The 57,671-nt window shown below is 72.1% G+C and carries 31 protein-coding genes (1 of these 31 only partly in view); 10 read left to right on the top strand and 21 right to left on the bottom strand.

Going from position 1 to position 57,671, the window contains the following annotated elements:
- The first annotated feature begins 57 nt into the window (after positions 1-57).
- A complete protein-coding gene (locus IE307_RS19635) occupies positions 58-903 on the top strand; it encodes an alpha/beta fold hydrolase (RefSeq protein ID WP_191299497.1) in 846 nt (281 codons plus the stop codon).
- Here IE307_RS19635 and IE307_RS19630 read toward each other — a convergent pair.
- Positions 895-1,605: a FadR/GntR family transcriptional regulator gene (locus IE307_RS19630; RefSeq protein ID WP_191299495.1), complete on the bottom strand. Its 711-nt coding sequence runs from the start codon at positions 1,603-1,605 to the stop codon at positions 895-897. The two genes, IE307_RS19635 and IE307_RS19630, sit on opposite strands and share 9 nt — an antisense overlap.
- 45 nt (positions 1,606-1,650) lie before the next feature.
- A complete protein-coding gene (locus IE307_RS19625) occupies positions 1,651-2,325 on the bottom strand; it encodes a DUF3159 domain-containing protein (RefSeq protein ID WP_191299493.1) in 675 nt (224 codons plus the stop codon).
- Between the two features lie 215 nt (positions 2,326-2,540).
- Here IE307_RS19625 and IE307_RS19620 point away from each other — a divergent pair, with 215 nt between their 5' ends.
- Positions 2,541-3,488, top strand: coding sequence for a GlxA family transcriptional regulator (locus IE307_RS19620; RefSeq protein WP_191299491.1), 948 nt, complete (start codon positions 2,541-2,543; stop codon positions 3,486-3,488).
- A gap of 24 nt (positions 3,489-3,512) precedes the next feature.
- Here the strand turns inward: IE307_RS19620 and IE307_RS19615 are convergent, their stop codons facing one another.
- The 3 genes from IE307_RS19615 to IE307_RS19605 form a co-directional block, all read right to left on the bottom strand.
- Complete coding sequence (locus IE307_RS19615; protein WP_191299489.1) at positions 3,513-4,520, bottom strand: zinc-dependent alcohol dehydrogenase family protein; 1,008 nt, start codon at positions 4,518-4,520, stop codon at positions 3,513-3,515.
- A gap of 220 nt (positions 4,521-4,740) precedes the next feature.
- Positions 4,741-5,142 (bottom strand): serine/threonine protein kinase, encoded by a 402-nt coding sequence (locus IE307_RS19610; protein ID WP_191299487.1) that lies wholly within the window; start codon positions 5,140-5,142, stop codon positions 4,741-4,743.
- A gap of 141 nt (positions 5,143-5,283) precedes the next feature.
- Positions 5,284-9,021, bottom strand: a complete 3,738-nt coding sequence (locus IE307_RS19605) for an nSTAND1 domain-containing NTPase (protein WP_191299485.1) — start codon at positions 9,019-9,021, stop codon at positions 5,284-5,286.
- A 282-nt stretch (positions 9,022-9,303) separates the two neighbouring features.
- Here IE307_RS19605 and IE307_RS19600 point away from each other — a divergent pair, with 282 nt between their 5' ends.
- Positions 9,304-11,721, top strand: coding sequence for a tetratricopeptide repeat protein (locus IE307_RS19600; protein WP_191299483.1), 2,418 nt, complete (start codon positions 9,304-9,306; stop codon positions 11,719-11,721).
- Positions 11,722-11,826: 105 nt separating this feature from the next.
- On the opposite strand, the gene IE307_RS19595 is transcribed toward IE307_RS19600, so the two are convergent.
- Positions 11,827-12,330 (bottom strand): CGNR zinc finger domain-containing protein, encoded by a 504-nt coding sequence (locus IE307_RS19595; protein ID WP_191299481.1) that lies wholly within the window; start codon positions 12,328-12,330, stop codon positions 11,827-11,829.
- Between the two features lie 92 nt (positions 12,331-12,422).
- On the opposite strand from IE307_RS19595, the gene IE307_RS19590 reads away from it, so the two are divergent.
- The 5 genes from IE307_RS19590 to IE307_RS19570 all read left to right on the top strand — a co-directional run bounded on the left by IE307_RS19590 (position 12,423) and on the right by IE307_RS19570 (position 16,294).
- Positions 12,423-13,307 carry an alpha/beta fold hydrolase gene (locus IE307_RS19590; RefSeq protein WP_191299479.1) on the top strand — a complete coding sequence of 295 codons (885 nt, stop codon included), beginning with the start codon at positions 12,423-12,425 and terminating at the stop codon, positions 13,305-13,307.
- A 145-nt stretch (positions 13,308-13,452) separates the two neighbouring features.
- On the top strand, positions 13,453-14,661 hold the full coding sequence (locus tag IE307_RS19585; protein ID WP_191299477.1) for a cytochrome P450 family protein: 1,209 nt from the start codon (positions 13,453-13,455) through the stop codon (positions 14,659-14,661).
- Complete coding sequence (locus IE307_RS19580; RefSeq protein WP_191299474.1) at positions 14,658-15,476, top strand: thioesterase II family protein; 819 nt, start codon at positions 14,658-14,660, stop codon at positions 15,474-15,476. Before IE307_RS19585 ends, IE307_RS19580 begins: the two co-directional genes overlap by 4 nt.
- Positions 15,412-15,786 (top strand): nuclear transport factor 2 family protein, encoded by a 375-nt coding sequence (locus tag IE307_RS19575; RefSeq protein WP_191299472.1) that lies wholly within the window; start codon positions 15,412-15,414, stop codon positions 15,784-15,786. The genes IE307_RS19580 and IE307_RS19575 overlap by 65 nt, the downstream gene beginning before the upstream one ends.
- Positions 15,787-15,808: 22 nt before the next feature.
- Positions 15,809-16,294, top strand: coding sequence for a GNAT family N-acetyltransferase (locus IE307_RS19570; RefSeq protein ID WP_229904875.1), 486 nt, complete (start codon positions 15,809-15,811; stop codon positions 16,292-16,294).
- A 22-nt stretch (positions 16,295-16,316) separates the two neighbouring features.
- Here IE307_RS19570 and IE307_RS19565 read toward each other — a convergent pair whose 3' ends face one another.
- The 14 genes from IE307_RS19565 to IE307_RS19500 all read right to left on the bottom strand — a co-directional run bounded on the left by IE307_RS19565 (position 16,317) and on the right by IE307_RS19500 (position 55,336).
- Positions 16,317-27,098, bottom strand: coding sequence for a non-ribosomal peptide synthetase (locus IE307_RS19565; protein WP_191299470.1), 10,782 nt, complete (start codon positions 27,096-27,098; stop codon positions 16,317-16,319).
- A complete protein-coding gene (locus IE307_RS19560) occupies positions 27,095-36,574 on the bottom strand; it encodes a non-ribosomal peptide synthetase (RefSeq protein WP_191299468.1) in 9,480 nt (3,159 codons plus the stop codon). Before IE307_RS19560 ends, IE307_RS19565 begins: the two co-directional genes overlap by 4 nt.
- A 24-nt stretch (positions 36,575-36,598) precedes the next feature.
- On the bottom strand, positions 36,599-41,941 hold the full coding sequence (locus IE307_RS19555) for a non-ribosomal peptide synthetase (protein ID WP_191299465.1): 5,343 nt from the start codon (positions 41,939-41,941) through the stop codon (positions 36,599-36,601).
- Positions 41,942-41,958: 17 nt separating this feature from the next.
- Positions 41,959-43,830, bottom strand: a complete 1,872-nt coding sequence (locus tag IE307_RS19550; RefSeq protein WP_191299463.1) for an ABC transporter ATP-binding protein/permease — start codon at positions 43,828-43,830, stop codon at positions 41,959-41,961.
- Positions 43,830-46,121, bottom strand: a complete 2,292-nt coding sequence (locus tag IE307_RS19545; protein WP_229904874.1) for a M20/M25/M40 family metallo-hydrolase — start codon at positions 46,119-46,121, stop codon at positions 43,830-43,832. Before IE307_RS19545 ends, IE307_RS19550 begins: the two co-directional genes overlap by 1 nt.
- The gene (locus tag IE307_RS19540) at positions 46,121-48,040 is read right to left on the bottom strand and encodes a cobalamin-dependent protein (protein WP_191299461.1); all 1,920 of its coding nucleotides are present in this window, start codon (positions 48,038-48,040) and stop codon (positions 46,121-46,123) included. The genes IE307_RS19545 and IE307_RS19540 overlap by 1 nt, the downstream gene beginning before the upstream one ends.
- Positions 48,037-48,240, bottom strand: a complete 204-nt coding sequence (locus IE307_RS19535; protein ID WP_191299459.1) for an MbtH family protein — start codon at positions 48,238-48,240, stop codon at positions 48,037-48,039. Before IE307_RS19535 ends, IE307_RS19540 begins: the two co-directional genes overlap by 4 nt.
- A complete protein-coding gene (sbnB, locus tag IE307_RS19530) occupies positions 48,237-49,247 on the bottom strand; it encodes a 2,3-diaminopropionate biosynthesis protein SbnB (protein ID WP_191299457.1) in 1,011 nt (336 codons plus the stop codon). Before sbnB ends, IE307_RS19535 begins: the two co-directional genes overlap by 4 nt.
- 42 nt (positions 49,248-49,289) lie before the next feature.
- Positions 49,290-50,279, bottom strand: coding sequence for a 2,3-diaminopropionate biosynthesis protein SbnA (sbnA, locus tag IE307_RS19525; RefSeq protein WP_191299455.1), 990 nt, complete (start codon positions 50,277-50,279; stop codon positions 49,290-49,292).
- A 181-nt stretch (positions 50,280-50,460) separates the two neighbouring features.
- Positions 50,461-51,807, bottom strand: coding sequence for a KamA family radical SAM protein (locus tag IE307_RS19520; protein ID WP_229904873.1), 1,347 nt, complete (start codon positions 51,805-51,807; stop codon positions 50,461-50,463).
- Positions 51,808-51,993: 186 nt separating this feature from the next.
- Positions 51,994-52,968 carry an alpha/beta fold hydrolase gene (locus IE307_RS19515; protein WP_191299453.1) on the bottom strand — a complete coding sequence of 325 codons (975 nt, stop codon included), beginning with the start codon at positions 52,966-52,968 and terminating at the stop codon, positions 51,994-51,996.
- A gap of 15 nt (positions 52,969-52,983) precedes the next feature.
- Positions 52,984-54,162, bottom strand: a complete 1,179-nt coding sequence (locus tag IE307_RS19510) for an MFS transporter (RefSeq protein WP_229904872.1) — start codon at positions 54,160-54,162, stop codon at positions 52,984-52,986.
- 116 nt (positions 54,163-54,278) lie between these two features.
- On the bottom strand, positions 54,279-54,884 hold the full coding sequence (locus tag IE307_RS19505) for a TetR/AcrR family transcriptional regulator (RefSeq protein WP_229904871.1): 606 nt from the start codon (positions 54,882-54,884) through the stop codon (positions 54,279-54,281).
- 50 nt (positions 54,885-54,934) lie between these two features.
- Positions 54,935-55,336, bottom strand: a complete 402-nt coding sequence (locus IE307_RS19500) for a MerR family transcriptional regulator (protein ID WP_308436373.1) — start codon at positions 55,334-55,336, stop codon at positions 54,935-54,937.
- A gap of 87 nt (positions 55,337-55,423) precedes the next feature.
- Here IE307_RS19500 and IE307_RS19495 point away from each other — a divergent pair, with 87 nt between their 5' ends.
- A complete protein-coding gene (locus IE307_RS19495; protein WP_191299451.1) occupies positions 55,424-56,137 on the top strand; it encodes an SDR family oxidoreductase in 714 nt (237 codons plus the stop codon).
- A 34-nt stretch (positions 56,138-56,171) separates the two neighbouring features.
- Here IE307_RS19495 and IE307_RS19490 read toward each other — a convergent pair whose 3' ends face one another.
- Complete coding sequence (locus tag IE307_RS19490; protein ID WP_191299449.1) at positions 56,172-57,101, bottom strand: AraC family transcriptional regulator; 930 nt, start codon at positions 57,099-57,101, stop codon at positions 56,172-56,174.
- An 81-nt stretch (positions 57,102-57,182) separates the two neighbouring features.
- On the opposite strand from IE307_RS19490, the gene IE307_RS19485 reads away from it, so the two are divergent.
- On the top strand, positions 57,183-57,671 hold the 5' portion of the coding sequence (locus IE307_RS19485; protein WP_191299447.1) for an NAD(P)H-binding protein. Its footprint extends 348 nt past the window's final position; 489 of the gene's 837 nt are visible here — the first part of the coding sequence; it begins with the start codon at positions 57,183-57,185; its stop codon lies off the right edge, out of view.

Here is a 57,671-nt window from a genome sequence, read left to right as displayed (position 1 = left end):
ACGGAGATTGGAAACAGCTCACTAGGAAGCAGTCGAAAGTTGTGCAACTATCGCCGCATGGGTGTCCTCAACGAGGAAATCGGCCTGAGCGTCGACGTCAACGGCATCGCGACCAACTACCACGACCTGGGCGACGGTCCGCCGGTCCTGCTGGTCCACGGCTCCGGACCGGGTGTGTCGGCCTGGGCGAACTGGCGGACGGTTCTCCCGGAACTGGCGCGCGGCCACCGGGTTCTCGCGCCCGACGTCGTCGGTTTCGGCTACACGGACAGACCCGACGGCCTCACATACGGTCCTGATGTGTGGCTCGAGCACCTGCTGGGGTTCCTGGACGCGTTGGGCCTGTCGAAGGTCTCCTTGGTGGGCAACAGCTTCGGCGGTGCGCTCGCGTTGCGTCTGGCGACCGCCGCCCCCGAACGGGTCGACCGCCTCGTCCTGATGGGCAGCGTCGGAGTGCCGTTCGAGATCACCCCTGGCCTCGACGCGGTCTGGGGGTTCGAGCCGACCCTGGAAGCGATGCGCGAACTCATGCGCGTCTTCACGTTCGACGACTCGGCAGTGCGCGAGGACCTGGTCAGGCTGCGCCTCGACGCCGCCACCAGACCCGGGGTGCACGAGGCCTACGCCGGCATGTTCCCGGAGCCGAGGCAGAACGGGATCCACGCGCTGGCGCTCGCGGACGACGTCATCGCGTCGGTGCGGCACGAGACGCTCATCGTGCACGGTCGCGACGACCGGGTGATCCCGATGGCGAACTCCCTGAAACTGCTCGACTTGATCGACAAGGCCCAGCTGCACGTGTTCGCACGCTGCGGGCACTGGGTCCAGATCGAGCAGGGCCGCCGATTCGTGGAGCTGCTGAAGAGCTTCCTGTCCGAGACGGCGGTCGCGCGGTCAGCCTGAGTCGCCGTCGTGCCGCCAGGCCGGTTCGGAGAGCCGGACCAGGTCGGTTCTGTGGTCGGCGAGCGCGGACACCAACGCCTTGCGGTCGCGGGTGATGATCGCCTTCGCCAGACGCGCGTGCACCGCGACGTTGAAGTCCAGTGCGGCGCGCACGTCCGGCTCGGCGAACTCGGCCCGGACCAGCGCGCCGCGCAGCAGGACCACAATGGACTCGTGGAAGTCCGCGAGCACCGGAACACGAGCCGCGCGGGCGATCACACCGTGGAACCGCATGTTCGCCTCGAGGTACTGCACCGCGTCGCCCTTGCGCGACCGCAGTTCCTCCAGGGCCCATTCCAGGTCGCGAGCGTCCTCCGGAGTCGCTCGTTCGGCCGCCACCTCGGCGAAGCCGTCCTCCAGCAGCGAGCGGGCCTCGAACAGGTCGGCCGCGTGAACCCGCAGCCCGCGGAACCAGAGATCGATCACGCCCAGGCGGACCTGCGGAGGCGGCTGCGCGACGAACACGCCGCCCTGGGCACCGGGCTTCACCTGCACCACGCCGCGTTCCCGCAGGATGCGCAACGCTTCGTTCATGGCGTTGGCGCTGACGCCGAACCTCTCGATCAGCTCGGTGCGCAGGGCGAAGCGCACACCGGACTCGAACCGCTGCTCGAGGATCTCCTTCTCGAGCTCGGCGGCGATCCGATCTGGAACCGACGGCATTCCCGCAGTTTCCCACAGGGCGCGTCCACAAGGGACCGGGGCAGCTCAGGTACGAGGAATCGGCGGCAGCAACCGCGTGCTGCGCCGCCACGCCCAGACGACGACCAGCGCGGCCAGAACGGTCAGCGGCCAGCCCATCGCGATCCGGGCGACGCCCAGCCAGCCGGTCTCGTCGCTGACGTAGAGCCACTGCTGCACCGCGAACCGGGCGCCGGACACCGCGGCGACGGCGAGGGTGGCGACGTCGTGGGCGCGCAGCACGCGGTGGCCGGCCCGCCAGGCGTTCTTGCCGCCGTGCACGAGGTTCCACGCGACACCGGTCAGCGGACGGCGAAGCAGCACCGATCCGAGGGTGAGGACGAACACCGCCAGGTACGTCCAGATGCCGATGACGAAGAAGTCCCGCGCCGACCCGGTCAGGCTGACGACGCCGATGGCGATGGCGAGCCCCAGCAGCCCGCCCGCGGCCAGGGTGAACCGCTCGCCGCGCAGCAGCCGGTAGCCGGCGATGGTCAGTCCCACGGCGACCGACACGGTGATCGTCGCGGTCAGGGGCAGGAACGCGTTGGCTGCCACGAACACGACGACGGGGATCGCGGAGTAGACGAACCCGGCGGGGCCGCCGATCTGGTCGAGCGGCGTCGGCCGCCGCTTCGAGGAGTACGTCCGGACGGCTTGCTCCTCTCCTGCCGGGCCGCGGTTCCGATCGGTCGGGTTCATGTCTCCTCCTGGTTCACGTGATCAAGTGCGTCCAGCGAAGGCCGTGCCGTTGCGGCATGGTCAAGCCGCTGTGGCAGGAACCACTCGCGGACTTGTCGGCAGCCGTGCCGTTGCGGCGTTCGGCGAAGCGCCGTTCGATCGCGCGGTGGAGCCACAGCCGGTTCTGCGAGGATGAGGACGCCCTCGACAGGCGTCGACCGGAACGGAGTCGGGTGATGCAGCGACCGCACCAGGTGGTGGTCCTCGTGCTCGACGGGGCGCTCCCGCTGGACGTCGGGATCCCGGCGGAGGTGTTCCACCCGGAGTCCGGGTTCCCCTACGAGGTGTCGGCCTGCGGGGTCACCGCCGGAACGGTGCCGTCCCACGGGGGCTTCGGCTACGCGGTCCCGCGGGGCCTGGAGGCACTGGCCGACGCGGACACGGTCGTCGTCCCCGGCTACGCACCGGCGGGCCGGCCGATACCGGGGGAGGTGCACGAAGCGCTCCGCGGCGCCGCGTCCCGCGGGGCCCGCATCGCGTCGATCTGCTACGGCGCGTTCGCCCTCGCGGAAGCCGGCCTGCTCGACGGCCTGCGGGCGACGACGCACTGGGACGCGGCGCAGGAGCTCGCGCAGCGGCACCCTCGGATCACGGTCGAGCCGAACGTGCTGTTCGTCGACCAGGGATCCGTCCTCACCTCGGCGGGGGCCGCCGCCGGTCTCGACCTGTGCCTGCACATCGTCCGGCGCGACCTCGGCGTGAGCGCGGCGAACGAGATCGCACGAGGACTCGTCACCGCGCCCTACCGGACCGGGGGACAGGCCCAGTACCTGCCGAGGACCAGCTCACCGTCCCGTGGCGACACCCTCGCGGCGACGCGCGAGTGGGCCATGACCCAGCTGGGCCGGCAGCTCACGATCGCCGAACTCGCCGCGCACGCGCGGATGTCGCCCCGGACGTTCCTGCGCCGCTTCACCGAGGAGACCGGCAGCACCCCGCTGCAGTGGATCCTCCGGGCGCGGGTCGACACCGCCCGCGAACTCCTGGAGAGCACCAGGCTGTCGGTCGACCGCATCGCGGACGAGGTCGGCCTGGGAACCGGATCGAACCTCCGGCTGCACTTCCGCCGGCTCCTGGACGTGTCCCCCTCGGAGTACCGCGCCACCTTCTCCGGGCGGAGCTGACCACCGATCTCCCGGAGCTCTCCGCTACGAGACGCGAGGGGGAAGCGCCACGGTTTCCCCCGCGACGTCGATCGCGACCTTGCCGCGCAGTGCGTACGACCGCCTGTTCTCCAGCAGTTCGTGGGCCTCGCCCGTTCGAGCCAGCGGAAGAGTCGCGCCGATGACCGGCTTCACGAGACCGCGCTCGACCAGCGTCGTGAGCGCGTCCAGCTTTCCCCGGTTCTGCCGGGTGAAGACGAAGTAGTAGGAGGCGTTCTTGTCCCACGCCTCGATGAGGTTCTGCGGCTGCGCGATGTCGACGATGCTGACGACGCGTCCGGCATCGGCGAGCGCCAGCGGGCTCCGGGTGAGCGCGTCACCGCCGATCGTGTCGAGCACGACGTCGACCCCCTCGCCCCGCGTCATCTCGGCCACGGCGCCGACGTAGTCCGTGGACGTGAAGTCGATCGCCTCATCCGCTCCGAGGGAGCGCACGAACTCGTGGTCGCCGGCCTTCGCGGTGGTGATCACCCGTGCGCCCATCGCCTTCGCGACCTGGATCGCGATCGTGCCGACACCGCCCGCGCCTCCGTGGACGAGGATCGTCTCGCCCACGGTGAGCCGGGCTCGCGTCACCAGGCCCTCCCAGACCGTTCCGCCGACGAGGGTCAGGCTCGCCGCCTCCAGGTGGCTGAGGTTCTCCGGCTTCCGGCCGACGAGGTCGACGTCGGCGACGTGCTGCTCGGCGTAGGAGCCGGGGCCGCCGAAGATCCGGGGCGTGTAGTACACCTCGTCGCCGGCGCGGAACTCGGTCACGTGGGACCCTGCCTCCTCGACCACGCCGGAGATGTCGTGCCCGATGATCGCCGGGAGCGGCACGTGGTCCGCGTAGTCGCCGCGGCGGATCTGGTGGTCGAGCGGGTTGACGGCGGTCGCACGGACGCGCACCCGCACCTGGCGGGGCCCGACCCGCGGTACGGGAACCTCGCGCAGCTCGAAAGCATCGGCCCCTCCGAAACGGGTGAGCACAACGGCTTTCATCAGATCGGTCATCGGTGTTCCTCATCGTGTCTTGGGTGAGCAACGCGCCGGGAGGGGCGGTTCTCAGCCAGTGTCACGCGCATGATCCACGCACTCCAGTGGCGACAATGCCAATATCCGCGAGGAAAGTGACACGGGTGTTGCGCGCGTCTCCAGGACTGCTCGCGGCACCCGCGGCCTGACCGGGGCGAGTCGGTTCGACCCCCAGTGCGAACCGACTCGCCCGGCGTCATCAGTTGCAGTACTGCGTCGGGCTGACCCAGGTGGTGCTCCCGTGCGAGCCACCCCAGTAGGCGCAGCGCACCTGCTGCTTCACCGGACCCGCGTAGTAGCGGTAGTAGCCGCGGTCCACGGCCGACCCCACCGCGGCGCCCGTCCAGGTCTCGGTGCCGACGGACGCGGTCTTGATGGTGACGACGCACTTGCGGTTGCTCGACGCCCTCATCAACCAGACCGTGGCGCCGGGCAGCGCGTGGGAACCGGCCCGCGTGTACCCGGAGCCGCAGAGACCCTCCGGGGTGTAGGCCGTGATGCCGACGTCGGAGGCGGAGGCCGGTGTGGCGAGGACGGCGCTCGCCATCGCCAACGCGGCACCGAGCACGGCCACACCACTGGACTTCACAAGTGTCCGCATGTCCGGGGTCGTCCCTTCTCGTGACTGACGCGAACTGCTGTTCGCTGAGCCATGTCTACGAGCGGCGGAGTTGTCCCGGAGCCACCCGAACGTCCGGACAACCCGCGCACCGGACAACGCGGGTCGCGGACAAAGGCGAGGTCAGACGCGCGGACACGGTGGCGCGTAGGGCACGTCGGGCAGGTGGGCACGCCATTCCCGCTCGGTGATGGGATCGCCGACACCGGCGCAGATCGCGGAGATGACCGCCTCCTCGTCGGTGCGCCACGAGCGCAGCCGTCCGTCACCGCCGCCGGCGACGAGGAGGTCGCCGGTCGGGCGGAACACGGCGGTGTTGAGCGGCGAGGAGGTGGCGGACAGCACCGCCGTGCGGACGGGGTGCGCGGGGTCCGACACGGTCCACAGCCAGGTCGAGCCGTCGATGACGCTGGCCGCCAGGAGGTCTTTCTCCGGGTGGAAACCGAGGTCCTGGATCCGTCCGGCAGGGCCGCGGAGGGGTTGCCCGAGCCGGACCGGCGCGGCCGGGTCCGTGACGTCCCAGAGGATCACGACGCCGTCGACGCCCCCGGCGGCGAGCACGTTCCCCGACGGGCCGAACTCGGTGCTGTAGACGTAGCTGTCCAGGCCTTCGAGACGGGCGCGCGGGCTCGGTGTGCCGGAGAGGTCGAACAGGTACACGCCCCTGTCGGCGCTCGCCGCGGCCAGCAGTGTGCCGGCGGGGTTCCAGTCGAGGTCGAGCACCACTTCGCGCGGGGCGTCGAACACGGTGATCAGTCGTGGCTGCTCGCCGGTCACGTCCCAGATCCGGATCGAGGAGTCCCGTCCCGCGGCCGCGAGCCTCGAGCGGCCGGGGTTGAACGCCACCGCGGTGACCTCCTCCTGGGATCCGCCGAGCCGGGCGCGCGGCCGGGGACGCCGCGGATCGGACACGTCGAGCAGGTGGACCTCGCCCCCTGCGGTGCCCGCCGCGACCAGATCGCCCGACAGGTCGCCCGCGCCGCTGAACACGGCGCCCTCGCCGGTGATCGTGCCGGTCAGCGGCGCGCGGGCGGTCGGGTCCGAGGTGTCCCACAGGGTGAAGCCGCCCTCGGCGAAGACGGCCAGCCGCGTGCCGTCGCCGTTGAACCGCGTGTCGAAGACCGGTGTGCCGGAGCGCGGGGGAAGTGCGGTGGTCAGCTTCCAGACGCGGGCGGCGCCGTCGGTCGTCACGGACACGATCGACCGCCCGTCGTCGGTGAACAGCGCCCAGGTGACGACGTCGGGGTGGTTGAGGACCTCCACCGTCGTCCAGGTGGCGGTGTCGAGCACGTGCAGCGTGGAGTCGGCGCTGCCCACGACCAGGTGAGCGCCGTCCGGGCTGAACGCGGTGGTCGTGATCTTGTTGCCGGCCAGGTCGGTGAGCGATCTGAGCGCCCTGGGTTCGCGCGGCGCGGAGATGTCCCACGACCGCAACGCGCGGTCGAACGAGCCCGCCACGAGCACCTTCCCGTCCGGGGAGAACGAGACCGCGGGAACGCCGCGGGTACCGGCCTCCAGCACGGCCAGCTCCGCGGCGCCGTCCGGGCCGCTGCCGTTCCCGTTGGTCTGCCACAGGTGCACGCGGCCTGCCTCGGTGCCGAACGCGAGCAGGCCGGCGCCGCCGTGGACGACGGTCTTGGTCTTCGCCGGGGCGGGCAGGGGCGTGAGCGCCCGCGGGTTCGCGGGGTCCTCGATGTTCCACCGCAGGATCCTGTCGCCGCCCGCCGCGGCGAGCTGCCTGCCGGTCGGGTCGATGTCGAGCCGTTCGATCGGGCCCACCCCCGCGGCGATCGGCACGGCCAGCCGCCGGGGATCGGACCTGTCGGTGACGTCCCACATCGTGATGGACGACTTCATGTCACCGATCACGAGCGTGCGCGAGTCGGCCGACAACGCCAGCGCGTAGACCGTGGCGTCCTTCGCGTCGGCGCCGTCCTGGTGCCGGGGCGTGATCACGCCCGCCTTGGCCAGGCCGGCGCCGGTTCTGGTGAGCAGGCGGACCGAGCCGTCCGTTGCGTCGCTCACCACGACCAGGTCACCGTCCGGGGAGGCGGCCAGGGCCGTCGCGCCCGCACCGCCGAGATGCCGGGCCGGGACGGGTGCGCTCGACCGTTCGAGCAGTTCCGACCGGGCCTCGCCGGTCTGTGCGATCCGGTAGGCCGCGATCGCCAGCTGTGCGGCGAGGCCCGGATCGGTGGCGCGCAGTTTCGCCGCCGTCAACGCGGTCTGCCGGGACAGGGCGTTGTCACGGGCGGCCAGCGCCTCGGTCCGGGCATTGCTCGCGACGACGGCGAGCACACCTGCGATCAGCGCCCACACGACCGCCACGGCGGTCACCACGCGCAGCCTGCCGGTCCGTCGCCTGGCCGCCGCCCCGGCACGCCGGGTCTGCGCGACGCTCTCCTCGATGAACGCGCGTTCCAGCGGGCTCAGGCCGAACGGCGCCGACCCGGAGACGGCGTACGAGCACATCGACTCCAGCCTGGCGCCGGTCGCCACCGCCGAGGGATCCCGCCCGCCGGCCCAGGCCCTGGCCGCTTCGGTGATCGTCCGGTGTGCGCGCAGCGCGTCGTGGTGCTCGTCGATCCAGGAGCGCATTCGCTGCCAGGCCGTCAGCACACACCCGTGCGCGATCTCGGCGGTGTCGTGATCGACGACGACCAGCCGTGCGCCGGCGAGGTGGTCGATCACCTCCTCCGCCCCGGGGGCGATCTCGCGCAGCTCGGCCAGGTCCAGGCGGCGGCGGGTGACGGCGCCGGTCTCCTCGTCGACGGCGAGCATCCTCAGCAGCAGTCCGGCGGCCAGCCGTTGCGACGCGGGGCCGAGCTCGCGGTAGGCCGTCTCCGCGGTCTGCGCCACCGCGGCGCCGATGCCGCCCGCCGCGGTGAAACCGGCCAGTGTCAGCACATCGCCACGACGACGCCGCCACGTCTCCAGCAAGGCGTGCGACAGCAGCGGCAGCGCGCCGGCCTGCCCGCCCGCCTCGTTCACCACCGTCACCAGCAGCGCCCGCTCGACCGACAACCCCACCGCCAGCGCGGGTTTCACCACCGCCGCGCTCAGGTCCTGCTCCTGCATCGGACCGACGAGCACCGGGTCGTCCCGCACCGCCTCGGACAACCCGGGGTGCTCGGCCAGCCGCGCGGAGAAGTCGGCGCGGACGCTCAGCACCAGCCGGAACCGGCCGTCCGGATGAGCTGCCCGCGTGAGGATCCCGTCGATGAACTCCTCGCGCTCCCGCGCGTCGTACCGCGTGTACACCAGCTCGAACTGGTCGACCACGACCAGCACGGGCGTCTCGCCGGACGGCAGCCCGGCGAGCAGGTCCGCCGGCGGAACCTCGCCGGGCGTCACGACGACCGGTCGCAGGCTCTGGCGCAGCGCGGGCACGACGCCCGCCGCCAGAAACGAACTCCTCCCCGCTCCGGACGGCCCGCAGATCACCGTGACGGCACGAGCGGACACCCGCGCGACGACATCGGACACCAGCCGTTCACGACCGAAGAAAAGATCAGCGTCCGCGGTCCGAAAACCGTGCAAACCGCGATAGGGCGGCTTGTCCCGCCCTTCCGGGCGCCGCTCGTAGCGCGACTCGGCGACGGTGACCGCGGCGGCACGCCATTTCGCCGTCCACTCCTGTTCGTCACCGCCACAAGCCATGGCATACGCGAGCGCGACGTCCAGTGTGGGCAGTCTCCGTCCCCCTGCCGCCTCGGAAAGCGTCGTCACCGCGAAACCGCTGCGATCCGCCAGCTGCCGGTAGGTCAGCCCGTCCGCCCCGTGCCTGAGCTCGCGCAACTCGGCGGCGAACTGCTGCACAGCCCCGCCCTCCGGATCCAACGGCCGTTCCGGTCGTGGCATGGTGAACCCCCAGTGCGAATCTGTTTCCCCCTGCCGCGGCACGAATTCGTCCACGGCACCCCAAACCCCTCAGTCACCGTAACCACTCGACGGACTCGGCCACCACCTGTCGGCGATTCCGGCAATGTGCCGTGCGCAGTGGAATTCACGGTCGGCGAAAGATCGTCGTGGAATGCCCGGCGAGCGGCCTCGGCGTCCACGACGACATCGGTAACGCGCGAGCGGACGTGCGCGCGTTAATGTCGTCGCTTCGGTCGCAGGTCGATGGAGGCAGCAGTGGTCGTGAGGTATGGGGTCCTCGGAGCGCTGGAGGTGACGCTCGACGGCGCCGACGTGCCGGTGCCCGTCGGGCGGTGCCGTGTGCTGCTGGCGGCGTTGTTGTTGCGCCCCAACCAGTTCGTCTCCGTCGACGAACTGGCGGAGCTGGTGTGGAACGGCGTGCCGCCCGCTCGGGCCAGGCAGTCGCTCCACCAAGTCGTGCGGCGGCTGCGGGTCGCGTTGGGCGGGGCGGACTGCGTGCGGACGCACTCCGGCGGATACGAGGCACGTGTCGAGCCCGAAGAGCTCGACCTGCTGCGGTTCCGCGAACTCGTCGCGGCGCAGGACTTCGCGGACGCCGGCAAGCTGTGGCGCGGCCCGATGCTGACCAACGTCGTTTCAGACCTGTTGCACCGCAACGAGATCCGGCACGTGGAGGAGGAGTGCGCCGAGGCTCTGGCCAGGTCGAGGCGCCGCGCGCCCCGATTGCTCCCCGCCGCCATGCCGCGCTTCGTCGGGCGGGCCGGGCACCTGCGCGAGCTGACCTCTCTCGCCGAGGGCACCGGGCCGGTCACCGCCACGATCACCGGTACCGCGGGCGTCGGCAAGAGCGTGCTCGCCGTGCAGTGGGCGCACAGCGTGGCCGACCGCTTCCCGGACGGTCAGCTGCACGTGAACATGCGGGGGTTCGACCGGCACCGCGACCCGATGGCGCCCGGTGACGTGCTGGTCCGGTTCCTCGAAGCTCTCGGGGTCCCGGCGGAGCGCATCCCGGCGGCTCTGGACGACCAGGCAGCGCTCTACCGCGAGCTGACGGCGGATCGCCGCCTGCTCGTGGTGCTCGACAACGCCCGCGACGCCGAGCACGTCCGCCCGCTGCTGACCGGCCCGTCGTTCGTGCTGATCACGAGCCGCGACCGGCTCACCGGACTGGCGCGGCGCGATCTCGCCCTCGACGTGCTCAGCGCGGAAGAGGCACGCGCGCTGCTGGTCAGCAGGCTCGGTGAGGAGCGGGTGGACGACGCCGGCGACCTGGTGGCCTGGTGCGGTGGCCTGCCGCTGGCACTCGCGATCGTGGCGGCACGGGCGGCCGAGGCCCCGACCCTCCCGCTGTCCGCGCTGGCCACCGAACTCGCCGACGAGCGGACCCGCCTCGACTCGCTCGACACCGGTGACGCGCAGACCAGCGTCCGCACCGTGTTCCAGTGGTCCTACCAGCAGCTCAGCCCGCGGGCAGCGCGGATGTTCCGGCTCGTCGGCGTGCATCCGGGACCGGACCTCACGATCGCGGCGGCCACGAGCCTCGCCGGTGAACCCGCCGAGGAGGCCGTCCGCGCACTGGTCAGGGCGAACCTGCTCGTCGAGCACGCCCCAGGCCGGTTCACGTGCCACGACCTGCTGCGGGTCTACGCCGCCGACCGCGCGGAGGCCGACGAACCCGGACCGTCCCGCGCGGCGGCGGTGGAACGCATGCTCGACCACTACCTCCACACGCTCGAAAGCATCAACCGCACGCACTACTGGAACCACCTCGGGACCCTCGACGACCCTCCCGTGCCGTCGGCCGGCGCGATCCCGGAGACGTTCGAGCGCCCGGACCAGGCCGAGTCGTGGTTCCAGGCGGAACGCACGGTGATCCACGCGCTCGTCGTGCTGGCCGACGAGCAGGGCCACGACCGGCACACCTCGCAACTGGTGTGGTTCATGACCGACCTGGTCGAGCGGTTCGGGCTCTGGCGTGAGTGGATCGGCCTGTTCGCGCGTGCGACCCGGGCGTCGGACCGGCTCGGCGACCGGGTGCAGGTGGCGAGGATGTCCTTCCTGCGCGCGGTCGGCCACGCACGGCTCGGCGAGCTGGAGAGGGCGCTGGAGCTGTTCGAGGCCACCGACCTGATCTGGGAGGAGGTCGGACTGGTCGCCGGGCAGGTGCGGGCCCGGGCGGGCGTCGCGTGGGTGCTCGGGGATCTCGGCCGCCCGCACGAGGCGGTCGAGGTGGCGCGGGACTCGCTCGAACTGCTGCGCGGTGACAAGTCCCGGACACCGACCCGGTTGCGGCTGGCCCTGCACCAGCTCGCCGGGGCGCTCGTCCTCGCGGACAGGCCCGCGGAGGTGCTGGAACTGGCGGCCGAGTGGGATGCGCTGGACGGCGTGCCGGACCCGCACAACAGCGGGCTGATGGCGTCCGAGCTGGCCCGCGCGTACATCGGGCTCGGCAGACACGCGGAGGCGGTGTCGAAGCTGATGGACGCGCTGGAGTCGTTCGGGCAGATGGGCACGTGGGTCGACCTCGCCTACTCCGAGAACCTGCTCGGCGACGCCCACCACGAGCTGGGTGATCCCGCGGAGGCCCGCGCGTGGTGGGAGAAGGCGGCCGCCCGGTACGCGGAGCACGAGCACCCGGAGGAGGCGGCGGTCAGGGCCAAGCTCACCGGGGTCAGCTGACCCGTGTGGCCTGCTGTGGTTCAGGCGGACAGCGGAACCGGGTCCGCGTGGAGCACGCCGTGATCGGCGGCGACGGAACCCTTGACGTCCAAGGAGATCGCCAGCTCAATCGGGCTTTCGGGTCCGCTCGTAGTGACGCCGTGCCTTCATGCGGTTCCCGCACGCCGTCATCGAGCACCAGCGGGCGCGGTTGGCCTTGCTGCGGTCGAACAGGAACAGCCTGCATTCGGAGTTCGCACACGGCCGCAGCCGGTCCGGTGCCGACGTGCGCAACGCGTCCCATGCCAGGACGGCGCGTGCCGCGGCCTCGCCGTGCCGAGGCGCTTCCAGCCGCCATTCGACCCGGTCGTTCGTGAGCGCGGCGCGGTAGCTCACCCCGTCGAGGTACGGCGCCAGCAGTCGTGCGGGTGCCGCACCTCGCACGACTTCCTGCAGGACCGCACGCACTTCACGCAGTGAGCGCCACTCGCCGATCGAAGCGGTTTGTCCGTGTGCCGCAAGCCATGCGCGTCCGTCGTCCTCAGTGGACAACTCGTCCCGGGGAGTGCCTGAAAGCACCGGCGTCGTGTTCAGGAGGTCGAGCAGCAGATCCTGGTCCTGGGGGAACACTCCGCAAACCTAACCTGTTCAACGGGGCTTGACAAGTTAGGTGGCGGTGGCTTCACTGGTCTAACCAGATAAGCGATCCATTGGAGTTAGACATGCCGGTCGTTCACCACCGCCGTGCCACCGTGGCGGGTCAGGAGCTCTTCTACCGGGAGGCGGGACCCGCCGACGCGCCCGTCGTCGTGCTGCTGCACGGGTACCCGACCAGCTCGTTCATGTTCCGCGACCTGATTCCCGTGCTGGCCGAGCGCTACCACGTCATCGCGCCCGACCACCTCGGCTTCGGCCTGTCCGCCGCGCCGCCGGTCAGCGAGTTCGACTACAGCTTCGACGCGCTGACGAACCTGACCGCCGGCCTGCTCGACCAGCTCGGCGTGACCCGGTACGCGATCTACGTGCAGGACTACGGCGCTCCGGTCGGCTGGCGCCTGGTGCTGGCGCGGCCCGATGCGGTCACGGCGATCATCACGCAGAACGGCAACGGCTACGACGCGGGCTTCGTCGAGAGCTTCTGGAAGCCGGTGTGGGACTACCAGCGCGAGCAGACGCCCGAGACCGAAGGCGCCATCCGGGAGGCGCTGTCACTGGAAGCGATCCAGTGGCAGTACGTCCACGGCGTTCCGGACCCCAGTGTCGTCAGTCCCGACACGTGGCACCACGACCACGCGCTCGTTTCACGTCCGGGCAACGACGAGATCCAGCTGACCCTCTTCCGCGACTACGCGACCAATCCTCCGCTCTACCCGGCCCTGCACGAGCACCTGCGCAGCCACCGCACACCTGTGCTCGCCGTGTGGGGCAAGAACGACGAGATCTTCGGGCCGGACGGCGCCACCGCGTTCGCCGAGGACACGCCCAACGCCGAGATCCACCTGCTCGACGGAGGCCACTTCCTGCTGGAGAGCCGCGGCGAGGAGGTGGCCGGGTTGATCCTCGGGTTCCTCGACCGGGTGCAGCTCGGCGACACCTCCGCCGACTGACTGGTGCCGGCCTCTGTGGCCTGTCCTGGCGGCCTTCCGCATACTGTGAAATGTCTGTCCACAGTAGACGAACGATGAACTTCTGCGGAACCTCGCCTCGGCTGGTGTTGCTGCGTACAGTGCGTTGTGTCGAGGGGAGACATGGATGGACACCGTCCGGTTGGGGGCCGGCGAGTTATCCGGAGATCTGCTGAAGGAACCGCACGAGGTGTACGCGAGGCTGCGGGAACGCGGCCCGGTGCACTGGGTGCGGCTGCCGGACGGGCAGGAGATGTGGCTGGTCGTCGGCTACGAGGTCGCTCGTGCGGCGCTGGCCGACGCCCGGTTGTCCAAGGACCTGACCAAGATCGGTGCCAGCTCGTTCGACCAGGAGTTCCTCGGGCCGCACCTGCTGGTCAGCGATCCGCCGCAGCACACGCGTCTGCGCAGGCTCGTGTCCAAGGAGTTCACACCGCGGCGGGTCGAGGCGATGGCCGGCGGTGTGCGGCGGCAGGTGGACGGTCTGCTGGACGCGATGCAGGCCGAAGGCCGGGCCGATCTGGTGGCGGACTTCGCCTTTCCGCTGTCGATCGGGGTGATCTGCGAACTCCTCGGGGTGCCCGCGATGGACCGGGAGTCGTTCCGGGGCTGGTCGAACGCCATCAACGCGCCGGTTGGGCTGGCAGCGAAGGTGGAGGCGTTCGGGCAGCTGAAGGGTTATCTCGGGGAGCTGGTCGCGGTCAAGCGCGACGAACCGGGTGACGACCTGCTCAGTGCGCTGATCAGAGCCACCGACGAGGACAGCGACCGGCTCACGGGTGCCGAGTTGCGGGCGATGGCGTACCTGTTGCTGTCCGCGGGGCACGAGACGACGGTCAACCTCATCACCAACGCCGTGTTGACGCTGGTCCGGCACCCCGACCAGCTCGCCGCCCTGCGAGCGGACCCTTCGCTGGTGGACGGTGCGGTCGAGGAGGTGTTGCGGTTCGAGGGGCCGATCGAGTCGGCGACCTTCCGGTTCGCGCTGGAGCGCGTGGAGATCGGCGGGGTCGCGGTCGAGACCGGCGATCCGGTGCTGGTGGTGCTGGCCTCGGCCAACCGGGACGAGACGCGGTTCAGCGACCCCGGGCGGTTTGACGTGCGGCGGGACGGTGGCGGGCACCTCGCTTTCGGTCATGGCGTGCACTACTGCCTCGGTGCGCCACTGGCCAGGATGGAGGGTCGTATCGCGATTCGTGCTTTGCTGGAACGGTTTCCGGGCATCATGGTGGATGTGGCGCAAGACGAGTTGAGTTGGTTGCCGGGCACTTTGTTGCGCGGTGTGAGGAGCTTGCCGGTGAGCTGGCCCGCAGGCGTTACCACGGAGGAACTGTGACCGGGCGCTGGTTCGCGACCGAACCCCTTGCCGCAGCGGCGGTGCAGCTGGTGTGCGTGCCTCACGCCGGTGCGGGGGCGTCGGCCTACCGGGACTGGCAGGAGCGGCTCGGGCCGCAGATCGAGGTGCTGCCGGTGCAACTGCCCGGCAGGGAGGCGCGCTTCGGTGAACCGCTGGTGCGGTCGGTGTCCGAGGTGGTCGACGAGCTGGTCGGGCCCGTGCTGGAACGGGTGCGCGGGCCGGTCGCCGTCTTCGGGCACAGCATGGGTGCGCTCATCGGGTACGAGCTGGCGCATGCGCTGGCCGAGCGGGGGCGGACGCCGGTGCACCTGTTCGCCTCCGGGTATCCCGCGCCGCACCTGCCGCACGTCGGGCCCGCGCTGCACACGTTGCCGGAGCAGGAGTTCCAGGACCACATCGTGCAGTTGCAGGGCACGGCCAGCGAGGTGCTCGACCACCCGGAGCTGATGGGGTTGTTGCTGCGCGTGCTCAAGGCGGACTACGAGCTCTGCGAGACCTACCGGCACCCCGAGCGCCCCGCGTTCGCCGTGCCGGTCACCGCTCTCGGCGGTGAGCAGGACCCGGACACCGAGGGCGAACGGCTGGCGCGGTGGGCGGACCTCAGCACCGGCCGGAGCACCGCCCGCTGGTTCTCCGGCGGGCATTTCTACCTGCACCACCACCTGGACGAGCTGATGGCCATCATCGAGGACACTTTGCTGGGCACCGGCCGGGAACACGGGGGCTCCAATGACGGCAGCGACCGACCAGACCGTCCGCGAACAGCGAATTCGCGAGTACTACCAACGAGTTGACGCGCACGACCTGACCGGGTTGCTGAACCTGTTCGCTGGAGATGCCGTCTACCACCGGCCCGGCTACGCGCCGCTGGTGGGCCGCGAGAGCCTGAAACGCTTCTACGGTGAGGAAAGGGCCATCCGGGAGGGCAGCCACTCGGTGTCCGCCGCCGTGCTCGACGGCGACCGCGCGGCCGTGCACGGCGAGTTCCACGGCGTGCTGAAGGACGGGCGCGCGGTGTCGCTGCGGTTCGCCGACTTCTTCGTCTTCAACGACAAGGGGTTCTTCCAGCGCCGCGACACGTTCTTCTTCGCCCCCATGGTCTGACTGCTTCTGACAGCATGGAGCGGTGACCGACGACCTGATCGACTCCGGGGTGCGCGACGCCCGCGGCCGCCTCGTGACGCTCACCGCCATCACCGACGACAACTGGCGCGCGGTCGCCGACGTGGTGCCGCGCGACGACCAGCGCGACTTCGTGGCGCCCTCGGCGGCCCGCTACCTGCTGCTGTCCTCACGCGAGGGCGAGTGGACCTCGCTGGGCGTTCGCGCGGACGACGACGTCGTCGGGCACGTCATGTGGGGCCACGACCCCGACGACGGCGCGCACTGGGTCGGTGGGCTGGTCGTGGACGCGCCGCGGCAGGGCGAGGGGCTCGGGCGGGCCGCGATGACCGTGCTGCTGCGGTGGCTCACGGCCAAGCCGGACTGCGTCCGGGTGCGACTGTCCTACCAGCCCGAGAACGTGGCGGCGCGCAAGCTCTACGCCGCACTGGGTTTCACGGAGCTCGACGTCGTGGAGGGTGACGAGGTGGTGGCCGAGCTCGTGCTGTGAGGCACGGTCCCGGCCACCGCTCTCAGCCCAGGACCTCGCCCAGCAGAAGGGCGTTCGGCACGACCGGGTCGCCCGTCATCATCTCGGCGTGCCGGCCGGAGCCCGCGACGACGGTGAGCTCCGGCGTCAACCGCCGCCAGCCCGCCAGCGCCTCGTCGTCCAGCGCGGACTGCTCGGCCCGCACCAGCGTGATCGGCGCGGTGACGCTTCCCCTGTGCGCCAGCGAGTTCCAGTACTCGGTGTACCGGGCGCGCTTGGTGGCGGCCCGTTCCTGCAGGTGCGGGTCGGACAACACCCGTTGCAGCACCGGGTCGAGCAGCGCGAGCCCTTCCGCCATGTCCGCGCGGATGCGGTCGGCGAGCACGGCCGTCTGCTCGGAGTCCGAGTCCGTGCACGGCATCGAGTCGAACAGCACGACCCGGCCGACGTCGTGGCCGCGGCTCTCGAGCTCCCGGGCCACCTCGAACGCGAGGTTGCCGCCCGCCGAGTACCCGCCGAGCACGAGCGGGCCGTTCGCGTGCCGTTCGACGAGGTCGGCGTAGTGGGCGACCCGGTGCTCGTCCTCGACGAAGTCGAACGCGTGCACGGCGTGGCCGGGCAGCGACTCGGAGAGTCCCAGGTAGACGGTGCCCCAGCCGGCGATCGGCGGGAACAGGAACACCGGTGGGTCGCCCGGCCGGCCGAGCAGGTGGTGCACCCGCACCGCCGACACGCCCGACGCGCGCACCTGGTCGACCCGCTGGGCGATCCCGCGCACCGTCGGGTCGGCGAACACGTCCGCGACCGGAAGTTCGATGCCGGTCCGCGCCTGCAGCAGCACGAGCAGCGCGACCACGCGCAGCGAATGGCCGCCCAGCTCGAAGAAGTCCGCCGCGGCGTCCCGCACCTCGGCACCGAGCACCTCGGCGAAGATCTCCGCCACTAGCCGTTCGGTGTCCGAGGACAACGGGGTCTCCGCCCGCGCGGTCGTCCACTCGGGCTCGGGGAGCGCCTTGCGGTCGACCTTCCCGTTGCGGGTCAGCGGAAGCCGGTCGAGCCGCAGCACCACGTCCGGCACCATGTAGCCCGGCACCGACTTCGCCACCCGGTCGAGCACGTCCCGCTCGTCGAACGCGTGCGCGGGCTCGGCGACCACGTAGGCGACGAGCCGTTCGGGCCTGCCCGCCGCCCGCTGCACCCGCACGACGGCGGCGGTGACGCTCGGGTCCTCGCCCAGCGCCGCCTCGACCTCGCCCAGTTCCACGCGGTGCCCGCGCAGCTTCACCTGGGAGTCCGCGCGGCCCAGGAACTCCAGCGCGCCGTCGGGCAGCCACCGCCCCAGGTCACCGGTGCGGTAGAGCCGGCCGCCCTCGAACGGGTCGTCGGCGAACGCCGCCGCCGTGCGCTCGGGGTCGTTGACGTACCCGCGTCCGACGCACGGGCCGGCCACGCAGATCTCGCCTTTCACCCCGGTCGGCACGAGTGCGGCCGGACCGAGCGGGATGGCCCGGTCCACCACGTAGATGCGCGCGTTGCGGATCGGGTGGCCCAGCGGCACGGTGCCGTCACCGAGGCGCGGGTCGACGGTGAGGTGCGTGATGTCGTCCGAGGCCTCCGTGGGGCCGTAGGCGTTGACCAGCGCGACGCCGGGGTGCGCGGCCAGCCAGCGCGCGGCGAGCGGGCGCGGCAGGGCCTCACCGGTGGACACCAGCGTGCGCAGGTGCGGCAGCCGCCGGGGTTCGCGTTCGAGCAGGTCGAGCATGACCTCCAGCATCGACGGCACGACCTCGAGCACGGTCGCCTCGGACGTCTCGCGCAGCAGCACGCGGGGGTCGGTCATCGCGTCGTCGCTCACGACGACCGTGCGGCCACCCGCGACGAGCGCGCCCAGGCACTGCCACACGACGATGTCGAAGCTCGGGCCCGCGTTCTGGACGAGCGCGGTGCCCGCGTCCAGGCCGAGGTCCTCGACCTTGGCGAGCATGTGGTTGAGCATGCCGCGCTGCTCGACCATCGCGCCCTTGGGACGGCCGGTGGAGCCGGAGGTGAACAGGACGTACGCGAGGTCGTCCTGGGTCAGCGGGGCCCGGTCGCCGGGCGGGCCGGTCAGGTCGAGCGGCACGACGCGCCCGTCGAACCGGGTGGCGAGCGTGTCGCTGAGCAGCCCCGGCTGGGCCAGGACCACCTCGCACCCGGCGTCGGTGAGCATGCCCAGTTGCCGTTCGTCCGGCTGACCGGGGTCGAGCAGCACGAACGCGCCGCCCGCCCGCCACACGCCGAGCATCGCGGTGATCATGGCCGGTCCGCGCCGCGCCAGCACGCCCACGACCTGTTCCCGCCGCAGACCGGCGAGCAGGCCCGCGACCGCCGCGGCGCCCGCGACCAGTTCGCCGTAGCTCAGCGACGTGCCGTCCGCCACGACCGCGGTCCGGCCGGGATCGGCCGCCGCGACCTCCTCGATCCGCGACAGCACGGTGGCGCCCGCGGGCAGGTCGGCCTCGCGGGAACCGAGACCGGCGACGAGCGCGGCCCGTTCGTCCGGCCCGAGCACGTCGAGATCGGCGAGCGCCTGGCCGGGCGTGGCGAGACCTGTGAGCACGGTGAGAAACCGGCGGACGAACGCTTCGGCGGTCTCGCGGCGAAACAGCCGCACGGCGAAGTCCAGGCGGCACTCGACCACGTCGCCCTCGGGCCGGGCCCTCAGCTCCAGGTCGAACAGCGACCGCCCGGTCTCGACGTCGGGCTGCCGCACCGACACTCCGGGCAGGTCCGCGTCGGCGAGGTCCATGTTCTGGAAGGCGAACATCACGTCGTAGAGCGGGTTGCGGCTCGGGTCGCGCACGACACCGAGCCGTTCGACCAGGTCGTCGAACGGGTAGTCCTGGTGCCGCAACGACTCCGCGACCGTCGTGCGGACCTGGCCGAGCAGGTCGGCGACCGTGGCGCCCGGCTCGACGAACGCCCGCAGCGGCAGGGTGTTGAGGAACGGACCGGTGATCGTCTCGGTACCGGGGACCGTGCGGCCCGCGAACGGGCTGCCGACGACGAGGTCGGTCTGCCCGCTGTGCCGCCACAGCGTCACGTACAGGCCCGCCAGCATCGTGGCGAACAACGTGGTGTCCGCGGCCTGGCCCGCCCGCCGCAACCCGGCGGCGACGTCGGCGGGCACGGTGAAGCGGACGCTGTCGCCCTCGGCGCTCTGCACGGGCGGACGCGGGTGGTCGGCGGGCAGGTCGAGCGGCTGGGGCAGTTCGGCGAACCGGCTCAGCCAGTGGTCCTGCGAGTCGGCGAGCCTGCGCGCGTACTGCTCGGACCGCTCCAGCGCGGCCCAGTCCCGGTACTGCCGCACCGGCGGCAGTACCTCGCCCGCGTACAGCCGCGCGAACTCGCCGACCAGCAGTCCGATGGACGTGCCGTCGGCGACGGCGTGGTGGATGTCCACGAGCAGGTGCGAGCGCCGTGGTGAGCGCACGAGGACCATGCGTGCCAGCGGTGCGTCCTCGAGGTCGAAGGGCCGGACGAACCGCGCGAAGATCTCCTGCGGTGCCAGGTCCTCCGCCACCTCGGCCAGGTCGGCGCGCACGTCGTCGTGGACGACCTGGACGAGTTCCGCGCCGTCGAGCCGGAACGAGGTGCGCAGTGCCTCGTGCCGTGCGACGAGCGCGCGGAACGCGGCGCGGACCCGTTCGACGTCCAGCTCGCCGGTGAGCTCCATCAGGTGCGGCAGGTTGTACTGGGTGCCGCCGGGGTCGATCCGCTGCAGCACGAAGAACCTGCGCTGCGCGGCGGTCGCCGGGACGACGCGGCCCTCCGGCGCCACCGGCAGGACGAGCGCGTCACCCTGCTCCGCCGGAGCGGTGGCGAGACCCGCCGGGGTCGGCTGCTCGAACAGCTGCTGCAACCTCAGGTCGGTGCCCAAGGCCCGGTTCAGGTGCGCCAGCAGCGTCACGGCCTGCAGCGAGTTGCCGCCGAGCGCGAAGAAGCTGTCGTGCACGCCGACTTGGTCCACGCCGAGCACCTGCTCGAACGCCGCCGTGACGCCTGTCTCGGTGCCGGTGCGGGGCGCGACGTACGGCTCGCCGGACCCGGCCGTCGCCGCGGCGCGCCGGTAGGCGGTGATCAGGTCCACCGGCACGACGTGGCGCAGCGGCACGTGGTGGGCGCGGTGCACGAGCCGGTCGACGTCCGGCTGGTCGTCCTGCCACCGGGGGAGGTCACGCGGTGCGGTGGTGGTGCGCTGGGGAGCCGGTGGGGCCGCGAGGAACGCGGGTACGTCGCCGCGCAGTCCCAGCGGACCGGGGTCACCGGGCCCGCGCACGAGTTCGGCGGTGCTGTGGCCGACGGCGGTGAAGAACCGTTCGGCCGCCGCGTCGCCGATCCGGTGCACGACGGCGGAGCCGTACTCCGCCGCCGGGCCCTCGACGAGCTCGACCAGCCCGACGCCGGCCACGGAGAAGAACTGGACCAGCCGTCCGCCGAACAGCACGGCGGGCACGGCGTCCGCGACCGCGTCGAGGGCGATCCCCGCCGCCCGCAGCGACTCCACCGCCTCGTTGATCGAGTCGACGCGGTAACACAGGTGGTAGGGCCGTTCCCCGGCACGATCCAGCAGTCCCGCGGTCGGCGAGTCCTCACCGTCGGGTGCCACCAGTTCGACGCGCGGGCTGCCCGCCCGTTCGAACATCGCGAGCGACGACCGCTGGAGCGGGTCGTGCGCCGCTGCGGTCTCGTGGAAACCGGCACCGGTCAGCGCGGCACGGGCCTCGGCCAGCGAGCGCACCGCCACGCCGACGTGGTCCAGTCCGAACCGGACGGTCCGCGGCGCCGTGAAGCTCAGCTCGACGTACCGGGGCCGCCGCGGCAACGCGGAGACCGGGATCTCCCAGCGCGTCCCGCCTGCAGGACGCCAGCCGTAGTCGTCCAGGAACGCCCTGGCGGGCTGGTTGCGCTCGGTCGCGGTGTGGTCGGCGGTGACGCGGTCGAGGCCGTGCTCGCGGCACAGCTCCGCGACGCCCGCGAGGACCGCCTCCTCGACGGTGCGGCCCAGGACCCGGCAGCTCAGCAGGACGTTGTCGAGGTGCAGCGCGCCGTCCGCGACGGTGCTGAGCACGACGCCGGTCAGGCCGTGGTCGCCGAACCGGTCGCTCACCCGCAGCACGTGCGCGCGGCGTCCGTCCACTTCGGACCGCGTGAGCCGCAGGCCGCTGAGGTTGAACTGGTTGGTGCGCTGGGTGAGCTGGGCGACGCGGTCCAGCTCGCCGGGCGTGGCCGCGGTGAACGACGCCCGCAGGCCGAGTCCGGCCAGGAAGCCGGTCAGCGACGGGGCCGCCTCCAGGTCGTCCCGGCGGCGCAGCTCGGCCCGGTACCGCTCGGCGCGCTGCCGGTCCTCGTCGGTGACCTGGTGGCTGTCGAACGCCCAGACGTGGTCGAGGAATCGGGCATCGGCGGGCACCCGGAACGTGAGCACCTGCGGCAGCGCGGCCACCATCGCGGCGCACTCGGCGGCGCTGTCGTCGAGGAACACGACGCTGTCGAGGCCGATCCCCAGCTGCGCCACGACCTCGGCGAGGTTCTCGTGCTTGGGCCGCCAGTCGGCCCGGATCGCGGTGAAGTGCTCTTCGCGCAACACCATGCCGGTGTTCTGCGCGAACACGTCCCGCACGTCCTGCTCGGCGTTCTTGCTCAGCAGCACGAGGACCATGCCGTCGGATCGCTTGCGCAGCAGCAGTTCCTGCAGCGCCCGCGCCGGTTCGTCCACCACGACGCCCTGCGGCCCGTCCTCGCCGACCACGCCACGCCAGAGCGTGTCGTCGGCGTCCACGGCGATGACCTTGAACGGTGCGCGCACGGCGCCCAGCACCCGCCGGGCGACCTCGGTGCCCGCCACCGCGAAGAACTCCTCGGTGTAGGGGACCGCGCCCAGCGCGAAGGCCTCGGGGTCGTCCCACTCCGCGACGCCGGACCGGTCGAGCGCGGCGCCGAGGTCGATCACGGTCACCGGCAGGCCGGCGAGGTCGCGGCGCCAGCGCCGGGAGATCTCCAGTTCGGACGGCAGCACCGCCACCAGCCGGGGACCCGCCGTGGTGGACCGCAGCGCCGCGAGCAGCTCGGTGTAGGAGCGCTCCTCGGCGGGCCAGTCCTCGAACCGCACCAGCAGCAGCGCGGGCCCGGGGTGGGTGTGCCAGCCGCTCGCGGGGTCGAGCAGCTCCTGGAACACCTGCCCGAACGCGCCGAACCGGACCTGGCCGCGGTGGCCGAACTGCTCGCACCACCACAGGTAGGGCGCGCCGATCGGGTCCGCGGTGAACGACGAGACCACCAGCAGGTCCAGTCGCCGGGCCGCGTCGATCCTGGCCTGGTCGGCGGGGGAGAGCGGTGCGAGTGACGCGAGCGGCGCGTCGGGCTGGGCCGAGACCTCGGCGCAGAGCTCGAGGAGGTGCTCGACGAACCGCCGCACGGTGTCCGGTTCGAGCAGCGCCGCGTTCGCCTCCGCCTGCACGGTGAGGCTGCCGCCGGGTTCGGGGAACACGTCGAGCTTCAGGTCGAGCTTGCTCGTGCCGTGCTCCACCGGCAGCGCCTCGTACCCGTCGGTGGCGGCGACGCGGCCGCGGTCCTCCTGGAAGATCAGCATGGTGTCGAACAGCGGGTTGTGCCCGTGCTGCCGCCCCGCGAGCGCGACGATCTCCTCGAACGGCAGGTCCTGGTGGTCGTAGTCGGCCAGCGCGTGGTCGCGGGTGCGGTCGAGCAGCGTCCGGAACGTGTCGCCGGGCGTGAGGGACACGCGCAGCGGCAGGAAGTTCGCGAACATGCCGACCACCCGGTCGACGTCGGGGTGCGTGCGGCCCGCCACCAGCGAGCCGATGACGACCTCCTGCTGACCCGCGTACCGCGACAGAGCGGCCGCGTACGCCGCCAGCAGTGCGATGTTGAGCGTGGCGCCCTCGTCGCGCGCCAACGCCGACAGAGCCGCGGTGGTCGCGGGGTCGACGGTGAAGGTGCTCGTGAAGCCCGCGAACGTGCGGGCGGCGGGGCGGTCGTGGTCGTAGGGGAACGTCAGCGCGGGCAGGTTCTCGACCCGCGCGGCCCAGTGCTCGCGCAGGGCCGGGGTCCTGGCGGGCGCCGCGAGCCGTTGCCAGTGCGCGAAGTCCCGGTACCGCACGCCGGTCGCGGGCAGCTGGGCGCCGCCGAGCAGCGCCAGGAACTCCTCGACCAGCACCTGCACCGACGCGCCGTCCGCCGCGATGTGGTGCACGTCCAGGAACAGGACGCCGCTCGTGGGCGTGGTGAACCACTGCGCCCGCAGCAGGGTGTCACGGGCGAGGTCGAACGGCCGGACCTGCTCGCGCAGGTCGGGGTCGCCGTCCACGACAGACGTGGTGAACTCGGCTTCGGCGTGCGGCCGGACCCGTTGCCGCACCTCGCCGTCGACGAGGTGGAAGGTCGTGCGCAGCGACTCGTGCCGGTCCACCAGCCGTTGCAGTGCGTCGCGCACGTTCGCCGGGTCGACCGGCTCGGTGACGCGCAGCGCCATCGGCATGTTGTAGCTCGTGGCCTCCCGCGCCGACTCCTGGATGAGGTAGACCCGGCGCTGGGCGGGCGAGGCCGGGAGATCGGTGTCGGGCACCGGGTTGATCGGCGCGAGCGTCGACACGGCGGCGGCGTCGACCGCGCGGGCCATCGCCGCGAGCACCGGGTTGGCGAACAGCTCGCGCAACGGCAGCGCCCTGCTCAGGTCGCGTTCGATCCGGGACGCGAGCGCGGTGGCGCTGAGCGAGGTGCCGCCGCGGCCGAAGAAGTCGTCGCCACGGCCGATGGGCTGGTCGCCGAGCACCTCCCGCCACAGCGCGGCGAGCGCGGTCTCGGTGGGACCGGCCGGGGGTTCGCTGTCCGAAGTGGACACATCGGGTTCTGGCAGCGCCCTGCGGTCGACCTTGCCGTGCGGGGTCAGCGGCAAGGTGTCGTGCACGGCGAAACCACCGGGCACCATGTACGCGGGCAACCGGCCCGCGACGTGCGCGGCCAGCTGGTCGCCGGTGACGTCCTCGCGCAGCACGACGTGCGCGCCGAGCCGGTGGTCGCCCGCGCCGACGGGGTAGGCGACGACGACGCACTGGCTGACCGCCGGGTGGGCGGCCAGCACCGCCTCGACCTCACCGGTCTCGACCCTGTTGCCGCGCACCTTGACCTGGCCGTCGATCCGCCCGACGAACGCCAGCGTCCCGTCCGGCCTGCGCGTCACGTAGTCGCCGGTGCGGTACATGCGGGCGCCGGGTTCCGGTGCGAACGGGTCGGGCACGAACCGGTCCGCGGTGGCGGCGGGCGCTCCGAGGTAGCCGAGGCTCACCCCGACACCGCCGACGCACAACTCGCCGGTCGCGCCGTCGGGGACCAGGCGGAAGCGGTCGTCCACGACGTAGGTGCGGTAGTTCGGCCACGGTGAGCCGATCGGGATCTCGCCCTGCCGCGGGGCCGCCGCGGCATCGGGGGCCACGGTGAACGTCGTCGTCGTGACGGTGGCCTCGGTCGGCCCGTAGGTGTTGACCAGCGCCACGTGCCCGGTGGCCGCGCCGCACTCCCATTGCCGCACCAGCACGGCGTTGACCCGCTGGCCGGACAGCGTCACCATCCGCACCGACCGCGCCGGGCCCGTTCCGGCGGCGCGCAGCTCCTCGTACCAGCCCTCCCAGTAGGCCGTGGGGAGCGGCAGCACCGTGATCCGGTGGCGCGCCACGAACCGGTCGAAGCCGGTGAACGAGTCGATCGCGTCCTGGGTGCGGGCGACGACGGTCGCGCCGCAGGCCAGGGCGGGGAAGATCTCCTCGATCGTGGCGTCGAAACCGGGGGAGGACACGTGCAGCACGCGGTCGGCCGCAGTCAGCCCGAAGACCTCGACGGTCGCGAGGTTGTGGTTGACGACGCCGCGGTGCGTCACGGCGATGCCCTTGGGCACGCCGGTCGAGCCGGACGTGAACACCACGTAGGCGAGGTCGTCGGGGTGCACCTCGACGGCCGGGGCGTGCGCCGGCTGGTCATCGGCGGGCAGCTCGCCGTCGATCGTGAGGACGCTGCCGGCGACGCGGGTCATCGTCGCGACCCGGTCGGCCGGGTAGGCGGGGTCGACCGGCACGAAGGCGCCACCCGCCTTGAGCACCGCCAGCAGCGTGACGACCAGCGGTGCGCCGTGCGGCAGGACGACCGCGACGCGCTCGCCCCGCCGCAGTCCCGACGCGATCAGGCGGTGCGCGAGCTGGTTGGCGCGGCGGTCGAGGGTGGCGTAGGAGAGCTCGGTGCCGTCCGCGTCGACCAGGGCAATGGCGTCGGGCGCGCGGGCCGCGCTCGCCTCGACCAGGCCGTGCACAGTGGTGACAGGGCGCTCGCGCACGGGACCGGCGCCCGCGTCGAGCAACCGGCGCTGCTCCGCGGCGGGCAGGTCGTGGTCGAGCACCGCCGCCGGATCGGCGAGCATCGCGGTGAGCGTGCGCACCACGTCCTCGGCGATCGCCGTCGCCTGGGCTGTGCTCCAGCGGGCCAGCCGGTGCTCCAGGTACCCCTGCAGCGCGCCGTCGCGCTCGTACAGGTAGAGGCTCAGGTCGAGCTTGGCCTCGGTCTTGGGCAACGGGATCGGCGTGACGGTAAGACCGTCGGACGTGATCGGCTCGTACGGGTAGTTCTGCAGGGCGAACAGCGCCTGGAACAACGGGCGGTTGTGCCCGCCGACCGCCCCGGCGATCTCCGACAGCGACACGTCCTGGTGGTCGAGCGCGCCCAGCACGGCGGTCCGGCACGCCGCCCACAGCCCGGCACCGGTCTCCGCGACCGGGACGGAGATCGGCAGCGTGTTGGCGAAGTACCCGATGAGCGCCTCGTACTCCGGTGCCTGCCTGCCCGCGACCGGCATGCCGACGACCGGCCGTGCGGTACCCGTCCGCCGCGCCACCACCACGGCGAACGCGGCCAGCAGCACCATGTACGGGGTGACACCGTGCGCGGCGCACGCGGCCTGCAGCGCTTCCGTCGACGCCGGACTCAACGCCACCGGCACGGTGCCGCCCTCGGCCGACTCGTCGGCGGGACGGTCGGGCAGCGTGTGCAGCTCGGCCCGCCAGTACGCGAGCTGTTCGTCCACAGTGGACTTTGCCTGGTGCGCGCGGACCACGTTGCTCCAGTGGGCGCGCAACGGTTCCGGGGACGGGATCGGGGCGCCGGTGCGCCGCAGGTAGGCCGCGGTCAGCTCGGTGATCAGCAGCGACATCGACCAGCCGTCGGCGATGATGTGGTGCGTCGAGAGCACCAGCACGTGCGCCTGGCCGTCCGGCACGACGTCGAGGCGCATCAGCGGCCCGGTGGTGAGGTCGAACGGCCTGGTGACCGCGCGCGTCACCGCCGCGTCCACAGTGGAGTCGAGGACGGTCACCTCGGGCGGCAACGACTCGTGCGTCAGCGTGTGCGCCACACCGTCCTCGGCGTGGAACGTCGTGCGCAACGTCTCGTGCCGTTCGGAGACCTCGACGGCCGCGTCCCGCAGGGCGGCGACGTCGAGCGGGCCGTCGACGCGGACGGCCTCGCAGATGCTGAACGCGGTGCTACCCGGCTCGACCTGCTGGTGCACCCACAGGCGTTCCTGCACGGGCAACAGCGCGCCACGGCCGACGCGCGGGCCCTCGGACCGCTGCTTCGCGTTGCCGCGCAACCGCTTCGCGAGCAGGCGGCGGCGGGCCTCGGCGGCGCTGGAGGCGGCGGCCGGGGTGGAGTTGGCGGTGGGGCTGGACATGGCGGCCGGGGTGGGGCCGGAAGCGGCTGGCGTGGCGTTCGGGGTGTCGCTCATCGGATGTCGTCTTCCTCGTCGAGCATCGCCAGCACCTCGTCGTCGCTGAGACCGTCGAGCTCGGCCATCAGCCGTTCCTCGACCAGGACGGCGATGGCCGCGACCGTGGTGGCGTCGTAGAAGTCGGCGAAGTCGACGGTGACCTCGAAGTCGCGCCGGATGCGGGCGAGCACCTGCGCCGCGGCCAGCGAGTGCCCGCCGACCGCGAAGAACTCGTCCTCCACGCCGAACTCGCGACCGGGCAGCACGTCGCGCCAGATCGCCAGCACCGCGTGCTCGGCGTCCGTGCGCGCGGCGACCGGTGCCGCGTGGACCCGCCGTCCGGCGAGCGCGGCGGCGTCGAGCTTCCCGTTGGCGGTGAGCGGGAACCGGTCCCACCACTCGACCCGGCCGGGCACGAGGTGCTCGGGCAGTTCGGCGCGGCACCAGTCGAGCAGTTCCCGCTCCTCACCGGTCAGGTGCGCGACGAGCACGTCGCCGTCGGCGAGCACGTGCGCGGCCGTGACATCGCGATGCCGCAGCAGCCTCGACTCCACCTCACCCGGTTCAATCCGGTGCCCGCGCACCTTCAGCTGCCGGTCGGCACGCCCCTCGGGCACCACGGTGCCGTCGGGCCGGTACCGGCCGAGGTCACCGGTGCGGTACTCGCCGTCGCCGAACCTCTCCGCGGTGAGCCCGGGATCGCCGGGATAGCCGAGCGCGAGGTACGGCGTGCGCACGACGATCTCGCCGATCTCGCCCACCCCCGCCCGCCGCTCACCCACGCGCACCAGCACCTCCGCGCCGTTCACGCCGCGACCGATCGGGACGGTCGCGCCGGGGTCGGCGGCGATGTCGACGTCCTGGGCCGCGACGGCCTGCGGCGTCTCCGTCGTGCCGTAGAAGTTCACGCACCGCACACCGGGCGCCCGCTCGGCCAGCTCCGCGCAGACCTGGCCGGTCAGCACCTCACCGCCGAAGAACGCCCACCGCAACGCGGGCAGCGACCGCGCTGCCGCACCGGCCAGCAACCGCGCCAGCGACGGCGTGAGGTGCACGGCGGTGACCTCGTCGCCGGCGAGCCACGCGGCCAGGCCGTCCGGATCGCGCACCACCGCGCCAAGCGGGACGCGCAGTTGACCGCCGCACCACAGCGGGGTGAACAGGTCGCGCAGGAACGGGTCGTGGCTCGGCCCGGACAGCGCCGCGAACCGGTCTCCGGCACCGAACCCGTGCCGGGACGTGTGCCACTCCAGGAAGTGTGCCAGCGGGCGTTCACCCGTGGCCACCGCTTTGGGTTCACCGCTCGTGCCGGAGGTGTGCACCAGGTAGGCGACCGCGTCCGGGTCGCGGGGGACCCGCGGCGCCGAGCCCGTGGTCCGCGCGGTGACAGTGCCGGCCACCGCGCCGGATCCTTCCGGGACGAGCACCACCCGGCACCCCGCTGCCGCGAACCGGCGACGGCGTTCGGCCTCAGGATGGTCCGGGTCGAGCACGAGGAACGCCGCACCCGCGTGCAGCACCCCGAGCACGGCCGCGGGCAGCAGCGCGTGCCGCTCCCCGTGCACCGCGACGACATCGCCGGGTTCCACGCCGTGCGCGAGCAGTGCGGCGGCGGTGCCTTCGACGGCGGCACGCAGGTCGCGGTAGGTCAGGCGGCGCGTCCCGTCGTCGACCGCCACGGCGTCCGGCGTGTGCGCGGCCCAGTGGTCGAGCCGGTCCAGCAGTCCGCCGTTCCACTCCGCGATCGGCGAGGAGGCGAGGGCGGGGAGCGCCGCGTCGAGGGGCGTGCGGGCGGCCAGAGCACCCAGCGGCGCGGACGGCGCTGCCACCGCCTCGGCCAGCAGCGCGGTGAGCCGGTCGAGCAGGTCCGCGATCCGGACCTCGTCGTACAACGCCGTGTTGTAGACCGCCGTCAGCGCGATGCCCTGCTCTCCCCGGTCCCGCACGTACAGGCTGACGTCGAACTTCGCGCCGAGCGACAGCAGGTGCTCGCCGTGGGGCCGCACCGCGAGGTCGCCGGGCAGCGCGGCCAGCGGGTCGTTCGGGTCGAGCATGTTGAACAGCACCTGGAAGACCGGGCTGAGCGAGTGGTCGCGGCCGGGCAGTTCGGCGACGATCCGCTCGAACGGCAGGTCCTGGTGGGTGAAGGCGTCGAGCACCGTGCCGCGCACGGCGCCGACCAGGTCGGTGAAGTCGCCGTCGGGGGAGACGGTGGCGCGCAGCGGCAGGGTGTTGATGAAGCAGCCGACCGTGTGCTCGACCGCGGGGTGGGTGCGGCCGTCGACCGGGCTGCCGACGACCACGTCGGTGCTGCCGGAGAGCCGGGCCAGCACCGCCTGGAAACCGGCCAGCAGCACCATGAACAGCGTCGCGTCGTGCTCGCGGGCGAACGAGCGCAGGCCGGTCGCGAGAGGCGCCGGGACCGTGGCCGCGACCAGCGCGCCCTCGTACGTCTGCGCGGCGGCGCGCGGGCGGTCGGGTGGCAGGCTGACGGCAGTGGGCAGGTCGGCCAGTGCGGTGCGCCAGTGCGCGAGGTGTCGTTCGTCGTCCGCGGTGCTCTGCTGCCACCGCGCCCAGTCCGCGTAGCGCGCGGACGGCGGGAGCGGCGGTCGCCCGGAGTAGTGGGCGAAGACGTCCGAGATCAGGATCTGCACCGAACCGCCGTCGGCGGCCAGGTGGTGGACCGTCGCGAACAGCACCCAGTCCCCGGCGCCGAGCCGGGCGAGGGTCGCGTGCAGCACGGGGCCGGTGGCCAGGTCGAAGACGTGCGCCGAGGACTGCTCGGCGAGCCGGGGCAGGTCGGCCTCGGTGACGTCGTGCACCGCGACCTCGACCGGGCGCGGCGGGAACACCCGCGAGTACGGCACGCCGTCCTCGTCGCCGTAACCGGTGCGGAGCACGTCGTGGGTCGCGACGACCGCGTTGATCGCCCGTTCCAGCCGTGCGGGGTCGAGCGGGCCGGAGATCCGGTACGCGGCCGCCATGTTCAGCACGTGGGTGCCGGCCACCCGCTGCTCGAAGTACCAGAGCCGTGCCTGCGCGGGCGAGAGCGGTTCCCGGCCGCCGGCCGGGGTGGCGGGCAGCGGGTCCGCGGTCACGTCCGGCGCGGCGCGCAGCAGGGCGGCGAAGTCCTCGGCCACCGGCGCGTCGAAGATCATCCGCAGCGGCACGTCCCTGCCCAGGGCCTCGCGCAACCGGGCCTGCACCCGCACGGCGACCAGGGAGTGGCCGCCGAGGTCGAAGAAGTCGTCGGTGACGCCGACGTCCGCGACGCCGAGCACGTCGGCCCACGCCCGGACGACGGCGCGTTCGAGGTCGTCGCGCGGCTCGACCCGCACCCGCTCCGGTGCCGCGCCCCACTCCGGTGCGGGCAGCGCGGCCCGGTCGATCTTGCCGTTGGCGTTGAGCGGGAACGACTCCAGCACGACGACCTGCGCCGGCGCGAGCTGGGTTCCGACCACCGCGGCGACGTGTGCGCGCAGCTCGGAGGGAGTGCCCGTGCCGGTGACATAGGCGACGAGCACGGTGTCGCCCCGTGCGTCGGCCACGGCGGTCACCACGCACTCGCGAACGCCGTCGTGCCTGGTCAGCACCGACTCGATCTCACCGAGCTCCACGCGGTGACCGCGGATCTTGACCTGGTGGTCGATCCGGCCGAGGAACTCGAGCATGCCGTCGCGCCGCAACCGGACCAGGTCGCCGGTGCGGTAGAGCCGTGCTCCCGGCCCGTCCGAGAACGGGTCGGGCAGGAACCGCCCCGCCGTGAGCGCCGCGTCGCCGAGGTAACCGCGGCCCACGCCGATCCCACCCGCGTACAACTCGCCGGGCACCCCGGCGGGCACCGGCCGCAGCGCCGCGTCGAGCACGTGCAGCCGCATGTTCGGCACCGGCGTGCCGATCGGCACCACCTCGGGTGCGCTGGTCAGCACGGCGTGCGTGATGTCGTCGGAGCACTCGGTCGGGCCGTAGGCGTTCACGATCGGCACGCCGGGGTGGCGGTCGAGCCAGTCCCGCACCAGCGCGGGCGGCAGCGCCTCACCGGTCACCACGAGCCAGCGCAGCCCCGCGACCTCGGGCAGCCGCGGCAGGTCGAGCGCAGCGCGCAGCAGCGACGGCACCGTTTCCAGCACGGTCGCGGCGTGCGCGCGGGCAGCGCCCCACAGCAGTGCGGGGTCACGGGCCTCGTCGTCGTCCACCACGACGACCCGGCCGCCCACCACCAACGGCGTGAGGAACTGCCACACCGAGATGTCGAAGCACACGGAGGCGTTCTGCACGAGCGTGTCGGCGGCGGTGAAACCGAGGTCGTGGACCTTGGCCCACAGGTGGTTGACCATGCCCTTCTGCTCGACCATCGCGCCCTTGGGCACACCGGTCGAGCCGGACGTGAAGATCACGTACGCGAGGTCGTCCGGGTGGCACGACCACCGCTCGCGCGGCAGCGGCTCGCCGTCGACCTCGGCCAGGTCCGCGTGCGGCAGCTCCGGCGCCAGCTCCGCGAGCACGGTGGCGGTCGCGTCGTGGTGCAGCAGCAGCCGGGCCCGGCTGCCGGTGAGGATCCGCCTCAGCCGGGCGGCGGGGTAGCGCGGGTCCAGCGGCACGTAGGCCGCGCCGATCAGGAACAGGCCGATGACGGCCGTGAGGAAACCGGTGCCGCGGTCGAGCAGCAACGCCACCGGCTCGCCCTGCCGCACACCGCGTTCCCGTGCCCCGGCGGCGAACCGGGAGGCGGCGGTCAGCAGCTCGGCGTAGGTGAGGGAGCCGCCGGCGTCGGTCACCGCGACCGCGTCCGGCGTGCGCCGCGCCTGCTCGGCGAACAGCTCCGCGAAGGCCCGGTCCGTCGGGAACGGCACGACGGCGGTGCCGGGAACGCCGTGCAGCAGCTCCTGCTCACTCGCACCGAGGACCGGCAGGTCGGTGATCGTCGTGCCCGGTGCGGCGAGCGCGCCCCGCAGCACCGTCTCGTACCGTTCGGCGAACCTGGTCGCCGTCACGCGGTCGAACAGGCCCGCGTCGTACTCCATCCTCAGCCGCAGCCCGGTCGCGCGGGGCTCCAGCAGGAGGGTGAGGTCGAACCGGGCGGTGCCGGAGTGCACCGGCAGCTCCTCGATCTCCAGCCCCGCCAGGCCCCCGCTGGGCAGCGGTGTGTTCTGCAGCCCGAACAGCACCCCGAACAGCGGCGTGCGGCTCTGGTCGCGGCCCGCCTGCTCGACGAGCCGCTCGAACGGCACGTCCTGGTGGTCGAACGCGTCGAGCGCGTGCCGGCGCACCACGGCGACCAGCTCGGCGAACGACCACGAGGGGTCGATCTCGGCGCGCAGCGGCAGCATGTTGATGAAGCAGCCGACCAGGTCCTCGGTGCTCGCGCGGGTGCGGCCCGCGACGGGCGTGCCCACCACGAGGTCCTGCTGGCCGGTGTGGCGGTGCAGGAACGCGTAGAACGCCGCGAGCGCGGTGATGAACGGCGTGGCGCCCGCCTCGCGGGAGAACGCGTCGAGCCGGTCGGAGAGGTCGGCGTCCCAGGTGCGCAGCAGCTCCCGGCCGGGCCGCGGGCCGGTCCCGCGCGGCCGGTCGGAGGGCAGGTCGAGCACCGGCAGCGGTCCGCGCAGCCGGTCGGCCCAGTAGCCGAGCTGGTCGTCGAGGTCGCCGCGGTCCATCCGCCGGTGCTGGCTGCGGGCGTGGTCGCCGTAGGTGGTGGTGAGCTCCGGCAGGTCCGGCGTCTCGTGCGCCGACGCGGCCCGGTACAGCTCGGCGAGATCGCGCAGCAGCACGCCGACCGACCAGCCGTCGGAGATGATGTGGTGCATCGTCACCAGCAGGACGTGGTCCCGGCCGGTGCGCAGCAGTTCAAGCCGCACCAGCGGTGCCTCGGCGAGGTCGAACGGCGTGGCGGCCTGGGCCAGCGCGCGCTGCTCGACCTCCTCCGGGGCGACGTCGACGACGGGCAGGTCGAGCGCGTCGAGATCGGTGACGACGACGCGGGCGGTGCCGTCCGGCGCCGTCGGGAACGCCGTGCGCAGCGCCTCGTGCCGCCGGACGAGGCCGTTGGCCGCGGTGCGCAACGCCTCGACGTCCAGCTCGCCGCGCAGGACGAAGGCGGCGGGCACGTTGTAGAGCGGGCTGCCGGGCTCCAGCCGGTCGAGGAACCACAACCGGCGCTGGGCGAACGACAACCGGTCGGCCGGTCCGTCCACTTCGGCCTCGGCGGTGTCGGCGGACTCGCGGTCCACGACGGCCGCGAGCAGCGCCGGCGTCGTCGCCTCGAACAGCGCGCGCATCGGCAACGTGACGCCGCACCGATCGCGCAACCGCGCCACCACCCGGCCGGCGGCGAGCGAATGCCCGCCCAGCGCGAAGAAGTCGTCGTCACGACCGACCACCTCGACGTCGAGCACCTCCCGCCAGATCTCGGCGACCGCGGTCTCGGTGCCCGCACGGGGAGGGACGTGCGGACGGTGCTCGGCCGCCGGTGCCGGCAGGGCCGCCCGGTCGACCTTCCCGTTGGGGGTCAACGGGATCTCGTCCACGGCCACGAGCAACGGCACCATGTGGGCCGGCAACGCGGTGGTGAGCGCCGCGGTCAGCTCCCGCAGGTCCGCACCGGTCACCACGTACCCCACGAGCACCTTGCCCGCGGCGTGCTCCCGCGCCACGACCACGGCGCCGCGGACACCGGGCAGCGCGCGCAACGCGGCCTCGACCTCGGCGGGCTCCACCCGGTGGCCGCGGATCTTGACCTGCTCGTCGGCCCGGCCCAGGTACTCCAGCCGCCCGTCGGGCAGGTACCGCACGAGGTCACCGGTGCGGTAGGTCCGCGCACCCGTGCCGGGGTCGGTCACGAAGGACCGCGCCGTCAGCTCGGGCTGCCCGAGGTAGCCCTCGGCGACGCCGGCACCGCTGATGCACAGCTCACCGGGCACGCCCACGGGCACCGGCTGGAGACGGTCGTCCAGCACGCGCAGCGTCGTCCCGTTGATCGGGACGCCGATCGGCATGGTGGGCCGCTCGCCGATGCCGGCCACGTCGCCGTCGACGCAGCAGCCGACGGTCGCCTCGGTGGGCCCGTACTCGTTGACCACCCTGACGTGCGGCGCGATCGCCAGGAACCGGCGCACCAGCGCCGTGGACAGCGCCTCACCGCCGACGACGAAACAGGCGCGCGACCGCGCGAGCACGCCTTCGGGCAGCAGATCGCACAGCGCGTCGAGGTGCGCGGGCGTGAGCTTCACCAGGGTCGCCGCGCCGGTGCCGAGCAGGGCGGCGAGTCCGTCGAGCGGGTCCTCCTCGCCCACGACGTGCACCGAACCACCGGTGGTGAGCGGTACCCAGAGGCTCGTGACCGTGAGGTCGAAGCCGACGGTGGTGTGCAGCGGTGCGACCGGCGGTCCGTCCACTGTGTACTCGGTGGCGGCGAACCGGAGGTAGTTGGCCAGGTTGGCGTGGGTGACGGCCACGCCCTTGGGACGACCGGTCGATCCCGAGGTGTAGAGCACGTAGGCCAGGTCGGAGCCCTGGACGGCGACGGGCTCACCGGTGCCGGTCGCGTTCGCTGCCTCATCCGGTCCCGGCACGAGGGCGGGCTGCGTGTCCGCCGCGTTTGTCGTTTTGTCCGGCCCCAGCGCCAGCGCGGGCTGCGTGTCCGTCGCGTTCGTCGTCTCGTCCGGCCCCGGCGCGAGGGCGGGTCGTGCGTTCGCCACGTTCGTCACCTCGTCCTGCCCGAGCGCGAGGGCAGGCTGCGTGCGCGCCGCGTTCGCCGCTTCGTCCGGTCCCGGCGCGAGGGCGGGCTGTGCATTCCCCACGTCGTCCGGCCCCGGCACGAGGGCGGGCCGCGCGTTCGCCACGACCGCCACCTCGTCCGGCCCCAGCACCACCGCGGGCCGCGCGTCCTCCACGATCGCCTCACGTCGCGCCGGCGGCAGGCCCGGGTCGAGCGGCAGGTACGCGCACCCGTTGCGCCACACCGCGAGCAGCGCCGCCACCAGGTCCGCGGACCGGGGCAGCGACACACCGACCAGCCCGCCGCGGGGGAGCACGGCGCTGATCCGTTCCGCCTCGGCCGCGAGCGCGCCGTAGGTGAGCACGCGGGGTCCGTCGACCACCGCCACGTCGTCCGGACGTGCCGCCGCGTGCTCGGCGAACATCTCATACGCCAGCGCACCCGGCACGGCGTCGGGGCCTGTCGACCACGAGTCGAGCAGGGCGCGCTCGGCCCCGGTCACCGCGTGGATCTCGCCCAGGGTGCTCGCGGTGTCCGCCGCGCACACCGCGAGGACGCGGTCCAGCAGGGTCCGCGCGGTAGACCGGTCGAACAGCTCGGTGCTGTACTCGAGCCGCAGCTCCAGCGCGTCGCCGGTCTCCCGGACGAACAGCGTCAGCTCGTACTTCGCCGTGGCCTGCGGGACCTCGAACCGCGACGCGGTCAGGCCGGGGGAGAGGGTGAAGGTGTCCGGGGCGTTGTCCATGGCGATCATCGCCTGTACCAACGGGCCGCCCAGGGCCCTCGCCAGTTCGCCGTACGGGACGTCGCCGTTGGCCAGCGCGGTGGTGGTGCGGTCGCGGACCTGGGTCAGCAGGTCGGCGAACGTGCGGTCGCGGTCCCACTCGGTGCGCACCACGAGCGTGTTCGCGAAGAACCCGAGCACGTCCTGCGTGCCGGGGTGCTCGCGGTAGGCGCTGGGCACGCCGAGCCGGACCTCGCGGCGGCCGGAGCTGTGCGCGAGCACCGAGGCGAACGCCGCGTGCACCGCCATGAACAGCGTGGCACCGTGCCTCGCCGCGGCCGTCCGCAGCGCGGCCGGGTCGAGCACCGCGTCCACCCGGTCCGCCGCGAACGTCGGGTCGGCGGGCCTCGGGCGATCGGTCGGCAGGCTCAGCACGACGTCGTCACCGGCGAGCTCGCGCCGCCAGTGGTCCAACTGCTTCTCACCCGTCCCGCTCGCGAGCAGGTCCCGGTGCCACAGCGCGAAGTCCGCGTACTGCAGACCGACGGCGGGCAACGGGTCGCCCAGGCCGTAGCGCTGCGCGGTGTAGAGCGCGGCCAGCTCGCGGACCATGACCCCGGAGGACCAGCCGTCGGTGACGATGTGGTGCATCAGCAGCGAGAGCACGTGGTCGTCGTCGCCGAGCCGGTACAGCCGGGGCAGCACCAGCGGTCCCGCCGCCAGGTCGAACGGCCGGGCCGCCTGCTCCGCACAGGCCTCCCGGCAGGACGAGGGGTCGTCGCGGAGGTCGACGACCTCCAGGCCCGCCAGCGCGCGCGGGTGCACGACCTGGCAGACCTCGTCGTCCTCGGTCGTGAACGTCGTCCGCAGGATCTCGTGCCGCGCCACGAGCGCGTCGAACGCCCGCGCGAGCACGCCCGCGTCCACCGGCCCGCTCAACCGCACCGCCGCCGGCACGTGGTATGCCGTCGACGCCGGGTCGAGCTGGGCGAGCAGCCACAACCCGACCTGCGCCGGCGACGCGGGCATGACGTAGACCTGGTCCTGGGTCATTCGTTGGATCCGATCCGTGGCGGGTCAGCGGGGCGCGGGGCGTGCGTACGCCGCGCGCGAGACGGCGGCCGGTCCGGCCGGGGCAGTCGGTGCGGCCGGTGCCCCGGCCTGGTCGACGCAGTCCGCCACCGCGCGGGCGGTGGGGTCGGTGAACAGTTCGTTGAGGGGGAGTTCGACGCCGTAGGTGTCGCGGATGCGGGTCAGCAGTTTGATGGCGACGAGGGAGTGGCCGCCGATCTCGAAGAAGTTGTCGTCGGGCAGCACCTCCGGCCGCCCCAGCAGCTCGGCGAACAGCGCGCAGATCTCCGTCGTCGTGTCAGCGGCGGCAACCGGTGCCTTGGCCTGGTCGACGCAGTCCGCCACCGCGCGGGCGGTGGGGTCGGTGAACAGTTCGTTGAGGGGGAGTTCGACGCCGTAGGTGTCGCGGATGCGGGTCAGGAGCTTGATGGCGACGAGGGAGTGGCCGCCGATCTCGAAGAAGTTGTCGTCCGGCCGCACCTCCGGCCGCCCCAGCAGTTCCGCGAACAACGCGCAGATCTCCGCCGACGTGTTCCCGGAGACCGGTGCCGCGACCGCCTCGGACGGACGCGGCAGCGCCGCCCGGTCCAGCTTGCGGTTCGGGTTCTTCGGCAGCTCGGGCAACCGCAGCAGCACCGCGGGCACCATGTACTCCGGCAGCCGGGCCGCGAGGTGCGCCGACAGCTCCGCGGGGTCCGGCGCGCCCGCGTAGTAGGCGGCCAGGCGCTTCTCGCCGACGGAGTCGTCGACCACGACCACGGCCTCCACGACACCGGGGTGCTCGACCAGCGCCGCCTCGACGTCGCCCAGTTCGATGCGGAACCCGCGGATCTTCACCTGGAAGTCGAGCCGGCCCAGGAAGTCCACCGACCCGTCCGGCAGCCAGCGCGCCTTGTCGCCGGTCGCGTACAGGCGGCTGCCCGGCACCCCGCTGAACGGGTCGGGCACGAACCTGCCCGCGGTCAGGCCGGCGCGGCCGAGGTAGCCGTGGCCGAGACCGTCACCGCCGATGTGCAGCTCGCCCGGCACACCGATCGGCACCGGCCGCATGAGCGGGTCGAGGACGTGCACCTGCGTGTTGGAGATCGGCCCGCCGATCGGCAGCCGTGCCACGTCCTGACCGACCTCGGGCAGGGCCTGGACGGTCGCGAACGTGGCGGACTCGGTCGGGCCGTAGCCGTTGGACAGCAGCGGGCCACCCAGCTCCGACACCGCCCGGGCGATCTTGGGGTCCATCGTGTCTCCGCCGACCAGCAACTGCTTCGCCGCGGCGAACGTGCCGGCGTCGTAGGCCGCGACCTGGGTGAACAGCGGTGTCGCGAAGACCACCGTGTGGATGCCGCCCGACCGCAGCGCCTCGGCGAGCGCGGGCGGTGACAGCACGGTGTCCTTGTCGAACCCGACGAGGTGACCGCCGTTGAGCAGCGCGCCCCACACCTCCAGCGTCGCCGCGTCGAACGCCGCGTTGGAGATCTGTGCGACCCGGTCACCTGGCTCGATGGTCATGTAGTTCGTGTCCCGCACGAGCCGCACGACGTTGCGGTGCGCGATGCAGATGCCCTTGGGCGTGCCGGACGACCCGGACGTGTACATCACGTACAGCAGGCCGCCGGCGACCGGACCGTCCCAGTCGGCGGTCTGCTCGGTGGCGGGCGGGGTGAGGAAGTCCCGCACCTCGACGACCGGCAGATCGGTGTCCACGATGGCCGCCCCGGTCGTGAGCAGCAGCGCGGGCGCCGACTCGGCGACGATCTGGCGCAGCCGGTGCGGCGGGTGGGCCGGGTCGAGAGGCACGTAGGCGCCACCGGCCTTGGCGACGGCGAGCATCGCGACGACCACCGCGGGGTCGCGGTCGACGCACAGCCCGACCGTCGTCCCGGCGTCCACACCCAGCTCGCGCAACCGGCGGGCCAGCGCCGTGGAGACCTGGTCCAGCTCGCGGTAGCTGTAGGACAGCGCGCCGTAGGTGAGGGCCGGTGCGTCCGGGCGGGCCGCCACCTGCTCGGCGAACAGGTCCACCACGGACTTCGTGCGCGGGTAGTCGGTCGCCGTGGCGTTCCACCGCGCGATCATCCGCAGTTCGTGTTCGCTGACGGGCGCGAGCTCGCCGAGCGGGCGTGCCGCGTCGCGGGCCACCTCGGCCGCCAGCAGCGCGTAGTTGTCGCCGAACCGCGCGATCGTGGCGTGGTCGAACAGGTCGGTGCTGTAGTTCAGCACCACCTCGACCTCGTCGGCGTCCTCGGCGACCACCATGGTCAGGTCGACCTCGGCGGTGTGACGGGTCAGCGCGACGGACTCGCCGCGCAGCCCACCGAGCCGCACCGGCACACCGGGACGGCCGCTGGTGAGCACGCCGAGCGTGGAGTCGGGCAGGTGCGAGCGGGCCTGGCTGAACATCACCTGGAAGCCCGGCGCGCGGGACGCCTCCCGGGCGAGCTCGAGCTCCTCGACCAGCTGCGGGAACGGCATGTCCTGGTGCGCCAGTGCGGCGCCGACGGCCTGACCGGTGGAGCGCACGTGCTCGGCCACCGATCGCGTGCCGTCGATGCGGGCGCGCACCGGCACCGGGTTCACGAAGTAGCCGACGACCCGGTGGAAGTCGGGATCGGTGCGGCCCGCGGCGGGGACGCCCACCAGGAAGTCGTGCTCCCCGGTGTAGCGGTGCACGAGCGCCTGGAAGACGCTGAGCAGCACCACGAACAGCGTCGTGTCGTGCTCGGCGGCCAGCCCGCGCAACGCGGTGGTCAGCTCGCGGTCCAGGCGCGTGGTGATCGAGTGGCCCCGATGCCCGCGGGTGGCGGGTCGCGGCCGGTCGGCGGGCAGCTCCAGGACGGGTTCGACGCCTTCGAGCGCGGACCGCCAGTGCGCACGCAACTCGGCACCGCGCGGGGACGCGAGCAGGTCGCGTTGCCTGCGAGCCACCTCGACCGGGCCAGCGGCGGGGGCGGGCGGCAACGGGGCGCCGGAGTACAGCGTGCCGAGCTCCTCGGCGAGCACCGCGATGGACCACATGTCCACGGCGATGTGGTGCACGACGAACGCGAGCACGTCCCCACCGGGGCGGCGGAACAGCACGGCGCGCAGCACGCGGCCCTCCGCGAGCGCGAACTCCTCGGTCGTCTCGCGCTCCAGCCGCGCGGCGAACGCCTCCTCATCGAGCGCCGAGGCGTCCTCGACGGTGAACGCGACCTCCTGGTGCGCCAGCACCTCCTGCAGCGGTTCGCCGTTGCCGCGCACGGCGGTGCGCAGCGCCGGGTGCCGGTCGAGCAACGCCTGGAACGCGCGGCGCAGCGCTTCGGAGTCCACATCGGACTCGAACCGGATGGCCGCGTAGACGTGCTGGGTCGCCGTGCCGGGGTTGAGCTGTTCGAGCAGCCACAACGCCCTCTGGTTGGCGGTCACCGGCTGCGGACCGGCCGCGGCGACCGGGCCCGCACCCGTTCGCCCGGCGGCGGTGTCCAGCGGCAGCGAGTCGACCGTGGCGCCGTCGAGCAACGCTCGAAGCTCGACCCGCACGCCGAGCGCGCCGGTGATCGCGGCGGACAGTTCGGTGGCGCTCAGCGAGTCGAGCCCCTGGGCGACCAGCGGCACCGCCGGGTCGACCGGGTGCCCGAGCCGGGCCGCCGCGAGCCGCAGCACGACCTCCCGCGCCGTCGGGTCCCGGTCCTCCTCGCTGACCGCGGCCAGGTCGCCCGCACCGGCCGCGTCCCAGCGGTGCACGGGCTGCAGGGAGCCGTCGGCGAACAGCTCCCGCGTGCGCGCCCGCTGCACCTTGCCGCTGCTGGTCGTGGGGATCTTGCCGGGCCGCACGAACAGGACCGTCGCCGGCGTGACCCCGTGCTCGCGGGCCATCGCCGTGCACACGGCCGCGACGACCTCCGCGTTCTCCTCCGCCCGGTGCGCCGTCGCGGACTCCAGCACGAGGCACACCTCCTCGCGCTCGCCGAGCCCGAACGCCGCCGCACCCCGGCGCAGCGCCGTGTGCGAGTCGAGGGCGCAGCGCTCCAGGTCCTGCGGGTAGTGGTTGCGGCCGCGCACCACGATCAGGTCCTTCGCACGGCCGGTGACGTGCAGCTCGCCGTCGTACAGGAACCCGAGGTCACCGGTGCGCAGCCAGGCCCGGTCGTCGCCGGGCAGCGCGGCGCCGAAAACGTCGTCGTCCGTGCGTCCCCAGTAGCCGGACGCGACGTTCTCGCCCGTCACCCAGATCTCGCCCACGGTGCCGTCCTGGCACGGGGTGCCGGTCCCGGCGTCGACCACGACCGTCGTGACGTCGTCGACCGCCGGGCCGCACGACACGATCTTCCGCCCGGCCTCGTCCGGCACGACCTGGTCGCCGGGGGCGAGCGAGGAGCTCGCGAACGCGGTGACCGGCGCGGCGCGGTGGCCGGAGACCATCAGCGTCGCCTCGGCCAGCCCGTAGCACGGCAGGAACGCCTCGCGGCGGAACCCGTAGGGCGCCATCCGCTCGGCGAACCTGTCGAGGGTGGCCGCACGGACCGGTTCGGCGCCGTTGAACGCGATCTCCCAGCTCGACAGGTCGAGGCCCGCGAGGTCGGCGTCGGTGAGGCGGTCGGCGCACAGGTCGTAGGCGAAGTTCGGGCCACCGCTGACGGTCGCGCGCTGCTCGGAGATCAAACGCAGCCACCGCAGCGGGTTGCTGATGAACGACACCGGCGCGAACAACGTGGCGGTGGCGCCCGCGTGGATCGGCTGCAGGATGCCGCCGATGAGGCCCATGTCGTGGTAGGGCGGCAACCAGCTGACCGCGCGCGTGTCCTCGTCCGCGCCGAACCGCTCGCCGATCTGCACCGAGTTCGCGAGCAGGTTGCGGTGGCTCACGACGACACCGCGCGGGGTCGCCGTCGAGCCGGACGTGTACTGCAGGAACGCCACGGTGTCCGGCGTGATCTCCGGCCGCCGCCACTCGCCGGGCGCGGGCAGGTCCCCGTCGACCGACAGCACCGGAACGTCCACATCGGACACCTCGCCGCGGGCGATGACGGCCGCCGGCGCCGCGTCGGCCACCAGCGCGCGGTGCCGTGCCCCGTGCCGCCCGGTGCCCGACGGGTACAGCGGAACGGCGATCACGCCCGCGTAGAGGCACCCGAGGAACGCCACCACGTAGTCGAGGCCGGGCGGCAGCTGCAGCAGCACCCGGTCGCCGGGCGCGCACCGCTGCGCGAGCAGCGCGGCGACCGACCGCGCCCTGTCGTGCAGCTGCGGGTAGGTCAGCGCGGACTGCCCCGTTCCGTCGTCGAACCTCAGTGCCACCCGCGACGACCCGGCGGCGCGTTCGGTGAGCACGTCGACGAACGTCGGCGCGGTGCGGACGGAGGTGAGCAGCATGGGCCGAGTTCCTTGTGTCATGCGATACGCCAACGGATCCAGCGGGACGTCGCGGCCAGTCCGAGCACCGTCATGCCCAGCAGCACGGAGACGTCGACGAGGAACATCCCGCCGAGATCACCGCTGAGGGCGTGCCGGAGCGCTTCCGCGGCATAGGTGGGCGGCAACAGGTAACCGATGAGCCGCAACGGCAGCGGCAGCGACTCCGGCGGGATGAGCACCGGTGCCGCCAGCAGCAGGACGAAGATCAGCAGGTTCGTGATCACGACGATCACGTCCATGCTCTCCACCACCGTGCCGATCGCGAGCCCCACCGCCGACAGCGCGAGGCACGTCAGCGGCAGCACGACCAGCAACATGGGGGACACGACGAAGTCCGCGTCGTACATCAGCCGCGCGGCGATGATCGGCGTGACCAGGCCGGGCAGGATCAGCAGCAGCCGGGAGAACACCAGCGCCGCGAGGAACGCCGTGCGGCTGATCGGCAGCGACACGTAGTACTGCAGCATCCCGCTCGTGCGCACCACGCCGACGCGTTGCGCGAGCGTCGCGATCCCCTCGGTCGCCACGGAGAACACCGCCGCGCCGCTCACGATGTAGAGCAGGCTGTTCTGGTCGGTGAGACCGCCGCCGATCCTGGTCAGGCCGAACACCATGGCCACCGGCATCAGGAAGCCGAACAGCAGGCTCCACCACCAGGTCGACCTGACCTCCAGCATCTGCTCCAGCCACAGGTACTTGAAGCTGGTCAGGCCGCGGGTGAGGCGCTCGCGCAGGGGAGGGCGGGCCGATGGCACCGGGGTTGTCGGGGCGAGGACCGCGACACCGGCGGGAACCACAGTTGCCGCAGACGGGGCAGCGGCCGGAGCCGCCGCCGCGGCGGACGCGACACCGGCGGGAGCCGCCTTCGCCGCGGACGGGGCAGCCGAGACCACCGGTGCCGCCGGCTCGTCGTCCAGACTCAGGTACACGTCCTCCAGCGACGGCCGCGACAGCCGGAAGTCCTCGATCCCCATCGTCGCCATGCCCTCGGTGACGACGGTGACCAGCTCGGGCATCCGCGCGGGCGCGCAGTGCACGAGGTAGCGGCCGTCCCTGGTGCCGGGCACGACGGTGCCGGTCGCGCCGAGCAGCGCGAGGTCGGCGGCACCGAGCTCGCCGCCGTCGCGGACCTGCAGGTCCATCCGCACGGTGTCACCGAGGCGGTGCTTGAGCTCGCCGGGGGAGCCGAGCGTGACGATCCGGCCCTGCCGCATCACGGCGACCCGGTCGACGACGGACTCGGCCTCCAGCACGTTGTGGGTGACCAGCACGACCGTCGCGCCCTCGGCGGCGCTGCGGCGGGCCAGCACGTCCCACACCAGGCGGCGGTTGTGCGGGTCGAGCTCGTTGGTCGGCTCGTCGAGCACGAGGAGCTTCGGGCGGCCCATGAGGGCCATGCCGAAGTTGACCAGCCGCATCATGCCGCCGGAGAGCTGGTTGACGTACCGGCCGGACACCGGCCCGAGGCCGAGCTCGTCGAGCAGCTCGTCGGTCTGGCGCTGCGCGTCGGTCTCGCCCTGACCGCGCAGGCGGCCGGTGTAGTGCAGCGCGCGGCGCACCTCGAGCTCGCGCATCGCCAGCTCGGTCTGCGGCAGGAAACCGGTGATGCGCTTGACGCCGTCCGGGTCGGCCACCACGTCGACGCCCTCGACCGTGATCGAACCCGACGTCGGGCGGACGAGTCCGAGCAGCTGGGAGACGAGGGTGGTCTTGCCGGCGCCGTTGGCGCCCAGCACGCCGAACACCTCGCCCCTGGCCACGCTGAACGTGAGGTCGTCGTTGGCGAGGACCAGCTGGTTCGTGCGGAAGCTGCGGGTCAGGTTCCGCACCGTGATCGCGTCGGTCATCAGATCTCCACCACGTGCCGCGACACGGCGGTGTCGGCGGGGGTGAACCCGAACGGCATCAGCGCGGTGTCCTCCGGGCGCGGCCCGGCGAGCGCGGCGACCTGCTCCGGCAGGCCGATCGTCTGGTCGGACGCGTCCACCGGCAGCGGGCCGGGGGTGACCGCGCAGCTCAGCTCGAACGTGTCGGAGTCGCCGGTGTACTGGAACACCACGCCGCCGGTGTAGTCGGCGTCCTTGGCGAGCGTCGCGGCGTCCATCCGCGTGCCGGCGAACGTGCACTCCCGCAGCCGGTCCTGCGGAAGGCGGACGACGATCCGCCACGCGTCGCGGCGCGAGGTCACGGAGAACCGGACCGTCCGCGGACCGGCGCCGCCGTCGTCGGCGAGGACCTTCACCTCGGGCGGCAGCAGGTCGATCCGGGGCGCGTCCGCGGCGAGGAACGAGTCCGGGCCCTCCTGCGGGAAGTACGTGGTCGCCTGAGTCTGCCGCGGCGACGCGCCGAGCACGGCCGACGTCCACGCGTCCGTCTCGTCCGCGCGGGTCATCCACGTCGACGAGTTCTCGGTCAGGTCGCGCACGTAGAGCAACGCGTTGGTGCGCGGCTCGGTCCGCTCGAAGCCCGAGCGGGCCAGGCCGGTGCCGACCAGCGCGAGCGCCACCACGACAGGCAGGACCACGGCGGCACGGGGGAGCGGCGTGAGCAGCGGCAGCAGGAGCAGGCCGCCGAGGGCGGCGAGCGCGAGGGCCACCGCGGCCAGCTGGAGCCCGAGCGCCACCAGCACGGCACCGACCAGGGGCGCGAACAGCACCACGGTGACGGCCGCGGGCAGCCCGAGCAGCACCGCGCCGGCGTGGCCGCGGCGCAGGCACAGCCCCAGCACCACGAGGCCGGTGAGAACGGGCCACTGCAGCAAGTAGCTCGCGCCCGGCACGGTGAACGCCGTCGCGGCGACCACCGCCGTGCCCACCAGGAGCACCCCGGCGAGCACCTCGGCCTGTTCGCGGTGCCGCACCACACGCGCGGCCGCGAGCACGACCGCCGCGGCGGCGAGCAGGAACCCGGCCACGAACCAGCCGCGTTCGTACGGCTCCTCCAGCGGCAGCGCCGACAGCCCCGGCCGCACGACCAGCACGAGCCGCCACAGCCCGACACCCACGGCCAACGTGATGGCGACGGCGCCCGTCGAGATGGCGGCCACGGCGAGAACACCGGTGACGCGCAGGGCCCGACGGCGCACGCCCAGCACGACGAGCGCGCCGAGGGCGAGGACCGTCGCGACCGCGAGGGCCAGGGCGACCCAGCTCGGGTAGTGCACCAGCACGCGGGCGAACAGGTCGAAGTAGACGGCGTTGTCCGAGGCGGCGAGCGTGCGCAGGTCGGTGGACCCGAGGCGGTCGACCAGCCCGAGCATCGTCTCGCCGTGGTGCTGCAGGCTGTCCCGGTCGAGGTTCGCGAGGTCGTCGTGCGGCGAGTGGTAGTCGTGGAAGCCGTCGAGGAACGCCGCGTTCAGGCCGTGCGCGCCCGCGTCCTTGAAGACCGTGAAGTCGGTGCCGTTGGGCATCCGCTGGTAGATCTCGTAGGCCAGCGAGTTGCCCGCCGGGCGGGTGCCGGTGCCCGCGTAGGCGTCGATCAGCTCGGTGTTGCCGGCACTGGTCTCGAACATCAGCACCGGGCCCGAGCTGCCGCGGGCCTCCCAGTTCAGCACCGCGCCGAGTCCGTCGATCCCGCGTGAGAGCACGAACCGCTCCGCGCCCAGGCCGCCGATCTCTTCCGCGTCGGTGAAAAGGAACGCGACGTCGTTCGGCGTGCCGCCGCGGGCCTGGAGCGCCCGGATGGTCTCCAGCAGCCCGGCCACAGCGGCGCCGTTGTCCGCCGCGCCCGGACCGGTCGGCACCGAGTCGTGGTGGGCGACGAGCAGCAGCGTCTTGCCGCCGCTGCGCTGCGGGTCGGTACCGGGCAGCCGCGCCAGGACGTTGTGCACGTTGGCGGCCGGGAACGGGTTGCCCCACCCGGCCCGCACCACGTCACCGCTGTCGATCTCGACCTGCGCGCCCAGCGACCGCGCCGTGTCGGCGATGTAGGAGCGCACGCGCGCGTTGTCCGGCGTTCCCGTCGGGTGCGGGCGTTGCGCGATCTGCTCCAGGTGCGCCGCCGCGCGCTGAGCGGAGAACTCCCGCGCCGGGACGTCACCGGAGCGGGCGGCCGGTGGCGCGAACGCCACCACCGCCAGCGCCCCGAGCAACGCGATCGCGGCGAGGACGCCCAGCACCGGGCGCCGGTCCAGCTGCATCAGGCTCCCGTCGAACGCCAGATCGGCGCGATGTTCTCGATCTTCTCGATCATGCCGTGGCAGTAGTTCGCGTTGTGGTCGATGCTCTGCCCGGCCATGTACGGGTACTGCAGCCGCTTGTAGTCGACGACGAACCGCGGCCCCTGCGGCACCAGCGGGTCCAATCGCACCGACCGGCGCAGCTCCTCGTGCCAGGACGGGTCGAGCTCGACCGTGCGGGACCGTCCCGACCCCGCGGTGACCACGACCGTCTCGAAGGGACGGTCGAACTCCTCCAGCGGCGTGGAGGAGTAGATGTAGGGCCGGTTCAGCAGATCGATCTCGAACAGCGCCCGCGCGGTCGGGTCCGACCACCACGGTTGCGCCGCCACGAAGTCGCGCAGGTGCCGGGTGAACAGCGCCCGGTGCTCGTGCAGCACCATGTGCACGAACAGGCCGTAGTTGCCGACGTCGTAGAACAGCGCGTCCCGGATCGAACGCTCCACGTAGGACACGATGGCGTCGTCCTGCGGCAGGCCGCGCCAGTGCTCGACCATCGCGGAGAACAGTGCGGGGAACGTCGTGATCCCCTTGCCGGTCAGGTACTTCGCCGTCGCGCGCAGGCTGCGCGTGTTGTGCACCGCGTGCACGGCGTAGAAGTACCGCATGCCCTCGACGAACTCGTCGGGGGTGACCTGCTCGGTGCCGATCACGATCTGCGCCTCGGCGACCTCACCGCCGGCAGGCCGCGTGACCAGCCTGAGCTTGTCGCGGTTGTGGTAGATCGGCGTGTTGTTCAGCAGCAGGTGCGAGTACGAGATGATCGTGTGCGCGTCCCGCTCGCACAGCGTGCCGATGCCCTGCTGGAACGTCTCCAGCGTCTCGCCGGGCAGCGGCCAGATCAGCTCGATGAACGAGCTCAGCCCGCGGTCGCGCAGGTCGTCCTGCACCGAGCCGAACGCGTCGAGCTTGATGTTGTCCCTGGCGATGATCTTCAGGCTGGTCGGTTCCAGCGTCTGCATGGACACCGGCTGGGACGCGACGAGCCCGGCCTCCTGGAAGATGCCGGTGATCTTGGTGACCGCGTGCGGCTTGTTCTTGGCCGAGGAGAAGTACACGACGTTCGGCAGCCGGTACTCGCGCGTGAGCGAGGCGATGTGCTCGGAGAACTCGACGTCGCGCGCGAGCATGCCCCAGTTCGCGTCGGCGATGTAGAGGAACAGCGTGCCGTTGCGCGCCATCCACGTCAGCTCGTCGCGCACCCGCTCCTCGTCGAACCGGTAGACGCGGTCGTTCGTCGCCGCGCCCCAGAAGCAGAAGCCGCAGTGGTACGGGCAGCCGCGGTTGGTCTCGATGATGCTGATGCTGTACTCGTCGGAGATCAGCCCGGACAGGAACGGCGACGGGATCGTCTCCAGATCCTTGATGCGCGCGCGTTCCGGTGTCGTGACGAGCTGCCCGCCGCGGTACATCGTCAGCCCGGCCACGGTGGTGAGGTCCGGTTCCGGCTTGGTCAGCTCGTGCAGGTACTCGGTGAACGTCGCCTCGCCCTCGCCGTTGCACACGACCATCCGCTCGTCGGACGGGTCGAGGTAGCGCAGGCCGTGGTGCATCACCTGCGGTCCGCCCAGGACGATGTGCACGTCCGGGCGCGCCTGGCGCAGCAGCACCAGCAGCTTGCGGACCAGGCCGATGTTCCACACGTACGTCGAGAACGCGAACACGTCGGAGTCTTTGGCCAGCAAGGCCTCCGCGACCGTCTCGAGCGGTGTCTTGATGCTCGTCGTGTACTTGTCGAAGCGGAACTGCCCGCTCACCACCGGGTCCGTCGACGCGTACGCCTCGAGGTACCCCGACACGAGCGGGGTGATCCGCTCGAACACCGACAGCTCGACGGTGGTGACGACCTTCCTGGTGTCCAGGAGCACGCCGGCGGTCATCGTGTCTCCCCGGCGGCCAGGCGCTCGCGCACCGAGCGCGGCGTGAGGTCCGTCCACACCTGTTCGACGTGCGCCAGGCACGCCTCCCTGGTGCCGGTGAAGCCGATCTCGGTCCACCCGGCCGGCAGGGGCCGGTCGGTGAACCAGACGGAGTGCTGGTCCTCGTGGTTGACGACCACCGTGTACTGGATCTCGCTCATGGCCGCCTCACCGCACTGCCGAAGAAGTCGTCGATGACCGTGCCGCCGTCGCGCGCGGTCACCTGCTCGTACACCCACTTGCCGATCGCCAGGTCGAGCACGCCGAGCCCGAACGGCGAGTAGATCGCGGCCCGCTCCGGGTCGCGCCGCACCGCGCCGTTCAGCACGTCCGCGATCGTGCCCGCGACGAACGCGCGGTCACCGGTGCGCTGTTCGGTGAGGTGCAACGAGGTGCGTTCGCGCACCGCGTGGTCCACGTCGTCGGTGATGTTCTGTCCCGCGAGGACGACCTCGGGGGACAGGTCGCGCAGCGACAGGTGCAGCACCGTGGGCGCGTGGGCGAACAGCGCCGGGTCGGTGATGTGCGGCTCGCCCGCGACGGTCGCCAGCACCACGAGGTCGCAGCCCTCGATCGCCTCGGCGGCGGTGTCCACCGCGACCACGTCGGCCGCGCCGTCCTCGACGAGCCCCTCGCCGAACCGGTCCGCGTTGGCGCGCACGGTGTCGAAGAGCCGGAAGCCGTCGATCCGCCACTTGAGGTCGCGCAGGAAGCGCCACACGTGGCCCGCGATCAGGCCCGTCCCGATGAAGCCGACCCGGCGCGCGGCGCGCTCACCCACCAGCGCCTCGGCGCCGAGCACGGCGGAGGCCGCGGTGCGCGTCGCGGAAATGATCGACGACTCCACGCACGCGAACGGGTAACCGATCTCGGTGTCGTTCAGGATCAACATCGCCGACGCGCGCGGGATGCCCTCGGCGGTGTTGTCCGGGAAGCTCGCGATCCATTTCATGCCCGCCACACCGAATTCGCCGCCGAGATAGGCGGGCAGCGAGATGATCCGCGAGTTCGGCTTGTGCGGAAAACGCAGGAAGCTGCTGTGCGGGTTGGAGCTGTCCCCGGCCGAGTGCGTGAGGTAGGCGCGCCGGACGAGATCAACGCACTCCTCGGCGCTGCCATTCACGCACGAGTGCACGTCATCGCCCGTGATCACCCGCGCGGCGGGCACGCGGAACTCATTCGGAAAGCTGGACAAGTTGTTCCCTCCAGGTCATCCGGCCACTGTCGCCGATGTGCGCGTTTCCCCGCCCAGGGCTTCTGCCACCCACGTGTCGTTGTACACGGTTTCCGCGTAGGCCGTTCCGCGATCGGCGCACAGGAACAACGCGCTCGGCCGTCCGGCAGAATTGTCGCGGTCCGCGAAGTAGCGCTGCATCGCCGCGTAGGTGCTGCCCGTCGAGCCTCCGGTGAAGAGGCCGGAGCGGCGCAGCAGGGCCCGGCAGCCGAGGACCGCCTCATGCTCGCTCACGATCACCACGTCGTCGATCTCGGCGGTCGCGACCAGCGGCGGCACGATGCTCGACCCGAGCCCCGGCAGCTTGCGCGCCTGCGGCGCCCGGCCGAAGATCACCGAGCCCTCCGTGTCGACCGCGACGACCTTGACCTGCGGGAACTCCTTCTTCAGGCGCTGAGACAGACCGGCGACCGTGCCGCCGGTGCTCACCCCGATGAACACGTAGTCGAGGCTGCCGAGCGTCCCCGCGATCTCCCCGCCGGTCAGCAGGAAGTGCGCTTCCGCGGCGTCGGCGTTGGCGTACTGGTTGGGCCAGTAGGCGCCGGGCAGGGCGGTCTCGAGCTCCCGCACACGCGCCAGCCGGCTCAGCAGGAACCCACCGGAGCTGTCGCGTTCGGTGACCTTCTCGACGCGGTCGCAGGCCGCCCGCAAATAGTGCTCCGTGGCGGCGTTGCAGTTCGGGTCGATCACCGGGACGAATTCAACTCCGAGCGCGCGGCAGAACGACGACATGGAGATCGCGAAATTGCCCGACGATGATTCGACCACCGTCGTGGACGAGGTGATCTCACCGCGTTCGACCGCGCGTTTGAGAATCCAGAACGCCGATCGGTCCTTCGAACTCCCGGTCGGATTGCAGAACTCCAGCTTGGCGTGCAGATCCACTTTCTCGTCGGCCACGGGCACGAGCGGTGTCGGGCTGAATGAGCGTTCGATCTCGTCCAACCTGTGCGCCAGTGCGGTCATGCGGCTGCGAGAACACGTGTGCGGCACGAATTCCTGCGGCGGTACCCCGGTTGCGGTGCCATGTCCCCCTGCACGTGATCACTCATAATCCCCAGCCCAGTGCGGCCATCGTAAGCACGCCCGTCTCGGGTTGTCCACAAATCACCGGAATTCCCCGGCGAGCGAGCGCCTGACCTGGAGTTCACGTATCCTCCCACCACTTCTGGCCGGATTCTCCGAGCGTGGAGATCGGGTCGTAGTAGGGGTACCGCCGGTCGAGCACCCCGGGATCCTCGGAGTCGATCCCGGTCCGGTAGTTCTTGGTCCAGTACGAGATCCCGAGCTCCCGGTCGTACTCCGCCGGCTGGTGCACCCACCTCTTGCCGACGTACGGCACGTCGCACACGATCCGAGGCGTGGCGTACCCGGGCAGATAGCCCATGATCGCGTGCTGCAGCTCCTGCGCCTCCCACACGGCAACGCGCCAGTGCTCGGCGTTGGGGATCATGTCGCACATGTAGAAGTAGTACGGCAGGATGTTCGCTTCCCCTTGCAGGGCAAAGCAAAGATCCAGCAGGTCGGCCGCGGTGGCGTTGACCCCGCGCATCAGCACGCCCTGGTTGCGCACGTCCCGCACCCCGGCCCCCAGCGCCGCCCGCGCCGCCTCCGCCACCAGCGGCGTCACGGACTGCACGTGGTTGACGTGCGTGTGGATCGCCAGGTTGACGCCCCGCTGCGACGCGGTGCGGGCAACCCGTTCGAGGCCCTCGACCACGCGCGGCTGCAGCCAGTGCTGGGGGAGCGCGGCCAGCGCCTTCGTGGCCAGGCGCACGTCCCGGACGGTCTCGATCTCCAGCAGCCGCAGCACGAAGGACTCCAGCTGCGGCCACGGCACGTTCGCCACGTCCCCGCCGGACACGACGACGTCGCGAACGCCGGGGGTCTTCTTCAGGTAGTCGATCATCTGGTCCTGGCGGTCGACCGGCCTGAGCGAGAGCTTGTGCTTGTCGATCAACGGTGTCGAGTTGCCGACCAGGTCCATGCGGGTGCAGTGCCCGCAGTACTGCGGGCACGTCGACACCATCTCGGCCAGGACCTTGGTGGGGTAGCGGTGGGTCAGGCCCTCGACGACCCACATCTCGGCCTCGTGCAGCGAGTCGCGCTGGGAGTGCGGATGGGACGGCCGGAGCGGATCCCGGTCCGACGCCACCGGCAGCATGTAGCGACGGACCGGGTCGGCCAGGAACGCCTCAGTGAAGGCCTCCGGCGTGAGCCGTGCGTCCACCGCCATGGTGTTGAGCACGTGCGGCGGCAACAGCATCGACATCGTCGCGAACGTCTCCTGGTCCGCGGCGAGGTCGTCGTAGAACCTGTCCGTCAGCAACCCGCCCGCGACCAGCCCCAGCTGCTTCGCGTTCTTCACGCAATGCGCCCGCTGCCACTGCGCGTCACGCCACTGCGCCTCGGTCACGTGCGCCCAGCCGGGGAACCGCCGCCAGTCCGGCTCCACCAGCTCCCGGCGCACGTACTCGTGCGGCTGCCCCGTCACCAGGCGGACCGGACCGTCGCCTGACCGTCGTCGAGCGCTTCCTCCAACACGAGCTCCCCCTGGTTGTCGGCCTGGACCGGCATTCGCGAGAGCCTGCCTCCCGGCCCGAACCGAGTCAAGAGTTCACGAATTAGGGGGTAAGTGTGAATTTCTTCGCGCTTGTCGGCGTTTCACCGCTCGGCGCGATCAGCGCAGGAACTCGGCCAACAGCTTCGTCACCTCCTCGGGACGCTCCTCGGTGACCCAGTGCCCGGTACCGGCCAGCACCCGCGTGTCGACGTTCGTGGCGTACTTGCTCCACTGCGCACCGACGGATCCACCCAGTGCCTTCTCACCGCCGACCGCGAGGACGGGCATCCGCAGCGGTCCCGCCGCGCTCAACTCCGCGGTCTGACGCACGTCGGTGTCGATGGCCCGGTACATCTGCATCCAGGCGCGGAAGCGGCCGGGCTGCCGGAGGTAGCGGGCGTAGTACTCGTAGTCCGCCGGGCCGAAGGCGTCCTTCACCGCGAGGTACTGGTCGACGAAGCCCTCGACGAACTCCCGCTCGTGGCCCCGCACCAGCTGCTCCGCGAGCTTCTTCTGGAAGAGTCCGAAGTGCCAGACGTACAGGCCTCCTTCCGGTGCCAGCGCGGGGAAACCGTAGAGGGACTCGTCGACGATCGGACCCTCCATCACCACTATCCGGCTGACCTCGGCGGGCCACATCGCGGCGTACGGGTACGCGATCCACGCCCCGACGTCGTGGGCGACGACCTGCACCCCGTTGTTGACACCGAGCTTGACCAGCAGCGCGTGGACGTCCTCGGCGAGCTGGACCGTGTCGTATCCCGTGGCCGGCACCCCGGAGTTCCCGGTGCCGCGCAGGTCGACGGCGATCACGTCGTGCTTCCGCGCCAGGGCGTCGAGCTGGGGACGCCACTCCGCGGAGGTCTGCGGGAAGCCGTGGATCAACACGACGGGCGAGCCCTTGCCGCCGCGGAGGTAGTGCATGCGGAACCCGTTGACCTGAGCGAACTCGGAGCGGTAACCGCGGGGCGGCTCGACCCCGGTGTGCTCACCCGAGTTCGCCGAGGTCGTGCTCGACGAGAACGACAGCAGGGAAGCGGCGATCAGGGTCGTCGCGACCGCGCTCGCCAGTCTGGTGATCTTCTTGTTCATGAATCCTTCTCTTCTCTATTTGGTGCGGTGCAGGAAGGTGAGGAGCAGACCGCCCGCCACGGCGGCGGCCGCGCCCGCAGGGAGGATCGAGGTGGCGGAGACACCGTCGACGAGGACTCCGCCGACGGCCGCGCCCGTGCCGACGGCGAGGCTGCAGACCGTCACGACGATTCCGCTGATCTGCTCGATGCGTGCCGGATCGGTCCTCGCGCCCCAGCTCAGCACCGTGGTGGGGATGCCACCGAAACCGAAGCCCCACAGCGCGGCCGCGAGGAGGAGCGACCAGGTCGACCCGCCCAGCGTGAACATCAGGAGCATCCCGGCGCCGAGCACCAACGGGAACACGAACAGACCCGTCCGCGGCGACCGGTCGGCGAGCGGCCCCGCCATCAGGGTGCCGGCGAAGTTCGCCGCGCCGAAGACGAGCAGCAGTCCGGCGAACGCTCCGTCGTCCATTCCGGACAGTGCGTCGACGGCCGGCCTGATGTAGGTGAAACCGTTGAAGTGACCGGTGAACACGAGCAGGATCCCGAGCAACCCGGCGAGTACGACACCGGAGCGCAACACCGTTCCGAGCGCACGCAGACCGCTTCCCGGTGCGGGCATGATGCGGGGCAACGTCGCAGCCTGGGCGATCAGGGCGACCAAGGCGGCGCCTCCGCCGAGCACGAAGACCGCCCGCCAGCCCCACACGGTCCCGAGCCACGCGCCGAGCGGGACGGCGGCGACCGTCGCCAGCGCGACACCGGAACTGATGACCGTCAGAGCCCGGCCGAGGTGGTTCTCGTGCACGAGGTGGGACGCCACCGCGGTGGACATCGCCCAGAACCCGCCGATCGCGAACCCGAGCAGCAGCCGTGCCGGCAGGAGCACGGCCAGGTTCGGCGCCGCCGCGACGACGAGGTTGGAGATCACGGCGAGCAGGGTGAGACCGATCATCACGTGACGACGGTCGGCCCGCGGGAGCACCGCCGAGATGAGGAGCGCCGCCGCGGCCGCCCCGAACGCGGTCACGCTGACCGCCTGTCCCGCCGCGCCGGACGAGACCTCCAGTCCGTCGGCGATGCGGGGGAGCAGGCTCGCGGGCAGGAACTCCGCCATGATGAGCGCGAAGATGCCGAGGCCGAGGGAAGCGACCCCCGCCCACGACTCCTGTCGGGAGGTCTGGGGCGGAGCCGAGGTGTGAGTGGTCAAGACGTGTCCTTTTATTCCAATCGGTACATAAGTAGGGCATGCGTCATCGCCGCACCGGTTCACCGGTGCGATGCATCCACAGTGGACTTGAGGTGAGGCCGGTCAGCCTGGGGCGGCTACGACCGCCAGCTGAGCATGACCTCGTCGACGACCTTGAAGAGCTCGTCCCGCGCGACCCCGCCGGCCGCCTGCACCGCCAGTCCGAACGAGAGCGTCATGACGTAACGGGCCAGCCGCCCGGGATCGGCGTCACTTCTCAGATCCCCTTCCGCGACAGCCCGCCGGAACCGCAGCTCGAGCTCGCCGCGCGCGCGTTCCCGCCAGGCCGCCAGGAGGTCGTGCACCGCCACGCCGTCGTCGCTGGCGGCGAGCGCGCCCTGCACGCCCAAACATCCCTGCGGGCACTGCGGCTGAGTGGTGGTCTCGACCGTGCCCTTGAGGAACGCCTCGACCACCTGCCGGGCCGTCGGCTGCTCCGCCGCGCGGACCCCGTAGGACCCCGGACCTTCGCTGTAGCGGTCGAGCACCAGGCGGAACAGCTGCTCCTTGTTCCCGAAGGCGGCGTACAGGCTGGGCTTGCCGATGTTCATGGCGGCGGTCAGGTCGCCCAGCGTCGTCGCCTCGTACCCCTGCCGCCAGAACACCTCCATGGCGCGGTCCAGCGCCTCGTCGGTGTCGAACTCCCTCGGCCGGCCCATCGGGGCGCCCTGTGTCCCTGCCACTCCCAGAACGTAGCACATCTATACCGACCGGAATAGATGTGTCGTGGGGATCAGGTGGTGAGTGCGGCGTCGCGCTGACGGTCGAGGTGACCCGTGGCCGCCTCGATCAGCACGTCGAGGTGGTCACGGGTGGTGAGCATGGCCGCGATCTGCGTGTTGATCCGCTCTCTCTCGCGCTGCATGACATCCAGTGTGTCCACGGTGACTTTCTCCGCAGGAGCGTCGACGCACGGCAGGAGCGTGGCGATCGTGTCGCTCGACAGACCGGCTTCGTAGAGCAGGCGCAGCAGATGCACCCGGTCCACCGCGGCTTCGGTGTAGAGCCGGTGCGCTCCCGTCGTCCGGGTCGACGTCAGCAGGCCCTGCTGTTCGTAGTAGCGCAGCGACCGGACGCTTGCCCCCGTGCGGGCGGACAACTCGCCGATGCGCATCAGAGTGTCCTTTTCGGTCACTTGTAACCTCCGCCACTTCAGGTTGAACCTGACATCAACGTCAGATTCTACCCTTCTGTGGTAGTCACAACCGGAAGGGCAAACACCATGGACATCAAGGGTTCGGTCGCTTTGGTCACCGGGGCCAACCGCGGCCTCGGCAAGGAGTTCGTCAGCCAGCTGCTCGAGCGCAGCGCCAAGAAGGTCTACGCCACGGCCCGTGACGTCAGCACCATCACCACGCCAGGCGTCGTCCCCCTGACCCTGGACCTGCTCGACCAGGCGACCGTCGACGAGGTGGCGCGGCAGGCCGGGGACGTGACCCTGCTCGTCAACAACGCCGGGATCGCCACCGGCCAGAACCTCGTCCGCGGCGACCTGACCCAGATCCGCCGCGAGATGGAAACCCACTTCTTCGGCACGCTGGGTGTCACCCGCGCCTTCGCCGACGTCCTCGGCCGCAACGGCGGCGGGGCCGTCATCAACGTCCTGTCGGCCCTGTCCTGGTTCTCCTACAACGGCGCCACCTCGTACTCGGCCGCGAAGGCGGCGGAGTGGAGCCTGACCGCCGGCACCCGCGTCGAGCTGGCCGACCAGGGCACGCAGGTGCTGGGCCTGCACCTCGGCGCCGCCGACACGGACATGATGGCCGGCTACGAGGGCCCGTTGCTCCAGGCCGCCGACGTGGTGAGGGCGGCCCTCGACGGCCTGGCCGACGGCGCCGCCGAAGTCGTCGTCGACGACTGGAGCCGCACCACCAAGGCCGGTCTCGCCGAGGACCCGGCCGAGTTCTACGCGAAGGTGGCCGCGAACCAGCCCTGAGAAGGCCGTGCCCGACGGTGCTCTGCGGCCGGATCTACGAAAATACGGCGTCGCGCCGGAAGTCGGTCGGGCTGGCACCCCTGACCCGCTTGAACGCCGCGCTGAAACCGAACGGGTCGGAGTACCCCACCGCGCGGGCGACCTCCGCGACCGTCACCGCCTGCCGCTCGACCAGCAGATCGGCGGCCAGACCCATGCGCCAGCGGGTGAGGTAGGTCAGCGGCGGCTCGCCCACCAACTCGGCGAACCGCTTCGCCAGCGTGGACCGCGACACCCTGGTGCGGTCCGCCAACGCGGCCACCGTCCACGGCGCGGCGGGCTCGGAGTGCAGCAGGCGGAGCGCATGGCCGACGACCGGATCGCGCTGGGCGGCCCACCAGGCCGGGGGAGCGCCACCGGGCCTGTCGAACCACGCGCGCAACGTGCACACCAGCAACCAGTCCAGCAGACGGTCGAGCACCACCTGCTGACCCGGCGCGTCAACGGCGACCTCGGCGGCGAGGTGGTCCAGCACCGGGTCGACCGTGCCACCCGCGTCCACCCGCAACACGCCGGGCAACGCGTCGAGCAGACGACGGCTGATCTCGCCACGCACCGGGTAGGCACCGACGATCAGGGTCGCGGCCCCGTCCCGCGCGGCGTCGTTCCACCCGAGCCGGTGCGTGGTCCCGCCCTGGTCGGGCGTGGCGCAGAACTCCCCACACGCCACCGGTTCCGCGCTCGTTCCGACCTCGTCCACGAAGGAGAACGTCGCCGGCCCGCGCACGATGATCGTGTCGTAGGGGCGCAACGGTTCGGCCGGTCCGTCCTCCGGCACCACCCAGCCCTCGCCGTTCAGCACGGTGCACAGGGTCAGCGGCGCGCCGTCGACGAAGTGCAGGGACCAGGGCGGGGACAGAGCCGTGCTCCCGAAGAGCGACCCGTTGGCCCGCACCCCGCGGATCAGATCACTGAACGCGTCCATCCCTCAACGTTAGACGATCAGACAGGCAATCCGGCGTCTCGACCATGTGATCGTCCGGGCCGACCGGGTTCACTCGAAGCCATGAGCACCAACACCACCCTCGTCCTGGGCGCGACCGGCAAGACCGGCAGGCGGGTGGCCGCCCGGCTGCGGCTGCGCGGCACGCCGACCCGCACCGCCTCCCGGTCGAGCGACACACGCTTCGACTGGACCGCCCCGGAAACCTGGGACGCGGCCCTGCGAGGAATCGACACCGTCTACGTGGTCCCGCCCGGCGTGCCCGGTCCGGTGCACGACTTCATCCCCCGCGCCGAGGCCGCAGGAGTGCGCCGACTGGTCCTGCTCTCCGGACACGGCGCCGACACCTGGGGCGACTCCACTTTCGGCCTGGACATGCGGTCGGCCGAGGACGCCGTGCGCGCTTCGGCTCTGGAGTGGACGGTGCTGCGACCGTCGAACTTCAACCAGAACTTCGACGAGGACGTCTTCCACGCCCCACTGCTGGCCGGGAGGCTCGCACTCCCCGCCGGCACCGTCCCCGAGCCGTTCATCGACCTCGAGGACGTCGCC

It is taken from the genome of Lentzea cavernae, assembly GCF_014653695.1.
Taxonomy (GTDB): domain Bacteria; phylum Actinomycetota; class Actinomycetes; order Mycobacteriales; family Pseudonocardiaceae; genus Lentzea; species Lentzea cavernae.
Note: the sequence above shows the minus strand (reverse complement) of the source record. Positions and strands in the feature narration are given on the sequence as shown.

Bases quoted from the DNA above. Each gene is read 5' to 3' on its own strand.
- IE307_RS19590 (WP_191299479.1), top strand. From the start codon at position 12,423: ATGCCGGTCGTTCACCACCGCCGTGCCACCGTGGCGGGTCAGGAGCTC.
- IE307_RS19490 (WP_191299449.1), bottom strand. From the start codon at position 57,101: ATGGACGCGTTCAGTGATCTGATCCGCGGGGTGCGGGCCAACGGGTCG.
- IE307_RS19625 (WP_191299493.1), bottom strand. From the start codon at position 2,325: ATGAACCCGACCGATCGGAACCGCGGCCCGGCAGGAGAGGAGCAAGCC.
- IE307_RS19540 (WP_191299461.1), bottom strand. From the start codon at position 48,040: ATGACCGCCGGCGTGCTCCTGGACACCAGGAAGGTCGTCACCACCGTC.
- IE307_RS19620 (WP_191299491.1), top strand. From the start codon at position 2,541: ATGCAGCGACCGCACCAGGTGGTGGTCCTCGTGCTCGACGGGGCGCTC.
- IE307_RS19565 (WP_191299470.1), bottom strand. From the start codon at position 27,098: ATGAGCGACACCCCGAACGCCACGCCAGCCGCTTCCGGCCCCACCCCG.
- sbnA (WP_191299455.1), bottom strand. From the start codon at position 50,279: ATGACCGCACTGGCGCACAGGTTGGACGAGATCGAACGCTCATTCAGC.
- IE307_RS19635 (WP_191299497.1), top strand. From the start codon at position 58: ATGGGTGTCCTCAACGAGGAAATCGGCCTGAGCGTCGACGTCAACGGC.
- IE307_RS19495 (WP_191299451.1), top strand. From the start codon at position 55,424: ATGGACATCAAGGGTTCGGTCGCTTTGGTCACCGGGGCCAACCGCGGC.
- IE307_RS19575 (WP_191299472.1), top strand. From the start codon at position 15,412: ATGACGGCAGCGACCGACCAGACCGTCCGCGAACAGCGAATTCGCGAG.
- IE307_RS19555 (WP_191299465.1), bottom strand. From the start codon at position 41,941: ATGCTGCTCACCTCCGTCCGCACCGCGCCGACGTTCGTCGACGTGCTC.
- IE307_RS19545 (WP_229904874.1), bottom strand. From the start codon at position 46,121: ATGCAGCTGGACCGGCGCCCGGTGCTGGGCGTCCTCGCCGCGATCGCG.
- IE307_RS19550 (WP_191299463.1), bottom strand. From the start codon at position 43,830: ATGACCGACGCGATCACGGTGCGGAACCTGACCCGCAGCTTCCGCACG.
- IE307_RS19605 (WP_191299485.1), bottom strand. From the start codon at position 9,021: ATGCCACGACCGGAACGGCCGTTGGATCCGGAGGGCGGGGCTGTGCAG.
- IE307_RS19560 (WP_191299468.1), bottom strand. From the start codon at position 36,574: ATGACCCAGGACCAGGTCTACGTCATGCCCGCGTCGCCGGCGCAGGTC.
- IE307_RS19585 (WP_191299477.1), top strand. From the start codon at position 13,453: ATGGACACCGTCCGGTTGGGGGCCGGCGAGTTATCCGGAGATCTGCTG.
- IE307_RS19610 (WP_191299487.1), bottom strand. From the start codon at position 5,142: ATGCGGACACTTGTGAAGTCCAGTGGTGTGGCCGTGCTCGGTGCCGCG.
- IE307_RS19615 (WP_191299489.1), bottom strand. From the start codon at position 4,520: ATGACCGATCTGATGAAAGCCGTTGTGCTCACCCGTTTCGGAGGGGCC.
- IE307_RS19515 (WP_191299453.1), bottom strand. From the start codon at position 52,968: ATGAACAAGAAGATCACCAGACTGGCGAGCGCGGTCGCGACGACCCTG.
- IE307_RS19535 (WP_191299459.1), bottom strand. From the start codon at position 48,240: ATGAGCGAGATCCAGTACACGGTGGTCGTCAACCACGAGGACCAGCAC.
- IE307_RS19630 (WP_191299495.1), bottom strand. From the start codon at position 1,605: ATGCCGTCGGTTCCAGATCGGATCGCCGCCGAGCTCGAGAAGGAGATC.